The sequence below is a fragment of the Methylocaldum gracile genome (assembly GCF_053646815.1).
Genome location: NZ_CM132196.1, coordinates 955818 through 1013488 on the forward strand (window position 1 = coordinate 955818; position 57671 = coordinate 1013488).

At 59.3% G+C, this 57671-nt stretch carries 52 protein-coding genes (2 of these 52 cut by a window edge); 28 read left to right on the forward strand and 24 right to left on the reverse strand.

Translation table 11 applies throughout. The features are described from left to right. Positions 1 to 264, forward strand: the 3' portion of a protein-coding gene (locus ACWJJK_RS04240) for a M14 family metallopeptidase (RefSeq protein ID WP_454128679.1). It extends 774 nt beyond the left edge of the window; 264 of the gene's 1038 nt are visible here — the last part of the coding sequence; the start codon falls outside the window, past its left edge; its stop codon occupies positions 262 to 264. A gap of 151 nt (positions 265 to 415) precedes the next feature. Further along, positions 416 to 700 carry a hypothetical protein gene (locus ACWJJK_RS04245; protein ID WP_434130980.1) on the forward strand — a complete coding sequence of 95 codons (285 nt, stop codon included), beginning with the start codon at positions 416 to 418 and terminating at the stop codon, positions 698 to 700. 64 nt (positions 701 to 764) lie between these two features. Here ACWJJK_RS04245 and ACWJJK_RS04250 read toward each other — a convergent pair whose 3' ends face one another. The 9 genes from ACWJJK_RS04250 to ACWJJK_RS04290 form a co-directional block, all read right to left on the reverse strand. After that, positions 765 to 1370 (reverse strand): peroxiredoxin, encoded by a 606-nt coding sequence (locus tag ACWJJK_RS04250; RefSeq protein ID WP_077731627.1) that lies wholly within the window; start codon positions 1368 to 1370, stop codon positions 765 to 767. A gap of 34 nt (positions 1371 to 1404) precedes the next feature. After that, entirely contained in the window at positions 1405 to 1632 is a 228-nt protein-coding gene (locus ACWJJK_RS04255; RefSeq protein ID WP_077731628.1) for a hypothetical protein, read from the reverse strand. A 169-nt stretch (positions 1633 to 1801) separates the two neighbouring features. Beyond that, positions 1802 to 2782 carry a sulfur carrier protein ThiS gene (gene thiS, locus ACWJJK_RS04260; protein ID WP_077731629.1) on the reverse strand — a complete coding sequence of 327 codons (981 nt, stop codon included), beginning with the start codon at positions 2780 to 2782 and terminating at the stop codon, positions 1802 to 1804. A gap of 3 nt (positions 2783 to 2785) precedes the next feature. After that, positions 2786 to 3889, reverse strand: a complete 1104-nt coding sequence (gene aroG / locus ACWJJK_RS04265) for a 3-deoxy-7-phosphoheptulonate synthase AroG (RefSeq protein WP_077731687.1) — start codon at positions 3887 to 3889, stop codon at positions 2786 to 2788. 176 nt (positions 3890 to 4065) lie between these two features. Then, complete coding sequence (locus ACWJJK_RS04270; RefSeq protein WP_454128680.1) at positions 4066 to 4497, reverse strand: hydroxymyristoyl-ACP dehydratase; 432 nt, start codon at positions 4495 to 4497, stop codon at positions 4066 to 4068. Then, entirely contained in the window at positions 4488 to 5273 is a 786-nt protein-coding gene (locus ACWJJK_RS04275) for a beta-ketoacyl synthase chain length factor (RefSeq protein ID WP_086134484.1), read from the reverse strand. Before ACWJJK_RS04275 ends, ACWJJK_RS04270 begins: the two co-directional genes overlap by 10 nt. Then, the gene (locus ACWJJK_RS04280; RefSeq protein ID WP_454128681.1) at positions 5270 to 6457 is read right to left on the reverse strand and encodes a beta-ketoacyl-[acyl-carrier-protein] synthase family protein; all 1188 of its coding nucleotides are present in this window, start codon (positions 6455 to 6457) and stop codon (positions 5270 to 5272) included. Before ACWJJK_RS04280 ends, ACWJJK_RS04275 begins: the two co-directional genes overlap by 4 nt. Positions 6458 to 6510: 53 nt before the next feature. After that, positions 6511 to 8826, reverse strand: coding sequence for an MMPL family transporter (locus ACWJJK_RS04285; protein ID WP_077731633.1), 2316 nt, complete (start codon positions 8824 to 8826; stop codon positions 6511 to 6513). Then, positions 8823 to 9455, reverse strand: coding sequence for a LolA-related protein (locus ACWJJK_RS04290; protein WP_086134486.1), 633 nt, complete (start codon positions 9453 to 9455; stop codon positions 8823 to 8825). The genes ACWJJK_RS04285 and ACWJJK_RS04290 overlap by 4 nt, the downstream gene beginning before the upstream one ends. Before the next feature lie 831 nt (positions 9456 to 10286). On the opposite strand from ACWJJK_RS04290, the gene ACWJJK_RS04295 reads away from it, so the two are divergent. The 3 genes from ACWJJK_RS04295 (at position 10287) to ACWJJK_RS04305 (ending at position 12083) form a co-directional block, all read left to right on the forward strand. Next, a complete protein-coding gene (locus ACWJJK_RS04295; protein ID WP_086134487.1) occupies positions 10287 to 10937 on the forward strand; it encodes a DUF938 domain-containing protein in 651 nt (216 codons plus the stop codon). A gap of 45 nt (positions 10938 to 10982) precedes the next feature. Then, positions 10983 to 11561 carry a beta-class carbonic anhydrase gene (locus tag ACWJJK_RS04300; protein ID WP_077731637.1) on the forward strand — a complete coding sequence of 193 codons (579 nt, stop codon included), beginning with the start codon at positions 10983 to 10985 and terminating at the stop codon, positions 11559 to 11561. A 165-nt stretch (positions 11562 to 11726) separates the two neighbouring features. Then, positions 11727 to 12083 (forward strand): cupin domain-containing protein, encoded by a 357-nt coding sequence (locus tag ACWJJK_RS04305; RefSeq protein WP_156880774.1) that lies wholly within the window; start codon positions 11727 to 11729, stop codon positions 12081 to 12083. A gap of 585 nt (positions 12084 to 12668) precedes the next feature. Here ACWJJK_RS04305 and ACWJJK_RS04310 read toward each other — a convergent pair. Further along, positions 12669 to 13883, reverse strand: coding sequence for an ankyrin repeat domain-containing protein (locus ACWJJK_RS04310; protein ID WP_077731640.1), 1215 nt, complete (start codon positions 13881 to 13883; stop codon positions 12669 to 12671). 179 nt (positions 13884 to 14062) lie between these two features. Between ACWJJK_RS04310 and ACWJJK_RS04315 the strand changes: the two genes are divergently transcribed. The 5 genes from ACWJJK_RS04315 to ACWJJK_RS04335 all read left to right on the forward strand — a co-directional run bounded on the left by ACWJJK_RS04315 (position 14063) and on the right by ACWJJK_RS04335 (position 17407). Next, on the forward strand, positions 14063 to 15112 hold the full coding sequence (locus ACWJJK_RS04315; RefSeq protein ID WP_454128682.1) for a hypothetical protein: 1050 nt from the start codon (positions 14063 to 14065) through the stop codon (positions 15110 to 15112). A gap of 276 nt (positions 15113 to 15388) precedes the next feature. Further along, the gene (locus tag ACWJJK_RS04320; protein ID WP_086132821.1) at positions 15389 to 16015 is read left to right on the forward strand and encodes a class I SAM-dependent methyltransferase; all 627 of its coding nucleotides are present in this window, start codon (positions 15389 to 15391) and stop codon (positions 16013 to 16015) included. Positions 16016 to 16108: 93 nt separating this feature from the next. Continuing rightward, positions 16109 to 16492 carry a hypothetical protein gene (locus ACWJJK_RS04325; protein ID WP_086132820.1) on the forward strand — a complete coding sequence of 128 codons (384 nt, stop codon included), beginning with the start codon at positions 16109 to 16111 and terminating at the stop codon, positions 16490 to 16492. A gap of 261 nt (positions 16493 to 16753) precedes the next feature. After that, positions 16754 to 17146 (forward strand): Rieske (2Fe-2S) protein, encoded by a 393-nt coding sequence (locus ACWJJK_RS04330; RefSeq protein WP_077731688.1) that lies wholly within the window; start codon positions 16754 to 16756, stop codon positions 17144 to 17146. A 36-nt stretch (positions 17147 to 17182) separates the two neighbouring features. Further along, complete coding sequence (locus ACWJJK_RS04335; RefSeq protein WP_086132819.1) at positions 17183 to 17407, forward strand: hypothetical protein; 225 nt, start codon at positions 17183 to 17185, stop codon at positions 17405 to 17407. Positions 17408 to 17969: 562 nt separating this feature from the next. On the opposite strand, the gene ACWJJK_RS04340 is transcribed toward ACWJJK_RS04335, so the two are convergent. From ACWJJK_RS04340 to ACWJJK_RS04390, 11 genes are all read right to left on the reverse strand, one after another. Further along, entirely contained in the window at positions 17970 to 20435 is a 2466-nt protein-coding gene (locus tag ACWJJK_RS04340; protein WP_086132818.1) for an EAL domain-containing protein, read from the reverse strand. A 7-nt stretch (positions 20436 to 20442) separates the two neighbouring features. Beyond that, positions 20443 to 20880, reverse strand: coding sequence for a response regulator (locus ACWJJK_RS04345; protein WP_086132817.1), 438 nt, complete (start codon positions 20878 to 20880; stop codon positions 20443 to 20445). Beyond that, on the reverse strand, positions 20877 to 22589 hold the full coding sequence (locus ACWJJK_RS04350; protein ID WP_454128683.1) for a PAS domain S-box protein: 1713 nt from the start codon (positions 22587 to 22589) through the stop codon (positions 20877 to 20879). Before ACWJJK_RS04350 ends, ACWJJK_RS04345 begins: the two co-directional genes overlap by 4 nt. Positions 22590 to 23525: 936 nt before the next feature. Further along, complete coding sequence (locus ACWJJK_RS04355; protein ID WP_454128684.1) at positions 23526 to 24521, reverse strand: LpxL/LpxP family acyltransferase; 996 nt, start codon at positions 24519 to 24521, stop codon at positions 23526 to 23528. After that, the gene (locus tag ACWJJK_RS04360) at positions 24518 to 24817 is read right to left on the reverse strand and encodes a 3-hydroxyacyl-ACP dehydratase FabZ family protein (RefSeq protein ID WP_077731648.1); all 300 of its coding nucleotides are present in this window, start codon (positions 24815 to 24817) and stop codon (positions 24518 to 24520) included. The genes ACWJJK_RS04355 and ACWJJK_RS04360 overlap by 4 nt, the downstream gene beginning before the upstream one ends. A 40-nt stretch (positions 24818 to 24857) precedes the next feature. After that, complete coding sequence (locus tag ACWJJK_RS04365; protein ID WP_077731649.1) at positions 24858 to 25499, reverse strand: COG4648 family protein; 642 nt, start codon at positions 25497 to 25499, stop codon at positions 24858 to 24860. A 3-nt stretch (positions 25500 to 25502) separates the two neighbouring features. Further along, positions 25503 to 25772 (reverse strand): phosphopantetheine-binding protein, encoded by a 270-nt coding sequence (locus ACWJJK_RS04370; RefSeq protein WP_240502592.1) that lies wholly within the window; start codon positions 25770 to 25772, stop codon positions 25503 to 25505. A 53-nt stretch (positions 25773 to 25825) separates the two neighbouring features. Further along, the gene (locus ACWJJK_RS04375; protein ID WP_454128685.1) at positions 25826 to 26896 is read right to left on the reverse strand and encodes a chorismate transformation enzyme, FkbO/Hyg5 family; all 1071 of its coding nucleotides are present in this window, start codon (positions 26894 to 26896) and stop codon (positions 25826 to 25828) included. A 23-nt stretch (positions 26897 to 26919) separates the two neighbouring features. After that, a complete protein-coding gene (locus ACWJJK_RS04380) occupies positions 26920 to 28200 on the reverse strand; it encodes a tryptophan 7-halogenase (RefSeq protein ID WP_156880734.1) in 1281 nt (426 codons plus the stop codon). Positions 28201 to 28353: 153 nt separating this feature from the next. Continuing rightward, positions 28354 to 29562, reverse strand: a complete 1209-nt coding sequence (locus ACWJJK_RS04385; RefSeq protein WP_086132812.1) for an SAM-dependent methyltransferase — start codon at positions 29560 to 29562, stop codon at positions 28354 to 28356. Between the two features lie 490 nt (positions 29563 to 30052). Continuing rightward, positions 30053 to 30838: a peptidase gene (locus ACWJJK_RS04390; RefSeq protein ID WP_077731653.1), complete on the reverse strand. Its 786-nt coding sequence runs from the start codon at positions 30836 to 30838 to the stop codon at positions 30053 to 30055. Between the two features lie 454 nt (positions 30839 to 31292). On the opposite strand from ACWJJK_RS04390, the gene ACWJJK_RS04395 reads away from it, so the two are divergent. From ACWJJK_RS04395 to ACWJJK_RS04425, 7 genes are all read left to right on the forward strand, one after another. Next, on the forward strand, positions 31293 to 32753 hold the full coding sequence (locus tag ACWJJK_RS04395) for a circularly permuted type 2 ATP-grasp protein (RefSeq protein ID WP_156880733.1): 1461 nt from the start codon (positions 31293 to 31295) through the stop codon (positions 32751 to 32753). Further along, on the forward strand, positions 32738 to 33715 hold the full coding sequence (locus ACWJJK_RS04400; RefSeq protein ID WP_434114008.1) for an alpha-E domain-containing protein: 978 nt from the start codon (positions 32738 to 32740) through the stop codon (positions 33713 to 33715). Before ACWJJK_RS04395 ends, ACWJJK_RS04400 begins: the two co-directional genes overlap by 16 nt. Before the next feature lie 15 nt (positions 33716 to 33730). After that, entirely contained in the window at positions 33731 to 34960 is a 1230-nt protein-coding gene (locus tag ACWJJK_RS04405) for a hypothetical protein (RefSeq protein ID WP_434114006.1), read from the forward strand. Positions 34961 to 35313: 353 nt separating this feature from the next. Further along, a complete protein-coding gene (locus ACWJJK_RS04410) occupies positions 35314 to 35808 on the forward strand; it encodes a YchJ family protein (RefSeq protein ID WP_434114004.1) in 495 nt (164 codons plus the stop codon). Positions 35809 to 36242: 434 nt separating this feature from the next. Next, on the forward strand, positions 36243 to 37184 hold the full coding sequence (locus ACWJJK_RS04415; protein WP_077731659.1) for a Kazal-type serine protease inhibitor family protein: 942 nt from the start codon (positions 36243 to 36245) through the stop codon (positions 37182 to 37184). Between the two features lie 212 nt (positions 37185 to 37396). Next, positions 37397 to 38602 carry a zinc-dependent alcohol dehydrogenase gene (locus tag ACWJJK_RS04420; protein WP_077731660.1) on the forward strand — a complete coding sequence of 402 codons (1206 nt, stop codon included), beginning with the start codon at positions 37397 to 37399 and terminating at the stop codon, positions 38600 to 38602. Between the two features lie 502 nt (positions 38603 to 39104). Beyond that, positions 39105 to 40124 (forward strand): trypsin-like serine peptidase, encoded by a 1020-nt coding sequence (locus tag ACWJJK_RS04425; protein WP_166642696.1) that lies wholly within the window; start codon positions 39105 to 39107, stop codon positions 40122 to 40124. Positions 40125 to 40471: 347 nt separating this feature from the next. Here ACWJJK_RS04425 and ACWJJK_RS04430 read toward each other — a convergent pair whose 3' ends face one another. The 3 genes from ACWJJK_RS04430 to ACWJJK_RS04440 all read right to left on the reverse strand — a co-directional run bounded on the left by ACWJJK_RS04430 (position 40472) and on the right by ACWJJK_RS04440 (position 45874). Then, positions 40472 to 41425 carry a response regulator transcription factor gene (locus ACWJJK_RS04430; protein ID WP_077731663.1) on the reverse strand — a complete coding sequence of 318 codons (954 nt, stop codon included), beginning with the start codon at positions 41423 to 41425 and terminating at the stop codon, positions 40472 to 40474. A gap of 1 nt (position 41426) precedes the next feature. Continuing rightward, positions 41427 to 44801, reverse strand: coding sequence for a response regulator (locus ACWJJK_RS04435; RefSeq protein ID WP_086132809.1), 3375 nt, complete (start codon positions 44799 to 44801; stop codon positions 41427 to 41429). A gap of 224 nt (positions 44802 to 45025) precedes the next feature. Then, entirely contained in the window at positions 45026 to 45874 is an 849-nt protein-coding gene (locus ACWJJK_RS04440; protein ID WP_156880731.1) for a hypothetical protein, read from the reverse strand. Between the two features lie 694 nt (positions 45875 to 46568). Between ACWJJK_RS04440 and ACWJJK_RS04445 the strand changes: the two genes are divergently transcribed. The 11 genes from ACWJJK_RS04445 to ureC form a co-directional block, all read left to right on the forward strand. Continuing rightward, positions 46569 to 47801, forward strand: a complete 1233-nt coding sequence (locus ACWJJK_RS04445; RefSeq protein WP_434114000.1) for a hypothetical protein — start codon at positions 46569 to 46571, stop codon at positions 47799 to 47801. Positions 47802 to 47898: 97 nt separating this feature from the next. Beyond that, a complete protein-coding gene (urtA, locus tag ACWJJK_RS04450; RefSeq protein ID WP_434101849.1) occupies positions 47899 to 49140 on the forward strand; it encodes an urea ABC transporter substrate-binding protein in 1242 nt (413 codons plus the stop codon). Between the two features lie 329 nt (positions 49141 to 49469). After that, a complete protein-coding gene (urtB, locus tag ACWJJK_RS04455; protein WP_454128686.1) occupies positions 49470 to 51113 on the forward strand; it encodes an urea ABC transporter permease subunit UrtB in 1644 nt (547 codons plus the stop codon). A 3-nt stretch (positions 51114 to 51116) separates the two neighbouring features. After that, positions 51117 to 52202: an urea ABC transporter permease subunit UrtC gene (gene urtC / locus ACWJJK_RS04460; protein ID WP_156880730.1), complete on the forward strand. Its 1086-nt coding sequence runs from the start codon at positions 51117 to 51119 to the stop codon at positions 52200 to 52202. After that, entirely contained in the window at positions 52199 to 53023 is an 825-nt protein-coding gene (urtD, locus tag ACWJJK_RS04465) for an urea ABC transporter ATP-binding protein UrtD (protein ID WP_156880729.1), read from the forward strand. The genes urtC and urtD overlap by 4 nt, the downstream gene beginning before the upstream one ends. Further along, positions 53023 to 53802 carry an ABC transporter ATP-binding protein gene (locus ACWJJK_RS04470; RefSeq protein ID WP_077731672.1) on the forward strand — a complete coding sequence of 260 codons (780 nt, stop codon included), beginning with the start codon at positions 53023 to 53025 and terminating at the stop codon, positions 53800 to 53802. The genes urtD and ACWJJK_RS04470 overlap by 1 nt, the downstream gene beginning before the upstream one ends. 112 nt (positions 53803 to 53914) lie before the next feature. Next, a complete protein-coding gene (locus tag ACWJJK_RS04475) occupies positions 53915 to 54499 on the forward strand; it encodes a HupE/UreJ family protein (protein WP_156880728.1) in 585 nt (194 codons plus the stop codon). Between the two features lie 9 nt (positions 54500 to 54508). After that, positions 54509 to 55333 (forward strand): urease accessory protein UreD, encoded by an 825-nt coding sequence (locus ACWJJK_RS04480; protein ID WP_156880727.1) that lies wholly within the window; start codon positions 54509 to 54511, stop codon positions 55331 to 55333. A gap of 223 nt (positions 55334 to 55556) precedes the next feature. Further along, the gene (gene ureA, locus ACWJJK_RS04485) at positions 55557 to 55859 is read left to right on the forward strand and encodes an urease subunit gamma (RefSeq protein WP_086132804.1); all 303 of its coding nucleotides are present in this window, start codon (positions 55557 to 55559) and stop codon (positions 55857 to 55859) included. Between the two features lie 12 nt (positions 55860 to 55871). After that, positions 55872 to 56177: an urease subunit beta gene (locus ACWJJK_RS04490; protein WP_156880726.1), complete on the forward strand. Its 306-nt coding sequence runs from the start codon at positions 55872 to 55874 to the stop codon at positions 56175 to 56177. Beyond that, positions 56174 to 57671 carry the 5' portion of an urease subunit alpha gene (ureC, locus tag ACWJJK_RS04495; protein ID WP_077731676.1) on the forward strand. 206 nt of this gene lie beyond the right edge of the window, so the window shows 1498 of its 1704 coding nt (coding positions 1-1498); it begins with the start codon at positions 56174 to 56176; its stop codon lies beyond the right edge, outside the window. The genes ACWJJK_RS04490 and ureC overlap by 4 nt, the downstream gene beginning before the upstream one ends.

Below are 57671 nucleotides of genomic sequence, written 5' to 3' on the forward strand. Positions count from 1 at the left end.
CTGAACGAAGATTTGGATCATCTTAATTTCACGGAATTGAGCGCCGGGACGGCTTTGGGAATGGTCAAGAACGGCTCGCCCACTCTTCCGTTCATCGCCTGCGACGAATCGGGGCAGGATGTCGCCGCCGATTATTTCGAAATTCGCGAAGACCGGCTGGTGCTGAAAAGGGCGGTGATGCCGTCCATGCTGACCTTGGACAAGCGAATTATCCGACAGGACTGCTTCTGCTATTTGATGGAGAGGAAATCGCTCAATCTTTGATGGTGAAAGGAGTCCGGATCTTTTGTATCGTACGCTGTTACGAAGCGCTTACCATCTCCCGGAGCACGGTCTGGACAAGACAGCTTCGTGATGCCGGAACAACCGGCAAATCTACAACTATTAAAACAATATCACTCAGAGGAGAGGTACCATGATAGGCGGCGTTGTCGCAGTGTTGATCGCATACTGGTTTTATCGGAGCGCGGAAGATCGCGGTCTTCCGACTTTTCAATGGGCTTTCGCGGGACTATTGGCGTTTTACGTACCCAATTTCGCTTGGAGCTTGTTGGTCGCAAAGCCGTGGATTGCTTCACTCCACGTACAGCAAGCAAGCTTCTCGACCGGGCTGATCAATTTTTCATCGGTTGCCCTCGGTCTCGTGTGCGCCGTGCTGGTTCGGCATTTTTTCTTGCCCAAGGCAGCTAAGGCGCAGTAGCAGAAGACAAAAACGCCCCGCCGGCGTGCGCAGGCGGGGCGTTGATGCGGGAAAAACCCGGATTTTAGAGATTGGCCGCGTTCTTGCTCAGGTAATCGGCCACGCCTTCGGGGTTGGCGTTCATGCCGGTCTTGCCTTTGTTCCAGCCGGCCGGGCAAACTTCGCCGTGCTCTTCGCAGAACTGGAGTGCGTCGACCATGCGGACGAGTTCGTCCATGTTACGGCCCAGCGGCAAATCGTTGACGACCTGGTGACGGACGATGCCGCTCCGGTCGATCAGGAAACTACCGCGATAGGCCACGGCCGCGCCTTCCACTTCTACATCGTAAGCCTTGGCGATGGCGTGGCTGACGTCCGCCACCATGGTGTACCGCACCTGGCCGATGCCGCCTTTTTCAACCGGCGTGTTACGCCAGGCGTTGTGGGTGAACTGGGAATCGATGGAAACCGCGATGACTTCTACGCCGCGCTTTTTGAATTCGTCGATACGGTGATCGAGGGCGATCAATTCGGTCGGGCAGACGAAGGTGAAATCCAGCGGATAAAAAACAATGGCGGCGTACTTGCCTTTGGTTTCCTTCGAGAACCAGTAGTTGTCGACGATCTTGCCATCGCCAAGAACAGCGGCCGCTTGAAAATCGGGGGCGGGTTTACCGACTAATACGCTCATCAATCGTCTCCTTTAATTGTGAATTGTGTCAGGTTTAGATGTACTGGCCATAAGCCACGGAAACCGATCCGGTGGCTTCAAAAGCTTCGGTCATCCTTAAAATGACGGCCGAAAGATCAAAATCAAGAGCCATCGATTCTACACAAAAATAGTCAGAAATTCTTCCCGCAATCCACGCGGGATGACGAACGGAAAAGCCTGCCGCGCTTAGATTGTTGCCCGTCGTTTTGCCGGCGACACAGTATTTTTCCGCCGGCAACAATGGCAGGAATACCGCTTGCTCGTGAATTATTAACCCGGCCTATAAATATAGGCCGGGTTAATCCGGGGCAGGGATGCCCCGGCGCGGCGACAAGCCGCGTGAGCCCAGGCCGGGCGTGTACCGGCCTGGGCGGCGGCCCGAAATACCAGGAGGGTATTTAGGGGCCTGATTAATAAAAGAACAGCCCTGATTCGGGTGAGGAAGCCGAAGCGTAGCGGCGGCGCGGCATGCGGCCGGCGAGAAACGCCTCGCGGCCCGCTTCCACGGCCTTTTTCATGGCTTGTGCCATCAGTACGGGGTTTTTCGCCTCCGCAATGGCGGTATTCATCAATACGCCGTGGCAGCCGAGTTCCATGGCGACGGCGGCGTCGGACGCCGTGCCCACGCCGGCGTCCACCAGAATGGGAACCTTGGCGTTTTCGATGATGGTCAGAATGTTGTAGGGGTTGCGTATACCCAATCCGGAGCCGATCGGCGCAGCGAGCGGCATGACGGCGACACAACCGAGCTCTTCGAGTCGTTTGGCCACCACCGGATCATCGCTGGTATAAACCATGACTTCGAATCCTTCCTTGATCAGAATTTCGGCAGCCGCCAAAGTGCCGGTAACGTCCGGATACAGCGTTTTGGGATCGCCCAGCACTTCCAGCTTGACCAGCTTGTGGCCGCCCAAGAGCTCTCGGGCGAGCCGGCAGGTACGCACTGCGTCTTCCACGGTATAACACCCGGCCGTATTGGGCAGCAGGGTGTAACGATCCGGCGGAACCGCATCGAGCAGATTGGGCTGACCGGGGTCTTGCCCGATGTTGCTGCGGCGTATGGCGATCGTGACGATCTCGGCCCCGGAAGCCTCCACGCAACGGCGGGTTTCGTCCAGATCCTTGTATTTCCCGGTCCCGACCAGGAGCCTCGAATGATAAGTGCGGCCGGCGATGACCAAGGGATCGGCTTGTCCGCCGCCAATGGCATGTACGATTTCTATTTTATCGTCCATAGCGAGTCGATGATCTTCATAGTGCCCGTGAGGCACGATTTCTCGGTTGAGTTCTACGGCGATGCGTTTGCCGCCCAGATTCAATTCGGCGATAAGGTCCGCGAGCGTCGCTCCATCAGCTACGGTACGCAGTTCGCCATTGACGAAAATACGCATGATTCAGGTGCTCGATCGGATAAGCTCTGCGGCGGTTTCTTGGCGGCCATGTCGGCGCCGGCGAGCCACGCCTTTCGCCAAGCGTTGCAGCAGAGAGTTGCTGTCGTCCCAGCCGAGGCAGGGATCCGTAATGCTGAGGCCGTATTCCAGCGGCTTGCGCGGCTCGAGTTTCTGATTGCCGGCTTTCAAATGGCTTTCGATCATGACGCCGAAGATGCGGTAATCGCCGGCTTCGAGTTGCATCGCCACATCCGTTCCTACGCTCAATTGGCGGTGATAATCCTTCATGCAGTTGGCGTGACTGAAATCGATCATGATGTTGGGTGGCAGGCCCGCCTTTTCCAGAGCCTGAGCCGTGGCCTCCACGCTCTCGGCATCGTAGTTCGGCTGCTTTCCACCGCGGAGAATTATGTGACTGTCTTCGTTGCCCGTGGTCGAAAAAATGGCTGAATGGCCCGCCTTGGTCAAGGACAGAAAATGATGCGGACGTCTGGCCGCGCTGATGGCGTCTATGGCTACTTTGATACCGCCGTCGGTGGCATTCTTGAAGCCGACGGGGCAGGAAAGGCCGGAAGCCAGTTCACGGTGCACCTGGCTTTCCGTGGTGCGGGCGCCGATCGCCCCCCAGGCGATAAGGTCCGACACGTATTGCGGCGTGATCAGATCGAGATATTCGGTGGCAGACGGCATGCCAATCTGGTTCAGATTGAGCAGCAGTTGCCGGGCTAATCTCAGCCCTTTGTTGATATTGAAGCTCTCGTCCAGACATGGATCGTTGATCAACCCTTTCCAGCCTATCGTGGTCCTGGGCTTCTCGAAGTAAACCCGCATGACGATCACCAGATCGTCGACCAGCTCCCGCTTCGCTTCCAGCAAGCGTCTGGCGTACTCCAGAGCGGCTTCGGGATCGTGAATGGAGCACGGACCTATGACGACGAGCAGGCGGTCGTCCTGGCCGGCCAGAATACGGTGGATTTCCCGGCGCGCTTGTAAAGTCGTCAGCGCGGCCTCTTGGGTGATGGGAAATTCTTCGTGAACCTGTACGGGCGGAATGACCTCCTTAACTTCGCAAATGCGCAAATCGTCCGTGTTGTATTCGTTATGCATTACCGCCATGATCTCCGAGAGCTGTTTCATAGCCTTGTCTTACCGCAGGAATCGCCTCGTTTGCCCAAATAGAAGCGCGTTATAAAAGGTTAAGTATTGTACTCTCCCGAGGAGGGTGGTTCTACCCGATGCAGTGTTTTCCAAAGAAACGGTCCCGAGCGATATCCCGGTTCGGCTTAGGCCGACAAGAACACCGATACCCTACCCGTGAGAAGAACGTTGCCGTTCGATTCGACGGCAAAAGCGTACAGCAAACCGGTTTCATTTCCGTGAAGTTTTTCCGCTCGAATTACGAGCGTGGATTCGATTCTGTTCAAGTACCCGACGGCGAGTTCGAGCTCGCGAACGGCCGCCAGATAGCCCGGTTTCACCGGAGTATCTTGTTTTCCGGCCAACAGGCTCCCATGTATCGCGGCCGCTTGAGCGGCATATTCGATGCCGCATACGGCGCTTAAGCCCTCTTGACGGCGTAGCGGATTATCCGACCGCCGGTGGCTGGTGGCCGACGCGACAATGCGGGTTTCATCCCAGTCGAGTATGTCATCGAGCAGGCACATGGTCCCCGCATGAGGGAGCAGGCCAATGAGCTCCGATCGGTCTAGGCGCATGGCTTAAGCCCGACCCGCGCTTGGCCATAACTCAGTTCGGCAGGCTCGGAACGCGCCAGAGCCGCCAAAAGCGGCAGGCTTCGAGCCGCGGGATTGCCGGCGCGCAAGGCCTCGAGCCCCGCATCGTCCATGTGGCCTATGTCGCCCGCATTGGCGGTATCGAGGCCGATCGTCAACTCGCCGAGGCTGTGCTCGGATCTTTCCGAAGCAAGCAGTAGGGAGACCGCAAACGGTGCCAGCAACGGACGAGCCCGGAGAATCGGATCAAGCGGCGGGAAATCATAGGCGACGAGTAGAACCTTCGTGTCTTCGACGAATGCCTGGCCGGCGGTTTCCAGCAGTCCCATGGCGAAGGAGTCGTCGAAGCAGGACAGGCTGGTGGACGCCTGCCGCGAACCGGTCGCGATGCTCCAGTATCCGGATGCCGCGTTGTGGACCGAGTTGTGGAATTGGGTCGGCGAGATCTGCCGCTCGACGGTGGCCAATTCCTCGAAAATCCGATGAATGATTTCGACTTCGCCGCCCGAGGACGTGAATACCGTCGCGATATCTCCCGCGTTTACGTCCGGCGGTAGCGCTTGTTCCGCCACGTCGATCGCGAGCCGGGTAACGGCGGTGCTTCTTCGTCGCTCCGCCGCAGGAAGTCGGCTCGCGAGGAGCCGCGGCAGCTCGCCGCCAGCATAGGCTTGCCGTCCGGCCAAAATCTCGCGGCTCTCCTTCCAGGAGGAAAGCCCGGGACCGATCATGCCGACGCCTTCGACGAATACGCGGATCATGAGCGTTTTCCCAGAACCAGGCTGGCGTTGTTTCCGCCGAAACCGAAGGCGTTGCAGAGGACGGTCCGGACCGGCCGCCGCAGTTCCTCGGTGGCGATCCAGGACGCGATCTCCGGATCGACCCGCTCGGTGTTCAGGCTGCGCGGCACGAAATTTTCGCGAATGCTCAGGCAACCGACGATAACATTCACGATTCCCGCCGCTCCCAGGGTATGGCCGGTCCAGCCCTTGATCGAGCTGCACGGTACCGCTGCGCCGAAGATGCCGGACACGGCTTTGTCCTCGGCCGCATCGTTGGCTTTGGTGGCGGTGCCGTGCAGATTGATGTAATCGATAGCGCCCGGATCGATCCCGGCCCGCTGCATGGCCTTGTTCATGGCCTCCGCCGCACCCAGGCCATCGGGATGGGGCGAAGACATGTGGTAGGCGTCGGTGCTTTCGCCGTAGCCGAGCAGCGCGATATCGCCGGTGCCGCGTTCCGGTTTTTCCAGCAGGGCGAAACCGGCCGCTTCTCCGATGGAAATGTCGTTGCGGTCTGCATCGGCTGGACGGCACGGGGTGGACGATACCAGTTCGAGCGCGGTGAAGCCGTATAGGGTGGTAAAGCAGAGACTGTCGACGCCTCCGACGACTGCCGCATCGCACAGCCCCGTCTGAATCAGGCGCGCGGCGCTGGCGAAAACCTTGCTGCTGGACGAACAAGCCGTGGAGACGACGGATGCGGGGCCCTGCAGATCGAGATAGCGCCGGGTGAAATCGCCCACGGAAAACGTATTCTGGGTCTGCCGATAACGAAAGTCGGGCGGCAGCGCCCCGGTTTCGGGATTGCGCCTCCGATAAGCGGATTCCGTTTCCAGGATGCCGGATGTACTGGTGCCGAGGATCACCGCGATTCTTTCCGGCCCATAGCGCCGCCGGGCGCTTTCCACGGCTTGAACGAAGCCGTCCTGCTCGAGACCGATCCGGGCCAGGCGGTTGTTGCGGCAATCATAATCGCTTAAGCGTCCGCTTACGGGTTCGTTTTCGATTCCGTCGATCCGGCCGATGTAAGTGTCCAGTTCGGTACCCGGAAAGTCGCAGTGGCGAAGACCGCTGCGCTGTTCCCGAAGCGCCGCCGAAGTCGCATTCAGCCCCCTTCCCAGACAGTTGGTCAGGGTGAATGCGGAAATAATCAAAGGCTGCATCAAGTGGGTGTGGAGAAAGATAGCGTGAGATGGCGATGTGAAGAATTCAAGTATTATGCCGAAGACGGATTCCGTCTGGCCAGCATCGCTGCGAAAAGAACCGCGAGAGCCGCGCCCATGGCCACGGTGCTGCCGATGGCGTTGAGAATGTTGACGCTCGATGTTGCCAGAATGCCGAAAGCCATTACTGCGCTGAAGCTGCAAATCAGAAGCGACAGGAGGGTCCGGTTGCGCTCCTCCGGGGTTCGGCTGGGTTTGTTGAAGAACAATGCCTGGTCCATGCCGAGCCCCATTACCAGGAGCAGCGAAACCAGGTGATAAAGCGACAGGCCTCCGTACAGCCTCATCAATACCGCTGCGGTGACGAAAGCCGCAGCGGCCATGGGCGTCACAACCCGCAGCATGCCGCCCGGCGAGCGGAGTCCGAAAGTCAGCAGGATCACGATGGCTGCCACGCTCGCGCCGAGCAAGTGAACGGCTTCGCGCCGGTAATCCCGAAGCAGCCGGCTCGATGCCTCGCGAAGATCCAGATAGATGAGGTTCTTGTCCGCCGCGAGCGCCGCCTGCAACTGCGCGGCATCGGCCACGCCGACGAGCGGAACCAGGCCGACCCAGAGTTCGCCATGCCGGAAAAGGAGCGATTCGATCTTGAGCCGGAACGAGGTTCCGGCAAAGCTCGTTTCATCGAGCAGCGGCGTATGTTTCGCATGCGATACGTCGGCGATGAAGGGTTCGAAGGCATTGGGCTTGAAAGACGTTTTCCGGAGCGCTTCATCCAGGTTGCGCCGCAGGATTTCCGTCTCGGGCAAGGCCGACTGCCGATGGCTTTGCGTTTCATGGCTGGGCAGGTAAAGCGCCGCCATGTCGAATCCGGCCATCGTTCCGTTGTCGGCCAGGGGCTGTAGGATTCTTTTCAGATCCTCGCTCCGCCTCAGAACGGTTTCGGCACCGGCGCCGGTTACGACGATCAACTGGCGAAGATCCGGTGCGCCCAGATCGCGGCGCAGGGCTTCGTCCAGCGCTTTGCGGGACTCGGGTACCGGGCTCAGGGCATCGATATCGTCGTTCCAGAGCGACGCGCCGGAGCCGGTTATCCATGCAATCGCGGCGAAGATCAGCAAAGGCGGAACGAAGCGGAACCGGCTTAGCCTTCTGAGAAACTCATCGGCATGCAACCCTCTGACGATCCGGTCGGGTAGGGCGATATGCTGGGGCATGAGCGCCGGCATGATCCAGCGGCAGGTCAGCCCGGCGGCCAGGAGTCCCGTCGCCGCGAAAACGCCCAATTGTGAAAGGCCTTCGAAGCCCGAAAACAGCATCGCGGCAAAGCCCGCCACGTTGGTGAGTATGCCAAGGCGTAGCGTCGGCCAGATCAGGCTTACCGTCTGGCGGCTGGTCTCTCCACGGCGCACATGGGTGAACAGATGGTTGGGATAATCGGCGGCGACGCCGAGCAAGGTCGCGCCGAATCCCAGGGTGATGCCGTGTATCCCGCCGGACCAGAGGCTCACCGCGCAGGTCCCTGCCAAGGCGCCCGTCGCCAGCGGCACCAGGCCGAGCAGGATGACCCGCAGCGACCGGTACACCGCCGCCAACAGCAGCGTGATCGCCAACGTATTGAGCAGGGACAGCCTAACGGCATCCTGCGTGATGGTGGCGTTGGCTTCCACCGAAAACGCGCCAGGGCCGCTCAGGAGCAGCTCGACCGAGCGGTTTCCCTTGACCGCCGCGAAGCTCTCCCGAATCGCAGCCACGGCTTCGGCCTGGGCATCCAGATCGAAAGCAGGCTCTTTCGTCTCCGCCACGAGCAGCGCCCGACGGCCGTCCGGCGAGAACCAGACGCCCTGTCGGAGCGAAGGCCCCGCGGATTTCATCCAAGGCCGCAAGGTTTCGAGGAATTCGCCGGTCGGATCGCGGGGCAGGAATTCCTTTTCCAATAAACCGGCCGGCGAGGCCAGTTCCGCCAGGCGCGCTTCCAAGGCTTGCCGGAGCCCTTCCGCGCCGAACCGCTGTTCGCTGACCTTAGGGCTCAAGAGATAGCGATTTTCGAACAGAAATTCCCGGTCTGCCGCGGAAAGCCCTTGAGTCCCGTTGTCGATCCGCACGAACGCGCGGTTCTCCCGCAACCGTTCCGCCAGGCGTCGACTGACCTCGGCCAGATCGGATTCCTTGTCTCCCTCCAGCGCCATGAGCAGCAGGCGGGACGCGACTCCGTGACGCAACTGCTCGACCAGGATCTGCTCCGCGATTCCCGCCTTTTTCGGGAGAAAATGCGTGAGGTCGGTGGAAATTGGTGTGCGGAACAGCGCGATCCATGCGCCTGCCGCCATGAGGACCAGCCACACGAAGACCGGCAGGCGCTCCCTCACGGCCGATGCTCGATGGTCATGACGGAGGTGTCGCCCCCGGTTTCCTCGATTTCGACTCGATCGATGCGGTCGCCGCTGCCTCGAATCCGGATGAACCGAACCAGCTTGGCCATATCCGGTTCGGTGGGCACCAGGGCCAGCAGCCAATTACGTTTCGATCCGCCGAAGCTGACTTTGTAAAAGCGGTTCAGGGTCGCGAGATCGCCCGCCAGCGGCGCCCTGATGCTTTCCACGAAAGCCCAGATGGCGGGTTGGGAAGCCAGCGAAAGGGTCTGTTTGACGCCTTTTGCGGGATTCTCGATGGTCAGGGAGTCGCCATCCACCGTATAGCGCTCCTCGAAGGGGGAAAGCACCCGTTTTTCGAGGAACGACGGCGCGCGGTAGATCAACGTGCCGCTCAGGCGCATGGGTTCCTTGAGGAGCGCCATGGTCTTGATTTCGGTATAGCGTTTCTCGCCGCTCTCGATGCGGGACAGTGCGCTCATCAGCGCATCGATGTCCCAGCGCTCGGCCGCGCCAGCCAGGGTTACCGCCAAAATGAAGCTGAGCGGAATGACGAGCCAACGCGAGATATACGGTATGCGTCGCGCCAGGCAGCACGCCCGGCCCGTTCTTGTCCCAAAAGTCATAGGATGCCTATTGTTCTGATTCTTCGAGTAGGTTTCGGCGATATATCGAACGCCGGAAGGGTATCTGAATAATCAATGATCGCGATGGGTGATGCGAGGTTGCCTACATGATAGTAAGGCGTCCCCCGGCAGGGAATAGCGGCGCGCTTTATCCGCTCCCATCTGGACGTTTCTCAAGGTCTAGCCCGGATTTCTCACGTCTCTTCATCGCGATGGCGCCGAGGCGCCGGTGTGGCGCGCCGCACGGATTGAGCGACGGGGAAGGCGTAGCCGATACTACGTCGAGCCGCCGTGCCAGAGCTGTAGGATGTGCCGACGAAGGAAGGGTTGCGACTAAAGCAACCGTTTGCGATTGGAAGGGCAGCTCTGGTGCTCCCAGAGAAGCCGTTTGCGATTGGAGGCGCATCGCTCGCGAACGATGCGGTTCGTTCCTCACCGCATCCTACGGCCTCTGTTTGCAATTGGGACGGCGTCCGCAGTAGGAAGGGCATCTCTGGCGCTCCCAGAGAAGCCGTTTGCGATTGGAAGGGCGGCTTCGGTGCTCCCGGAGACGCCGTTTGCGATTGGAAGGGCGGTTTCGCTGCTGAATTACGCCATAAGAGCTTGGATGTAGATAACGGCGTGATCAGCGACGTGGATCGCCGCCACATGAATTGCAATTTCATCCTGTGAAGCGGTTTTTCAGGGCTGGGTGTGAAGGTTCTTATAAGTGCCTGTTTTTACGTTAAAACCGAATCGAATAAGCTTGGCACATAAGCTGCTACCTGCTATAGGCCTGTCCGTCAGGCTTGTCCTAGAACTGATAACCTTTTATTCCAGAGGAGATGTTTCATGTACGAGGACAGACCCCCACTCGATCCCCATCCGTTGAGCCCCTACGTGGCTTGGGCGGGGCATCGCAACCGTGATTCCATCTTGGAAATGCTGAAAACGCTGCTCCCGAAAAACGAGGCCCACGTGCTCGAATTTGCCTCGGGGAGCGGCATGCACCTGCATTACTTCGCGCCGCATTTCGAGCATCTGCAATTCCATCCCACGGACATGAACGAGGAGGTGTTTCCGAACATCGAGAAGCTGACGGCGGAGAGCGGCCTCGGCAATATCCGGAAACCGCGCCGGCTGGATCTCACCCAGCCGGACACATGGCCTGATCCGGACGAGGAGGAGTTCCACGCCATTTACTGCATCAACATTTTTCAGGTTGCACCGGTCTCCATCGCCGACGGCATGATGCAGTGCGCTTCCGAGGTATTGGCGGACGACGGCCTTCTGTTCATCTATGGCCCCTTCAAGATCGACGGGCGATTCACCACACCATCGAACGAAGAATTCGATCGGACCCTGCGTTCGGCCGGCGTGCCGGAATGGGGCTTGAAGGATACGGCCGACCTGAACCGGGCTGCCGCCAAACACGGTATGAAGCTGGACAAAGCCATGGACATGCCCGCCAACAACTTCGCCCTCATCTACCGCCGGGGCTAATAGGCGGCTTGTCTTTTACAACAACAATCCTTAGGAGGAAATCATATGAGCCAGATCCTGACCGAAGTTCTAAACGCCAACCAAGGCTATGCTGCCAGTTTCAACAAGGGCCATCTTCCCTTGCCGCCGGGGCGGCATTTCGCGATCCTGACCTGTATGGACGCGCGCCTCGATCCTGCCAAGTACGCCGGTCTTACCGAGGGCGACGCCCACGTGATCCGCAATGCCGGCGGACGGGCCAGCGACGATGCCATCCGCTCTCTGGTGATTTCGTACAAGCTGCTCGGCACCCGCGAATGGTTCGTGATTCACCATACCGATTGCGGTATGGAACTGTTCACCAATGAGATCATGGGCGATCTTCTGAGCAATAGCCTCGAAACCGCGACCATCGACGCCAGCGGTTGGCACGATGTGGGTAAGGGGCCGGGGTGTACCGACGGCAAATACATCAACTGGCTGACCATCAAGAATCAGGAACAGAGCGTTGCCGAGGACGTGAGACGCATCCGTAATCACACCCTGGTGCCGAAGAACATTCCGATCTACGGTTTCATCTACGACGTAAGATCGGGCAAGCTGATCGAAGTACCGGAGGCGATGAAAGCCGGTCGCGTCGGCTGAATTTCGGTTCCGACGAGTCGAAGCGGATAAGCCCCAAGTGGAGTCGGTCGGAGTATCCATCCATCGACCGACTTCCCGCCCAAGATTCGGTCGGTACGATTGGTATGAACAATTTCGAGAGGCAATACCATGCAACGAAATCCAAGCTGTTCGTATATCGCCCTCATGCTGGGCATATTGATTTTCGGTGCCGGGATCGGTTCGGCCTGCGCCGAGGAAGCGCCGACGATGGCGCCGCGGCAACTGTTGTTGAAAAAGGCGGTACCGCTATCCGCCGATACCGTCGAAACACGAGTCGTTCGGGTTCAGTTCCCGTCCGGCTACAAGACGCCCCTGCATACCCACGAAGGTCCCGGTCCGCGCTACGTACTCAAGGGGAGGTTAAAGGTGGAGGACTCCGGCGAGACGCACGTCTACGGTCCGGGCGATGTTTTCTGGGAAACGGGGGCCGCCATGACCGTCGAGAATATTGGGGGAGGCGACGCCGAGATCGTGATTTTCGAACTCGCGCCGGTGAAGTGAGATTAAGGCCATGAATCGCCGTGTCGATTCCGGAGGATGACCCGTTCGGTTCATCCGGCAGATGCCGACTTGCCTGTTGTCGGTGACTATTTTTCGTTCGGAACCAGCCGTTGTTTGGCACGTGGCGGACGGTCGGAATCTACCGGCCTGCCGCATCCATCGTGCTCCCTGCTGCTATACCGGTTTCAGGTCATCCGGCCGCGCATCCGGCTGTCCCATCGCCGCCATTAGAGCATTTTCATACCTACTGTACGGGCACTCGCGAGTAGGTCGGGAATCCTTCCCAATCGCAAACGGCGTCTTCGGGAAGGGCGTGGCCGGCGCTCCCGGCCAGGCCGTTTGCGATTGGAGCGCCGAAGCCGCCCTTCCCGACACCACGTCCCGGCCGAGCGTCTTCGTCGGAAGGGTCGCGACTAAAGCGACCGTTTGCGATTGGGAAAGGATTGCCGAGCTACGAATGCTTGAATCAATTCACCCGAGCCGAAGGCGCCAACGACTTTCGCCAAGCCGGTTTTGCCGTACGAGCGAGATGAAAACGCTCTATCATCCTTTGAAACCTCGCGGCGTGTGATCGGCTTGACCCCTTTAATTCGTCCGCCCTTGCGCTTCTTCCTCGCATAACGCCTTCCATCGTTTCAGGGTCATCTTCTTCCCGAACCTCAGATTCTCATCTTGCAGGCTTACGTTCGCCGGATCGCGTGCAACATCGATGAATTCTCGAGGGGCGCTGGTTGGCGCCCCTTTCGAGACGAGGTAATTCAGAATGTCGGGCCTTTCCGCATAGATAGCCATGTCGCTCGGAAAAACCCTGAGCTCGGGGTCTTTTCTATCAACCGGGTAACCCGCTTCGACGAGAATTTCGACGGCCTCTCTGCTTTTGACGGCGATGGCCAATAGAAGCAGGTCGTCCTTGGACTCGAGACTTGCGTTTCTCTCGATCAGTTCCTTCAAAACGAATGGGTTTTGGTAGCGAACGGCATAATAGATGACCGAGTGGCCTCTCCAATCCCTGGCATTGATGTCGAACTTTTTTTGCATCATGCGGCGAGCGATCTCATCGTGACCGCCTTCCAATGCGGCCATTATCAGGGTGTTTTTATAGCTGTCATATTCATGGTAATCGAGGTTCAGCTCTTCATTATTCAGGAGATTTTTCGCTTGCGCGTAATCTCTTTTCTTCATTGCCTGAATGAATTCTCGTTCGAGGTTGCCCGGTTTCCAGGTGTCCGGAATCAGTCCGGGAAGATACTCTTTCGATGCCATGACGGCAGCAAAACCAAAGATGCCGATAAAAGCCCATTTGACGTGTTTGAACCAAACGGGAGCGTGTTCAAAAATAGGGTCGACATCGTTTTCTGTCGCCGCGGACAGCATTGGCCAGCATAGAAGAGTCAATCCGAAGAAGATCGAACCGAGAACAAAATAAATGGCGGCGGCGGTATAGCGTACGTAAAAGGTATCGACATACACGCCGCCTTTTCCATCGGCCACGACGCTGATAGGGACCTGGTCTCCAGGCTCATACCATTCGATGGGAACGATATTGGGATCGGTGTAAGTTTTGCCCTTGTACTCGACCTTGGGCTGCGGAAACCAGACGCCCGTCGTGTAACCGGTGCCTGTTGTTTTTCGGACTCTGGATATCTCTTGGTGGTAGCCAAGCAGTTTGGCGGTGGTTTTCTCGAGAGAGGATGAGAGAACCGTTACCCGCAGTGATTCGTAGGTTTCATGGCAGGCGAGCCCGATCAGGCCGATGCCCGTTACGATGAACAAGCCGGCGACAAACCTAAATAGTCCCATAGCTTATCGTTTCTTTCGATGGTTTATTGTTGCGATCATATATTGCGTCGGCATAAAGAGCGATCTTCGACAATTCAGTCCGTAGGACGCACCGACATTCGGGAAGCGCCCTTCGACTCGGCTCAGGACAGGCGTCGTCGCCGGTTTGGCAATGCTGAAAGCGGCCAAGGTTCGGTTGATTGTCCGCCGCAAATTCTAGTCTAAGACATAGTGGCGGCGCACAATTCCACTGTTCGGATTGGTATCTCTCGCGCGGCGGGAAACACCTCGAGCCAGTTACCTCCCTGTTGCCATCCGGGGATTTCGTTGAGCAAGTTGCGAATAATGAGGAAAACGTCCCTTGTCATTTGCCAGGCTTATCCACCATGTTGTTTCGGGTCTCATTCCTTGAACGCGTATTGATCCGGTTTAGCGGAAAGATTTCGACCTTATCCGCCAGGGTAAAAATCTCCGCTTTCCTTGTTTTGGTCGCGTTCGCCTTGGTCGGTGTTTATGCCACCGTCACATTCATGGTCGAGCGATGGTATTACGGCGCGTTCCCTGAAGCGCAAGTTACTGCCAGCTATCGGAGAGACATCAAGATATCGAAACATCTCTTCGCTCTTGAGCTCGCAAGAACAATCAATACCAAACACCCAAACAGAAAATACTCGACCGTTGCGGCCGCCCGCCTCGATATCGAAAGCGCTGTTTACAAGGTAGAGCCAGACCATTACAGAAGCATCGATAATTTTATCGCGGATGTGAAAAAGGAGGTTTCTTCCGGGATTAATCTCAATAATCCCGACAAAAAGGACGTCCAGCGTTTAGCCGATGTCATCAAACATATCCTGTATCTTCGCCTGATAAATCACACGGCTCCGCAATACCTGTTGTCTCAAGGACTGGATGAAAAATCGCTGGATTGCGATACGCTGGTAACGCTCTATCTCGCGGTCGGTGAAGCGCTCAATCTTCCGTTTCGAGCGGTCGTCCTAAAGACGAACGATGCGGCGCGCGGGAACATCGAGCACGTCATGCTCGTTTGGAGAACGGGGAAAGGACGCTGGTACATCGAAGTGACCAATACCGAGCTTGCTGTGCCGTTGAATGAAGACGAATTTCGCGCTTACCGGGAGAAAGAAGGATTTACGACCTTTTCGGAACTCAACTCTTCCGATTTTTTAGAGGACGTGAAATGGACGGAAATCGCGAAGTATTACTACAACACGATTATTTATCGCCCCTGACTCCGCCCTGCTGGTCGGACAAGACCGGTTCGCCTCATCTTCCCTCATTTCGGGAAAACCGCCGAGAGCTTCCTCAACCGCCCGAGGTCGTCACCGGCGCCGTACAAATCGGCATTCGCATGACCCCGAGGGTCAGCATCGGCGACAACTTCCGGAGAAAGCGAAGCTTCTACTTTGCCGGTTCGTCTCCCTGCCGCGCTTGAAGGCCATTGCGTCTTAAGACGACCGCCGAAGTGCTATACACTGGGATCGGAAATTCCCACTCACTGATCGACCATGAAGCTACTGCCCGACGATCTGAACAAGATCGTAACCCTGACACTGGCGCACTATAACCGGCATGCGGAAGATTTTCGGGAGGGAACGCGGAATCACGACGTCAGCCAGAACATCGATGCGCTGCTGCGCCATATCGAAGGGGACCCGCCCTTCAGAATCCTCGATTTCGGCTGTGGGCCGGGGCGTGATCTCAAGGAATTCGCCAGGCGCGGACACATAGCTGTAGGCGTGGAGGGGGCGGAGCGCTTTGCGGCCATGGCGAGGGAGGATACCGGTTGCGAGGTGTGGCAACAGGATTTCCTGCAACTCGACCTTCCGAAAAGTTCCTTTGATGGCGTATTTGCCAATGCGAGCTTGTTTCATGTTCCATCCCAGGAACTGCCGAGGGTACTCGGTCAATTGCATGTCGCCCTGAAACCGGGCGGCGTCCTTTTCAGCTCCAATCCGCGCGGTACCAACGAGGAAGGCTGGAGCAGCGGACGCTACGGCGCTTACTATGACCTGGACGGGTGGCGTCAGCGGATGACCGCTGCGGGATTCGTGGAGCTCGAACACTATTTCCGGCCCGCCGGATTGCCTCGACCGGCGCAGCCCTGGCTGGCCAGCGTGTGGCGGCGGTCCTAGGTTCCATGAAACGAATCCTGCAGTTTCGCCGGCCGGTCTCTTCGCGCGAGCTGGCTTGCACGTCGGGAAACTCAATGGACAGGAGATTTCACGATGAATGTCGGCGATCAGAAATCCTTTTCCGTCCGCGCTAGATCGTTCTGGAACGACAGCGGCATCGATCTCGCCGCGGGTGGCATTTATCAGTTTTCCGCTCGGAGAACATGGACGGATTTCTTCATTTCCTGCGGCCCCGCCGGGTACTCCGGTTTGTCTTATCAGAACAAGTTGGGGTCGTCGCTGCGTCTTCCACGCGAGAAATGGTTCGCTCTCTGCGGAGCCTTGGACCGGAACGGCCAGACGGCATTTGTTATCGGGGAAAGCTGTCGGTACACCGCCGAAGCCGCAGGGCGGCTGTACTGTTTCGCGAACGATGTGCCGGGGTGGTACTGGAACAATTTCGGAAGCGCGGAAGTAATTGCGACGCGCCTTGCTTGAACCCGATTCTTGCCGCTATCGACCTGTGACCGTTTCTCCAAACGATTCGGTGCCGATCGGCACGTTCACGACAAACATTGTCGGGTTTCCATCACTCTTCTTTCTTCGGATATCGGCAAAGGCCCGCGAGATGGTGAAAAATCGAGCAGTTTGTATCGGTTTAATCCTGGTACCGGAATTGCTTGATGGCTCATGGGCGTAACGTCCGCCGAGATCCTGTGCGCGGCGCTTCGGTCCGATCCTCAATCTTGGGTGTGCGATATGAATGAGCTATTTGTAGTTTGCCGTACGACGGAAATAGACGAAGAACAGGCGCGGGGCTTTTGGCTGGCCGTGCGAACCGAGACCGGCGAGGTAAAACCCTGGCCGATTCTGATTACGCGCAAGGGCAACCGTTTTTTTGGATTTGAAAATGTCTGCCCTCATGCCGGCAGCCGGCTGGATACCGTACCGGGGCAGTTCATGGATGAAGATGGCAACTTTCTGACCTGCGGCCAACATCACGCCCAGTTCGACATCGATAGCGGGCACTGTTTCATTGGACCCTGCCAAGGCAAGCAGCTCACAGCCGTGCCTTTGATCGTCGATGACGGCGATGTTTGCGTCACCGGCGTGGAACTAGCCGAAGAAGACGGCCTGGATCTCGACGCGTGATGAATTTCCGGACGGCGGTTTTGTGAGGAATCCGAGATGACACCGGAGCAGCAAGTCCGGCTTCGCGCTTTTCTGGCGAGCCTGCCGGAGATGAGCGTGGATCAATTGTTCGAAGCTCTGCACAACGCGCGCAGCTGCAAAGCGGCAGCGACCGAAGGCGATGCTCCTTATTGGCGCGCGCTGATGCTCGGCGTGGGCGAACAACTGCACCGGCGTCTTGGCCCCGGCGCTCTGCAAGAATATGCCAGCCGTTATTGCTGAACCGATCGGCTGATCGCGATCGACACGATTCACCGAAAACGTTCCCGGCGAAGAGTCCGCGCGTTCGGGTGGTCTTGCGGGCGTGAACGCATCGGTAAGAAAGCTCTGATCAGGTCCTTCTTCAGGATCGGGACAAACGGTAAGGTGTTGATTCGGCTCGTGGTGAGCTCATCGACTCCCCTCATGCGTCCAGACGAAGGGCACGAACTGAACCAACTTCTTTAGCGTTTCCGTAATTTTTCCGGAATTCGGCCTCGCTGGAAACCACACTTCCTCGCCGGGAAACCGGCTTTAGAGCATTTTTCACCACAATATAGCGACATAGCATGGGAGACCGCTCCACCCCCTAAAATGGAAGCCGAAAGAATCGTAGGTCGGCAATCCGTTGCCGACAAACCCGCTGGCCGGACAGTTGCTGTCGGGAAGGGTCGCGACTAAAGCGACCGTTTGCGATTGGGAAGGATTCCCGACCTACAACAGCGGGCGCTACACCAAACCGAGAAACCGGCTCTAGCCAAGTTTTTGAGCAGTTCCAGCGCACCCATAAGCGAGTGAATGCCATTCATCGGTTCGCCATGGCCGCTTCCAAAATGGCTTGCATCGTATCGGCTGTCATCGGGCGGCCGAATAAATAGCCCTGGGCGACGTCGCAGCCGTGGCGCTTCAGGAAAGCTAGCTGGGCTTCCGCTTCCACTCCCTCGGCCAGCACCTCCAGATTCAGGTTCCGCGCCATGGCGATGATGGCGGCGGCGATTTCCATGTTGGACGTATCTTGAGGAATGTCCCGCATGAAGCTTTGGTCGATTTTGAGCTTGTCGATGGGGAAGCGCTTCAGATAGGCCAGCGACGAGTAGCCTGTACCGAAGTCGTCGATCGCAATCCGGACGCCGAGGTCCTTGAGGGCCGCCAGTTTGGCCTCGTTCTCCGGGCCATCCTCCATGAGGGCGGTTTCGGTGATTTCCAGTTCGAGGTGATGGGACGGCAGGCCGGTTTCGGCCAGGATGGCACGGATGCGTTCGTGAAGATCGCCCTGCTGGAACTGGCGCGGCGAGAGATTGACCGCCAGCATTTCCAGCGGCAGACCGGCATCCAGCCAGGCTTTCATGCACCTGCAGGCCGTGCGCAGTACCCATTCGCCCAGCGGCACGATGAGGCCGGTTTCTTCCGCCAAGGGAATGAAACGATTGGGGGAAAGCAGACCCTGGTCGGGAATCTGCCAGCGCAACAGGGCCTCCACGCCGAAGATCCGGCCATCCGTCAGCGTCACCAGCGGCTGATAGTGCAAGACGAATTCATCCCGGTCCAGCGCGTGGCGCAGCCGGGTTTCCAGAGCGAGCCGCTCGTTGGCGGACGTGGTCAACGACTCGGTATAGAAGTGATATGTCCCTCGACCGCTGTCTTTTGCCTGGTAGAGCGCCGCATCCGCGTATTGGATGAGCCGATCGGCATCATCGCCGTCGTCGGGGAAAATGCCGATACCGAGACTGGCGCCGATGTAAACCTCCTGTCCGCCGGACAGCACGAAGGGCGCGCTGAGCCGGTCGATCAGGTGATGAGCCACGCTCGCGGCGTTCTCGGGATCGGACAGTTCTTCCAGCACCACGACGAATTCGTCGCCGCCCAAGCGGGCCACGGTATCGGTCTCGCGCAGGCATTCGCGCATGCGCTGCGAGGCGAGTTGCAACAGTTCGTCGCCGGTGGCGTGCCCCAAGCTGTCGTTGACGTTCTTGAACCGGTCAAGGTCGAGAAACAGTACGGCGCCGCGACTCCTATCACGCCTGGCGCGCTCCAGGGCATGGTTCAGGCGGGAGAGGAGCAAAAGCCGATTGGGCAAGCCGGTCAGCGGGTCGTAATGAGCTAGGTATTCCAGTTGGGTTTCCGAACGCTTGAGGTGGGTGATGTCGGTAAACACTCCCACGTAATTGACCGCCTCGCCTTGCTCGTTGCGTACCGTGCTGATGTTGAGCCACTCCGGATAGATTTCGCCGCCCTTGCGCCGATTCCAGAGTTCCCCCTGCCAGGAGCCGGTGGTGCGGATGGCGTGCCACATGGCTTGGTAGAACGAGCGGCTATGGTGGCCCGATTGCAGAAGGCGCGGGTTCTTGCCCGAAACCTCCGCCTCGGTATATTCGGTGATCATGGTAAAAGCCGGGTTGACCGTGAGGATGTTGCCATCGAGGTCAGTAATGATCACTCCCTCTTGAGTGCTGGTGAATACGGTGGCCGCCTGACGCAGCCGCTCCTCCGCCTGGCGTTGCTCCGTGATGTCCGAGGCCACGCCCGAGGTCAGGATGACCTTGCCGGCATCGTCGCACAGCGCGTAGCTGCGGTCGTTGATCCAGCGCACCGTGCCGTCGGGACGGTTGATGCGGTACTGAATGTCGTAGCGCTGGCCATGGGCCAGCTCTTCCAAGGCACGCAAGACTTGCCGGGAATCCTCGGCATGCACGGCCTCCAGCCAAAGCTTGGGATTCGCATACAGTTCGGCGCAGGGTCGTCCCCAGACCTGTTCGAATGCGGGGCTCACGTAAAGAACGGACTGGAAATCCGGCGCGCTCAGCCAGAACACTTCGCCTATCGTTTCCGCCATCCGGCGAAAACGCAGTTCGCTCTCGCGCAGGGCCTTTTCGGCGGCATGCCGCACACGCCGCTCCTCCATCTCGCGCAAGCTGCGCTCTATGGCCGGCCCGAGACGGCCCGGACGGTCCTTGAGGACGAAGTCCCAAACGCCCTGTTTCAGGAGTTCGACCGCTCTCTCTTCGCCGATACTTCCCGAGATCAGGATCACCGGCAAATCGGGCAGCCGTTCCTGTATGAGCCTGAGACTCGCTTCGAAATCCAGGCCGGGTACGCTGTAGTCGGATAACACGGCATCCCAGCTCTCTTCCTCCAGGGCCTGGTTCAGTTCTCCGCAGCTCACAACTCGCCGACAGCTGGCGGTCAACCCGTGAAGCCGCAGCTGGCGCTGAATCAAGAGGAAGTCGGTCTCGCTATCTTCGATGACCAGAAGGTTTAGCGGCGCGGTCACGGTCTCGTCAACCCCATGGCGGTTCGTTCGTGGCTAGCCAGTAAACCCCGAGGCGCGCCACCGTTTCTGCGAATTCGGTGAAATCCAGGGGCTTGCGGACGAAACTATTGGCACCGTGTTCGTAGCTGCCCAAGCGGTCTCTCTCCTCGTCGGAGGACGTGAGGATGACCACCGGCACCAGACGGGTACGCGGATCGGCACGCAGCCGTTCCAGCACTTCCAGACCTCCGATTCTGGGCAGGTTGAGATCCAGCAAAACCACCGTGGGCAAGTCGGGACCTTCGCGTGTCGCGAATTCGCCCTCCCGGAACACATAATCCAGCGCCTGCTGGCCATCGCGTACCACGTCCACCTGATTGGCCAGATTGACCCTGCGCAGCGCGCGCAGGGTCAGCATTTCGTCCTGAGCGTTGTCCTCCACCAGCAGAATCGTCTTGGCTTTCATCGAATTTCCTCGTCTCCGCGGCCCACGGCCGGTAGCGAAAAACGGAAGGTAGCGCCCTGGCCCGGAGCAGAAACGGCGTCAATCGTGCCACCGTGACGATGAACGATGCGCTGGACCGTGGCCAGGCCTATGCCCAGACCCGGAAATTCCTCTTGCCGGTGCAGCCGCTGGAACGGCTGAAACAGTTTGCCGGCGTGGGCCATGTCAAAACCGGCGCCATTGTCTGCCACATAAAATCGCCGATACTCGCCTTCAGAGGCTTGCTCGGCATACACCCGGATCATCGGCGTATCGGTGCCGGCGGTGTATTTCCAGGCGTTGCCGATGAGATTTCTCAGAACCACTTCGATCATTCGAACATCGCCCCGAGCGAAAAGGCCCGGTTCTACGCACCATTCCACCCGGCGGGCCGGTTCCACACGAGTCAACTCGGCGAGGATGCGTTCCGCAAGCGCCGAAAGATCCACCGGGTCACGCCCCAACTCACCGCGGGTGCAGCGCGAAAGCTGGAGCAGGCCGTCGATCAGTTCGCCCATGCGACGACTGGCGAGCATGATTTGATCCAGATAGACGCGGGCTTCGCCTTCCAGGCGCTCGCCGTAATCCTCCATCAAGGCCTGGCTGAATCCGCTCATAGCCCTAAGAGGCGCGCGGAGGTCGTGAGAGACGGCGTAGGCGAAACTCTCCAACTCCTGGTTGGCGGCCTGGAGTTCGGCCGTACGCTCCTCGACCCGTCGCTCCAGATCGGCATTGAGGAGGCGGATTTCTTCCTCGGCCCGCTTGCGCAGGGTGATATCGACGACACTGACGATCACATGGAGCTCCCCGCCAATGGCCACCGGCCCCAAGCTCACCTCGCAGGGAAACTCTTCCCCGTCGGCCCGGACAGCGTGCAGATCGCGGCCCTTGCCCATGGCGCGCGGCTCCGGATGGCGGAAATACTCCGAAGCGAGCATCTGATGACGAACATGAAAACGTTCGGGTATAAGGACGTCCATCGGACGTCCGATCAGCTTTTCGGACGGGCAGCGGAAGAGCTCGGCGGCACGCCCGTTTACTTGGACGATTTGTCCGCCGCTATCGACGACGAGCATGGCCAAAGGCGAGGTATCGAAAATCAGCTGGGCTCGCGCCTCGCTTTCGCGCTGTGCCGCCTCGGCCGTGTCCTTGGCCCGGGCATAAATCTCCGCTTCCATCCGCAAAACTTGTTCACGCAGCGACTCGGTGAGCCGGTTCTGCTCGACTCCCTGCTGTTTGAGCCGGACGAGTTCGGTGACGTCCTCCACTCGGTGGATGATGTAGGCGACCGAGCCGTCCGCGCTCAGCACGGGGGAGTTGAATGGGCTCCAGTAGCGCACGGCAAACCCGCCGCCTTCCTCCTCTGGTATACGGATATCGTATTTCTGCACCGCCATGATATCCGCCGTACGGTTCCGCAGCACACGCTGCAGGGAGGCTCTCAAGTTGCGTACGCCAGTGGCGTCAGGGTCCTCGGGGTTGTCCGGGAAGACCTCGAAAATATCGCGGCCGATAATCTCCTTCCGTTGCGTCATCGTGGCACGCGCATAGGCGTCGCTGACGGCTGCGATACGGAGGTCCGGAGTCAGCACAAGATAAAGGCCCGGCGCAGATTCGAATAAGACCCGGAAGTCCGGATCGTCGATTGGAATGCGAGTTAACGGCTGCGAAGCGTCTGGCTCGGCGTTCATATCGCTGATCGGATCAAGCCTGGCCTATTTCGGTTGTCCGGCTGCGGAAAAGCATAGCCTTCGGCGGCACGCGGCAGAGCCAAATTATTATCGTTCATTGTTATTCTTTATAGTCGTTCATTGTGCCGTCGGCGCCAGCGTTCTCTCCGCTATCGCCGTCGAACAGTCGTTGTCCCAACCCATAACGCAGCACCAAGCGTTACCACGGGCTGCGCCAATCATATTCCCGACCTTACCGTTGAGAAACATGGCGTGCTATCACGTTTGACGTAGCGACCAGCCCGCGGCTTTCCAAGCTGTCCGCTCCCGGCTTCTCGCGTCTGCTCGACAAAAACCGAATCGGCGCTTTCCGTTAAAGAACTATAAAAATAGTAGGAAATTTCGCGCAACGTGAATTGTTATCTTGACAGAGAAAAATTCTACTGGAGGGTTTTGTGCCGGCACATCATCCGCGGAAGAAATTCCTCAGGCGCTCGAAGATTTGATATGGCATCGGCTTGGCGGTTCGAGTGACGCGGCGTCGCCGTGCTGTCCGTCATTTCACCGGCGAGCGCTGCGCAGCTAGTGCATTTTTAAACCTACTGTACGAGCACTGGCGAGTAGGTCGGGGATCCCTTCCCAATTGCAAACGGTCGCTTTAGTCGCGACCCTTCCAATCGCAAACGTCGCTTTAGTCGCGACCTTCCAATCGCAAACGGTCATCCCAGCGCTCCTGGGATGACCGTTTGCGATTGGAGCGCCGAAGCCGCCCCTTCCCGACGCCATGCTCCAACCGAGCGTCTTCGCCGGCAAGGGATTGCCGACGAATGCTTGAATCGGTTCACCCGAGCCGAAGGCGCCAACGACTTCCGCCAAGCCTGTTTTGCCGTACGAGCGAGATGAAGACGCTCTAGTGCAAGATCTTCGGTTCGACCGTCTGATCGGGGCTGGATCGAATTATGAAGCCGGAGAGCCACGATTGGCGGATGCTCGACGAGGTTCAAAATTCCGGGCCATTTCGGGACTTAAGGCATCGGACGTACGCTGCTCGTCCGTGCTGTCGCTCTTATCCCAAAAATCATAAAAATTGAACCAATTGTAAGGCGCCTGGCGGCAGTAATGTTCCAGCCGGTCGGCGTAGTGCTGCATGAACGCCCGGATTTTTTCGTCGCGGTTTTTCCGGGAACACTCGATGCGCTCGGCCAGCAGCTCAAAGTGTACGTCGTAATCGGCGCCGCCTTTGTGGAGACAAAAGAACAGAATCACCGGAGCCTTGAACAAGTTCGCCAGCAGCACTGGCGCCGCCGGGAACCAGGCGTCCTCGCCGAGAAACCGGCACAGGACGCGCTTCTCCCCGTGTACGCTGCGGTCTCCGAGCAAGGCGACCACGCCGCCGTTAGCGATGTGCTCATCCAGCCCCAGAAGGGCGCTCGCCGTGCCTACGGGGATGATGTCCTTGAACAGATCCGGGTTCAGCGTCCTGAAAATTGCATTGATCTTGGGGGAATTCTCGCCGTAAACCAGCGCCTTGACGGAAAGCCCCCTGTGCCTCAGCCCGAGGCCGCGGAGGATTTCGAAGCTGCCGACATGGGCGCCGACCAGGAGGAATCCCTGTCTGTCCGCTATCAGCCGCTCCAGCACATCGAATCCGTGCATCCGGATTTGAAAGAATTCGTCCCGCTCGGCGAACACGAACACCCTGTCGAGCAGAGCTTCGGCGAAAGTGTGATAGTGGCGGAACAACTCCCGGCCCGACGGTGGTCTACCGAAGATGTGTGTCAGATAGGCAGCGGAAGCTTGCCGCGCGCGGTCGGCGAAAATCAGAAAATACGCCGTGATGGGGTAGAGCAGGGCGCGGGCGATCGGCCGCCCGAGCCGCAGGGCGATCCAGACGATCGTTCGCAGCCAGAAGCCGGTGCTGCGCTCTTTTTGATTAATCCAGCTGCGGCTCATGGTGCGACTGAGGTGAACAGCAGACGCCCTTGCGCGATGCGCCGGTCGCCCGAGAAGCAGTCGAATTTCACCGATTTTTCTCCCGCATCATCGAATTGCACCCGGCACGGTTCGCCCGGACGGAGCACCGAGAGAAATTTCGCGGCAGGAATGCCGGCGAGGCGAAAGCCTGGATGGCCCGCCAGCCAGAGACAGGCGATCTCGTCCAGAATCACTACGCCGGGCACCACCGGATTGCCCGGAAAATGACCGGGCAGGGCAGGGTGGTCTGATGAAACGGTAAAGTGTGCCTCCATCGGTCTGGTTGTCGTTCGAGTTCGCCCGGCGGAATTCCGGTCAGTTCTTGGGCGCCGAGATTACGCCCGAGCGGGCGATGGTCGCGATCAAGTGGAGGATGGACGGATGGCTGTGATGCCGGTAGCGGATGCGCCGGTAGATGTACTCGGTGATGAAAAACGCGCCGACGAAGAAATAATTCACGGTGTTGGTGAATAGGAGAAAGGTTTCCACCGGAGCGAACAAGGCCAGCAACACCGATTCCAGAACCAACAGGCAGAAAAAGATCGCCCAGGCCCAGGTGAGATTGCGAGTGTAAATCCGCAAATCGTCGGGCAGCACACCCCGCCGCTCCAGCCGGGCAAAGCGTGTAATCAGCGGTTCCCGTCCCGGAGTCAGCGTCGTCAGGAATAGGCTTGCGAGTATCAGGCCGATGCCGACGGGCGAAAAATAGATCATCGCGTCCGGCCTCAGGTAAAAGAGCGGCGCGCAGAGGCCGATGCCCACCGCGAAAGGCCAAAGGCGGCCTATCATGCTCGACCGGCCTTCGCCCGATAAGCGCATTGCGATCAAGATGGCCGTGAAGAGAAGAAAGTCGACGAATCCAAGCCAGACCGGCGAGATGTCCGAACGGACGGCGGCAAAGGAAAAAACCGGAAACAGCGCCGCCAGGCACACGGTTAAAGCCGGTTTGATCCCCATACCTTATTTCGAACGCCGCTTTTCGATGGTGCTGGCCAGCGCCCGGAGCGAAGAGAAAATGTTAGTGACGTCCGGATCGTCCGATTTGATCTGAAGTCCGTATTTTTTGGAGATAACCAGGGAGAGTTCGAGCAGGTCTATGGAATCGAGTCCCAACCCGTCCCGGTACAGAGGTTTTTCCGGCTCGATGTGCTCGGGAATGGCTTCGAGATTCAACGATTCGACGATCATCCGTGCCAGTTCCAGTTCCATCGGGGTCAGTTGCGTGGTCATAAGCTATTGATATTCGACAGTTAGATCATTAAGGCCGATCGCCTTGGACCGGATTACGGACGGGGCAATCGAATAATGCCTTCGATTTCCAGCAAAAGGTCTCTGCGGCAAATATCGCCTTGTAGAAAGATAACCGGGCATGAAGGATTTAGGGTTTCCGCGAGCAGTCGCTTCGCGATGCCGAAATGTTCGTGATGGCGTATATAAACTTTCAACATGCTGTCTGGCCCCAATTCTTCGAGCTTGATTCGGGACTGGCCCAGCTCGTTTAGTACGGCCTGAATGTTGCTCAGCGTTTCCCGCAATTGCCCGGCCGCATCCTCGGGATGCAGGGTTTCGTGCCCTACGATGCTCGCGGTTCCCGACAGATAAAGCTGGCGTTCACCGCCGAACTCCGTCAGCGTCGCGCGCGAAAACGACGGGCTGCGCGGTCCGTATTGTAACGGATATCGATAGGCGCTCACCTGGCGCGGATTCTCGATCTGGCGTCCTGGCGCGCGGGAGGCGATGAAATAGATCCGCAGCCCTTCTGCCCCGGTCCCGATCGCGCTGGCGGCGGGCAAATCCCGGTCGAACACGTAATCGGCTTCGGCGAAGGCTTGGTGCCGCCCCAGGCAAAAGCGCTGATAGTTTTCGAGCCCAAGGTATTCGCCGTTGATCCGCGGAAGATAGTTCCACATGCGGATGAGATGGGTATAGCCGGAGACGCGGATCAGATCCAGTATCCGGCAGTACGTCCGGTAAGTCCGGGCTTCCACCGAATCCTGCTCCTGTTCGGGCAAATAAAAGCAGCCGAACAGAATATCGCCGTTGCAGGCGTAGCGTATCCCCTGATGTTCTCCGTAGCGTGCCGGCTGTGGGCTGAGCCAGACTTCGCAAAGCTTTTGTTCGTCCAAGCTGCTCATGGGCAGCGTCAGGACCGGGTACGGCGTGTCTGTACCGGATTCGGAAAAGCCATCGAAGCCGATGATTCCGAGCACGGAGGCTGGCTTCGTGTTCGTCAGACCGCTCAGGGCTTCGGCAGGAAACAGGGTGAGATAAACGGGCGGATCAAGCCTGGCGGAACGCTGTTGCGTAACGCCCAGGCTCGGATCGAAAGAGCCCATTCGTGCTGGCAAATTCATGTCGGGCGTATATGAGACGAGCTTCAGGATGCGATGTTTTGGCGTCTGCGCTTATGGGCCGCGTAGTTATTGATCGGGTCGAACAGGCTTTTCAAATAATAAATAACCTTGAACATCAAGAGTTTGGGCGCGATCGGGGTGTTCCGGAACAGGTCGCCGGCAAGCAGCGAAATGACGCCTTCCTTGATACGGAACCGGTTGTGAGGATGGATGATCAAGTCCCGCATGGCGGGTGTGGTGATGCGGTAGATGAACCAGGAAAACGTCTTCAGCCCGCGGCGCACCGATTTTTCGTACTGCTTGAGGCGTTTTTCCGCGGTTTTCGGCTCGCGCAGGATGCCGTCCACGGTCTCCGCGCCGGACATCGCGCCGTACAGCGCGAGATGGACGCCGCTGGAAAATACCGGATCGATAAAGGCGAAAGCATCGCCGATCAACAAGTAATTCTTGCCCCTCATCCGTTTGGAAGCGTACGAATAATTGCCGGTCGCGGTTACGGGCGATACCAGCCGGGCGTTTTTCAGGCGAGCTTGCACCGGCGGGCATAAGGCGATGGTGTCGAACAGGAATTGTTCGACCGGTGTCTGGCGGCCTTTCAGATAATAAGGCCAGCAGACGGCGCCAACGCTCATCAGGTCCCCCTTGAGCGGGATCATCCAAAACCAGCCGTGATCGAACCAGTAAATGCTGATATTGCCTTCGTCCCGGCCGCTTCTGCGCTCGGCTCCTTCGAAATGGCCGAAAACAGCCGCGCTGCTGTGTTTCTTGTTGCGCTCCTTGGTGCCGAGCCTGTCGGCCAAAAAGGTGTCGCGGCCCGATGCATCGACCAGGAAGCGCGGTTGCCAGACATGCTCCGGGCCGTTTTCACCGGTCGCCCTGACTTTATCCACGCGGCCTTCGTGGAATTCCACCGAAGTCACGCGGCAGCCCTCGCGAACGTCCGCGCCCTTGGCGGCGGCGTTTTTCAAGAGGATATGATCGAACTCCGCCCGCTTGACCTCGAAGGCATAGGGATGAGTTTTGTCCAGAGCCTCGCCGAACTGAAAGTCGGAGCACTTGCCGTGGTAGATGGAATCGAATTCGGCGGCGTACTTGCGAAGACCGATCTTCTCGACCTCATTCAGCACGCCCAGCCGTTCCAGGTAAGGAAGACTCAAAGGCAGCAGGGATTCGCCGATGTGAAACCTCGGATGTCGATCCTTTTCGGCCAGAACGACGCGCCAATTCTTTTCCGCCAGCAACGCCGCAATCGACGATCCGGCCGGTCCTCCCCCGATGACCAGCACATCGCATGATTCGCTCATATGAGAATTCTTGAGTTGATAAGTCAGCCCCCGAGGCCGATAAGGATAATCGGCAAGATTCGTGCTGCCAAGCCACGTTTGCAGAAGACAGGCGGCGCAGACCCGCCCGGCCGCCGGCGCGGCCGGGATCGGCCGATCAGGGACGCGCCTTTCTCAATGATCCGTCACGAGGTAGTTCCGGGTGATCGGTACGGCTCCATGCCGCTTCGCCAGCTGAAGTTGAAAAACCACCATATCGCGCCAGCGGAACGAGCCTTCGCATACCGCCAGATAAAATTCCCACATGCGGGCGAAGCGTTCTCCCATCCGCTCGACCACTTCGGCTCTATGGTTCTGGAAACGCCGAAACCATTCGCGAAGGGTATATGCATAATGCAGCCGCAACACCTCCAGGTCGGTCAGAATCAGGCCCGAGCGCTGCATTGCCGGCGACACGTCGGAAAGCAAAGGGATATAACTGCCCGGAAAAATGTGGCGCTTTATCCATGGGTTGGCAGGGCCATCCTTGTTGGTGGCGCCGATGGTATGGAGCAGTGCTATGCCGTCGGGTTTCAGCAGTTTCGCCATTTGCCGGAAGAAAGCCGGATAGTGTCGGGCTCCGACATGTTCGAACATTCCGACGCTGACGATCCGGTCATATTCTCCGGTGTGCTTCCGGTAATCTCGAAGATGGAAGCGAACCTGATCTTGAAGTCCGAGTCGTTCGGCATCGGCTTGCGCCACTCGGAGTTGCTCCCTGGAGAGCGTTACGCCGGTTACTTCGACGCCGGCTTCTTGCGCGAGGTAAACGGCTAAGCCTCCCCAGCCGCTGCCGATATCGAGGACCTGCATTCCGGGCTGTAGACGCAGCTTTCGGGCGATGAGCCGGCATTTGGCGAGTTGCGCCTCTTCGAGCGTCTGCTCGGGCGTTTCGAAATAAGCGCAGGAATAAAACAGGCGTTCATCCAGAAACCGTCGGAACAGCCATTCGTCGAGATTGTAATGATGGCTCACATTCCGGTAACTGCGGGCGATGGCGTTACCCGTTCTAACAAGCGGGTGCAACCATCGGCGGACATGCAGATAGGGTGCGGGTCCGGGTTCGGAGAAATTCCGCATCATGACCTCCATGAACGCCGGCAACGCCTCGGAGGATCCCACGTTCCAACCGCCTTCGAGATAGGTTTCGCCCAATTGAAGTTCCGGATCCCACAAGAGACGGAGCAGGGCCGAGGGGTCTAGAACATTCCAGTGCGCTTCCGGCTGCCCGGTTCCGAAGCGGCGGCTCGGACCGCCTGTAACGTGAAGATGGAGAGAGCCTTCCCGGATATGCCGGTCCAATAGTCCGGTTACGGTCTGATGCAGTATTTTTTCCAGTGCCATCGGTTTTCACTCCTTGTTCACCGCGGTACGAAAAGCCTACCCGGATAGGATATAGCCAAAAACAATGTTCCGATTCGTGTTTCCGGCGTAGGGCGGGTTGGGAGAGCATCGCAAGGGAACCGAAAAGTTCCTTTGGGACACCTCGAAAAATCTACTGCGCGACTCGATTGCTGCGTTGCGCGGTGCGCGGAATCCTCATGTACTCCATGTACACTCCGGTTCCTGTGCTCCGGGCGCCTAGCACTCGGGGCGCTCGCGACGGTTTTTCGAGGTGTCCTTTGGTGTTTCCACGCGCCGTCGTCCACCGGGCAAGGCCGCGGAATCAGTGAGTTAGGCGCGCGGAGAGTCCGGCAGCGACGGCATGGCTCGTAGCAGTGCGCGTCTAATCCACCCTATATCTGAGTGAGACAAAACGGGAAGCGACAGATGCCGAACCGCTGGAACCGGGTACGCGCCAATCGGCATCGTTCAGCGAAAAGCCTGTTCGTTTCTATAGATCGAGTTGCTGCTTGAGCAGGGCGAGCTTAAAGTCGGCAGTTTGCGATTCGGCGTTTTCCCAGGGGAAATTCGGCAGATTTTCCAGAGCGAGAATCAACCCCTCGTTCCATTTCTCGGAAAGCTGCCGGGCGAAAGGATCATCCTCGGTGAGGAACAGCCGGCGGCCTTCGGTCAGGCTGTCTCGCTCGTAGATCAACAATTCCACCGGCGGGCCGACGGTCACGTTGCTGCGTATGGTGGAGTTCATGGAGACCAGGGCGCATCGGGCGGCCCGCTCCAGGCCGATGTCCCGCTTGATGATGCGGTCCAGGATGGGCTTGCCGTATTTGGTTTCGCCGATTTGCAGGAAGGGATGTTCCCCCGATTCGTGAATGTAATTGCCCTGCGGGTAAATCATGAAGGTCTCGGGCGGGCTATGGCCCAGCTGGCCGCCGAAGATGAAGGTGGCCTCGAAGCTGGTGTTGGCGGTATCGCGGCTAGCCTGCTGGCGCTGTAGCTGGGTGCTGATCATGCCGACGTAATCCGCGGCTTCGCACATGTTGGTCGCCGTCATCAGATTGGGTACCCAGGCCTGCTCGACATCGCGATACATCTTTTTCACCACCGCCTGGGTGGTGGCGAGATTGCCGGCGGAGAGCAAGACAAAAACCCGCTCTCCCGGCCACACGAAAGTGTGCATTTTCGAATAGGTGCCGATGCTGTCCATTCCGGCATTGGTGCGGGAATCGGAGCAGAACACCAGGCCGCGTTCCACGTTGATCGAAAGGCAATACGTCATGGCAATGTCAGAATGGACTCAGTGTATGGGTATTCGATCGATTCTATCGTCAGACGTTTCAGGAAGAAATCGTTTAGTACTACAGCTTCAGTAGATCGGGAATCCCTTCCCAACCCTGAGTCGGCAAAGGATTGCCGACCTGCTTTCCCGTTGCTGACCTTTTTCCGCACGCGAAAACCATTCTTGCTCAGGGATCATCGATCAACCGTCATACTGAGGCTGACAAGGCGTTAGTACTACAACTCCGGTAGAGATGGAGCGCCCGAACACCACGCCAGATCACGGAACGCACCACAACAGCGCGGGGCGCTTGCAACCGTGCACCTTATTCGCTTTGTCAGGGAATCGACGCAGACGGCGAAACGCTTGCTTGCCCGGTGGCGCGCCGTAGCGCTCGTCTGTGCCATTGGCACGGAGGATGCTTCGTCGGAAACGTCAACATCATCGTTCGCTCATGAACATTTCCCACGACTACCGCAACAGCGAAGCCTACGACGAACTCCTGGAACCGGGCGGCCAGCCTCGGTCGGCCGCCCGGGCTCTGTTCCGTTATCTGAACTCTCTTCAGCCGGGAGAATTGGAAGCCCGCCGGCAGTCGGTGGATGCGGCCATCATGACGATGGGCATCACGTTTACCGTGTACAGCGAGGCCGGGAACATCGACCGGGCCTGGCCTTTCGACATCATCCCCCGGGTCATGGCGAAAAGCGAATGGATGCGGATCGAGGAGGGGCTGAAGCAACGGCTTACGGCTCTGAATTTGTTCATCAACGATCTTTATAACGAGCAGCGCATCGTCAAGGACGGCGTTTTTCCGCTGGAAGTGATCGCGGGTTCGCGCAACTTCCGCCCGCAGTGCCTAGGTATCACGCCCCGTTTTGGCGTATGGGCCCATGTGTGCGGTACCGATTTGGTGCGCGACAAGGACGGCACGGTCTACGTGCTGGAGGACAATCTCCGGGTGCCGTCGGGCGTGTCTTATATGTTGGAAAACCGACAATTGACGAAGCGCCTGTTTCCCGAATTTTTTCAGGGTTGCGATATCTTGCCGGTCGATGACTACCCGGTTCAGCTCTACGATGCGCTGGCGGCTCTTTCTCCGAGGGATGGCGAGAGGCCGGTGGTGGCCGTGCTGACTCCGGGAATTTTCAACTCGGCTTATTTCGAACACAGCTATCTGGCGCAGCAGATGGGCGCCTTCCTGGTGGAAGGCTCGGATCTGATGGTGGATGCGGATGACAGGGTCTACATGAAGACCGTTTCCGGCCCCAGGCGGGTCGATGTGATCTACCGCCGCATCGACGACGATTTTCTGGATCCGGAGGCCTTCCGTCCGGACTCGGCGCTCGGCGTTCCGGGCCTGATGCGCGCCTGGCGCAACGGCAAGGTCGGCATTGCCAATGCGCCCGGCTCCGGTGTGGCGGACGACAAGGTCGTATACACCTACGTGCCGAAAATCATCCGCTATTACCTCGATCAGGACCCGATCATTCCCAACGTGCCGAGCTACCTCTGCATGGACGAAAAAGAGCGGACTTATGTGCTGGCTAACCTGGACAAACTGGTGGTCAAGCCGGCCAACGAGTCGGGCGGCTACGGCATGATCATAGGCCCTAGGGCCAGCCCGGAGGAACGTGCGGCATTCGCCGAGCTGATCCGGGCCAATCCGCGCAATTACATGGCGCAGCCGACGCTGAGTATCTCCACCGCGCCGACCCTGGTCGGCGATTGCCTCGCTCCCCGTCACCTGGATCTTCGGCCTTTCATACTGCAATCCAGCCGGCTCTACGCCACCACCGGCGGACTGACGCGAGTGGCGCTGAAAGCGGGGTCCCTGGTCGTGAATTCATCGCAGGGCGGGGGCAGCAAAGATACCTGGATCGTCGACACGGAGGACGCATGCTATCCCGCGTAGCCGAGAACTTGTATTGGATGGCCCGTTATCTGGAGCGGGCCGAGAATACCGCACGCTTGATCAACACCACGACCGATGTGCTGCTGGATCTCCCCAAAGGCGCCTCGTTCGGCTGGGATATCCTGCTCAAGTTGGTCGGCCTGGACGAACTCTTCGAAGAGCATTACCGAGAGGCGAACGAATCCAATATCCTGCGCTTCCTGATCCAGGACGAGCGCAACCCGAGCGCCATCGTATCCAGCATCCGCCGCGCCCGCGAGAACAGCCGCACATTCCGGGAAATCCTTCCCAAGGAATTTTGGGAGCGGGTGAACGGGCTTTATCTCTATGTCCAAGGGTTCGCGTCCAGCGCGGCGCAAAATCGGGCGCAGCGTTACGAAGTCCTCAATCACATCATCGAGCGCAACCAATCGCTGGCCGGCTTGCTGATCAGTTGCATGAGCCACGACCTGGTTTATGAATTCATCAGGCTGGGGAGAAACATCGAACGCGCCGACATGACCACGCGCATCGCGGATATCAATGCAGCCGTGCTGCTCCCGCGGCAAGGCGGCGCGTTGGAGCCTTTGCAGGAGCGGTTGTGGATGAGCGTGCTCAAGGCCCTGAGCGCTTACCAGATGTACCGCCGTCACGTGGACGTGCATGTGCGCGGCCACGCCGTGCTGAATTATCTGCTGCTCGATCCCCATTTTCCGCGGACCGTCCGTCACTGCCTCTCGGAAATCGAGGAGTGTCTGGCCATGCTGCCGAACCACAAGGAGGTCATGAAAGTGACTCGCCGGACTTGGCGGCGGCTTACGGGTCTGCGCTGGGAAGGTTTGGCGCCTGCCGTGCTGCACGAATATTTGGATCAGGTCCAAACCGACTTGGGCGCCATTCATGTGGCGGTGTCGAATCAGTATTTCTATTTCTATATGCGACAGCAACAGACTACTTCGACGACACGGGTAGTCAATGAATAGGGAGTAGCGACCGTGATGTCTTCGCTCGATTTTCCCCGTCATGGCGACAAGGTGAACTCGCCGTTTTTCGAGGAGTTCTTGATCAAACTGCTGGAGCAGCGCGATCGGATCGGGCTTACCGAGCTGATCCATCAGGTCGATGCCATGATGATCGCGGTCGAGCCCGGGCACTCGGTTCCCTACGTGGGCGAGCTGTGCCTGATGACGCCTTATCATTATCTCGCGACGATCGAATCGGAACGCCATTACACCCATGTGCTCCGCATCGACCTGAACGCTCCCGACGTTCTGATTCGCGAAGTCAAGGACCCCGAGACGCGAGGCATTTTTCGAAGCCTCAACGAGCTATACCCGATCGGCGCGCATAAGCCGAACTCCCGCTACATGGGCGAAGTTTTTCGGGTGACCGATGTGAACGAAGTGGTGGCATTGCAGAAGTCGAGGGATGTCCGCTTCTTCAATCGGGCTCAGATCCAGAAGCTCGAAATGCCCGACGACATGGCCATCGTCAAGCCGTCGCCCTATACCCACAACATCGTTGGTTATTGGGAGAGGCCGGAAGCGGACACCCGTGTTTATGCCCCGAGTCGGAGTACCATTCGCGACGACGTTCAAAGGGCCTACCTGGAGGCGAAGGAAGCTCAGGTCAAACTGGGGCTGGAAGCGCTGCTCCTGCCCATCGACCACCTCGCCACCCGCATCTATAGCCAGAACCGGGAAGCGGCCATCCTCGAATGGCTGACCTTGACCAGTTATTACTACTGGGGCTCTTACGACATCGCTTCCCAGAATTCCTCGACCAACGTCACCAAGAGCGTGCATCACTCGAACGAGCTGGAATGTCCCGCCAAGGTGTTCACCGCCGCGAATCATCCCTATTTCGTCAACCACCTGCTCAGACTGCCGTCGCCGACCGAAGCCTTCGTCCGCAACTACGGCCCGAGGCTTCATCATCTCGCGGTCGCTGTCCGGGACGGCGAAACGGAAGGGAAGGCCAACATCGATTACGTGGTGGGCACGCTGCGGGATTGCGGCAAGGAATTCCTGCTCGACGTCATCGGCTCCAGGGAGGAAGGACTCAAGCAAATCTTCTCCAGCGCCTCGGAATATTCCTCCCTGATCGTGGAATACGTGCAACGCTTCGGCGACTTCCAGGGATTCTTCACCAAGGACAACGTCGCCGAGCTGACTCATGCCGCCGGGGTGGAAGAAAACTTGCGCGCGTTGGAGACCGAGGCCGTTTAATCGCGGCGTAAGAATGCGGCTGGTTTCGTGCTTGCCCTGGCGCGAAGATCGGCGGAGACGAAGGCAGCCCAATACTTGGCCGTTTTAGAATCGCTCTTCCGTCTTTCAAGTTGTAGGTCGACAATCCTTTGCCGACGCCGGCGGTTGGTCGACCCGTCACGGCGGTACCGATTCGTAGGTCGGCAATCCTTTGCCGACGAAGTTGTCTATCGCCTCCGCGGGGGAACGGGCCGTAATACGGTCCCCGTGTTAGAATCGGCCCTCGACAATTCGAGCCGAAACGAACTTCGGCGCACCGCTCGTCGACTTTCAGCCGATCAACCCGCACTCTGCAGAATCCTGTGAATACCCCTATGACTTGCCCCTGCGGCTCTGAAAAACCTTTCGATCAATGTTGCGGCCCTTATCTGGCGGGACAATCTCCTGCGCTCACTGCTGAAGCCTTGATGCGCTCGCGTTTTACCGCGTTCCAGCTGCGCGATGCCGATTATCTCAGGGAGAGCTGGGACCCCGGCAAGCGGCCGGCGTCTTTGGACTTCGAAGGCGACACCCGCACCTGGTCCCGTCTAGAGATCGTCGGAACCATAGGTGGCGGCGAAAACGACGATAGAGGCGTCGTGGAATTCAAAGCCCAGTTCGAGTTGGGAGACGACACCTATCTGATCCATGAAGTCAGCCGGTTTCACCGGGTGGCGGGACGATGGGTCTATCTGGACGGCACCATCAATTATCACGGCAAAATCGCCCACAAGGGCGAAATCCTTCGCAATGCGCCGTGTCCCTGCGGCAGCGGTAAAAAATACAAGAAATGCTGCGGCGGCTCGGCCGGACGCTCGGGCAGGGCATAGCGCCCGTCGTGCACTAGCGACGCAGCACGGTCATTCCGATAGCGTTTTCGACCCCAATCGCGGCGAAAATGTAGGCTATGGCAATTCCATCATCTCCCTGAGGCATCTCACGCCCTTTATCCACGCGCGTTTCGGTAAGTGCTGCAATAACTGGCGTTGCTCATGGCATATGAATTGCAATTTATGTTTCGGCGGCCGGTGAGTGATCGGCAGGATGCCACCAATCAACATCCACTCATCGGACCGCACCATTCAGCATCTCCGATTCTCTCCCCTCCCTCTCTGGACCGGGTGCCGCCGGGAATGGCGACACCTTTCTTTTGTCCCGGTTTATCGTGCCTTCTTGCGGCTTCCTTCCGGGGTCGTGATATTTCCTCGATGCCTTGATACGATCGGTATCGCGGACATCGAATCGAACGGAAGGAGGATCAGGAATGATCAAAGAGCTGGCTCTATGGCTGACGATCATAGGTCTCTGGGAAAGCAGTCCGATCTATGGAGACGAAGGCCGCTACTTCAAGGTTGCTCGCCAAGATCCAAGACAGTGCGTTGCACCAACGTGCGACAAGGTTTTCGTTAAGGAAGTCAACAAACCGCGAACGCGCTGCGCCGACGGGATTTGGCGCCGGGAATGCTATGTCGGCGCGATAGACTTTTCCGAGACGGGCGGCGTGCCGCAACAAAACGAGGACTTCAAGAAGGAGTTCGTTTTGGGGCGCGGGCTGGTGCGCGGAATTCTCGAGAGGCGTGCGACCGATTCCAACAGAGAAGACAGCGTTCTGGTCGTGCACGAAACATGGCGGGCCCAGGCACGGGCATCTCCCGCGGGCGCTCTGTACCGGGTGAGGGATGTCGATGGCCCTTGTCCGACCGAGCCCTGCGAGCACATCGAGGAAGAGCGGCTGAATACGCTGACCAAGGCTCTGATTGCCGAGGTCGACCTGCTCGCATCCGCCGCCGATCCGGAGAAGGTCAATGCCGGATATCAGGCTCTCAAGCAGGGGAGCATACTGGTGGCCGGCACTCATCAGGCCGTGACCGGCCCGGCCGGTACGAGCAAGTCCCTTATCGCGAGCGAATTCTACCTGATGGAATCCCCGGCGCCGGTGACCGGCCAAGCCTGCGGCGGAACGACAGGGGCACGGTGTCCGCCCGGCCAATACTGCGAGATCGGAACTCCCAATGCATGCGGTTCGACCAGCATATCGGGAACCTGCGAGGTTCCGCCCGAAATCTGCACGACCGAGCACAATCCCGTCTGCGGATGCGACGGCGAAACCTACAGCAACGATTGCGCACGCCGCCGCGCCCAGGTTCAGCTCGATCACGCCGGCCCCTGCGCGAAACCGGCCGGGGCGCCGACTTCCAAGCGTTAGGGAGGTTTCGATTCATTTGCCGCCCGATCTGTGCGAATGTCTCGGCGGCGCAAGTCGGCGGGAACTGCGGCGAAGCGCGAGCATCAAACCAAAAATCAACGGGCGGGTATTTCGCGGGGAAAACAGGCTTTTAGGCCAGGGGAAGAGTCCCGATCGGGCGCTGGGATTTGGCGCGGCGCCCCGAAACCACCAGGTGAAGACCGGAGGCAAAAATGAAGGGAGTCGTTTTTCACGGAATCGGCGATATTCGTCTGGAAGATATCCCCGAGCCGCATATCGAAGATCCTACAGACGCTATTTTGCGAATCACCGCCAGCGCGATTTGCGGAACCGATCTGCACATGGTGCGCGGCACCTTGGGCGGGCTCAAACCCGGCACCGTACTGGGACACGAGGCCGTCGGCGTCGTCGAATCTCTGGGATCGAACGTTCGGAATCTCAGGGAAGGCGATCGGGTGGTGGTGCCGTCGACCGTTGCCTGCGGCTATTGCTCCTATTGCCGAGCGGGCTACTACGCCCAGTGCGACAACGCCAATCCCAACGGTCTTCTGGGCGGCACGACCTTTTTCGGCGGTCCGGCGATCGCCGGCGGCCTGAACGGATTGCAGGCGGAAAAGGCGCGCATCCCGTTCGCCAATGTCGGGCTGGTCAAGCTGCCGGACGACATCACCGACGATGAGGCCATACTCATCTCGGACATTCTGCCGACGGCGTACTTCGGCGCGGAACTGGCGGAGATCAAACCCGGCGATACCGTAGCCGTCTTCGGGTGCGGACCGGTCGGGCAATTCTCAATCACTTGCGCCAAGCTTCAGGGCGCCGGCCGGGTCCTGGCCGTGGACAACGAACCCTCTCGTCTCGAGATGGCACGCAATCAGGGTGCGGAGGTCATCAATTTCGATCTCGAAGATCCGGTGCAGACTATCCGCGATCTGACCGGCGGGATTGGCGTGGACCGCGCCATCGATGCGGTGGGCGTGGATGCCGAGCGTCCCCATCATGGGCCGGCCGCGCAAAAGGCCGATGAGCAAAAGGCCCAGTTCGACCAGGAACTGAACGAAATCGCGCCGGAAGCCCAGCAGGCCGGGATTCGCTGGCATCACGGCGACAGCCCGTCCCTGGTTTTGACCTGGGCCGTTCAGGCTCTGGCCAAGGCCGGAACATTGTCGATCATCGGCGTTTATCCGCCATCCGACCGTTTCTTCCCGATCGGCATGGCGATGAACAAGAATCTCACCCTGAAGATGGGGAACTGCAATCATCGCCAGTACATTCCCATGCTGATCGACCTGGTTCGGAGCGGAGTCATCGATCCGACCGAGATCCTGACCCAAACCGAGCCTTTGACTTCAGTCATCGAAGCCTATCAGGCATTCGACGAGCATCGACCCGGCTGGCTGAAGGTCGAACTGGTTTGAGGTTCACGGGCGGGTTTTATATCCCATACGGCATTACACCTTCCGTAACTCAAGGCATCCGAATTGATTCCCTCTGCCGGTCCACTCTCATACTCGTGATAGAGAGATTGATGTTTTAAGGAAGCTCTGAACAAGTGGAATCCGTTCATGCCCCTTCGACAGGCTCAGGGCAGGCTCAGGAGAGCGTTCGACAAGCCTGTCCTGAGCCGAGTCGAAGGGCCTGTCCTGAGCGAAGCCGAAGGGCTCACCGCGAACGGAACCAATACGTTACCGTTCGTCCTGCGCCTGTCGAAGGACTTAATCAGAGCTTCCTTAACTCAACCGCATTTTCGAAAGCTTGTTTTCCCATTGAAACTTCCCCCGCTGTGCAGTATCGCTACCATTGAAATGTGACGGCCTGATCGGGCCCGGGAAGAGGATTGGATGCGAACGGATGATCCGGGCAGAATCAGTGCTGAATTGCGCTGTCAGAGAAATAGGGAGAGATCACAGGACTGTCTGCATGAACATCGTTGTGCTGGCGTTTGCGGTTATTGTGGCCGTTCTGTCGGCCGGGCGCGTCTTTGCGCTCATCCACGGCGAACCGTTGCCGATCGGCCGGGAATCGACCCTGCCGCTGACGATCGAACTACATCACTGGGATGAGTACCGGCGGGTCTGGAAAAGTGGGAACGGTGCTTGCAGTTCCGCGGTACTCGGCACGCGCCCGCTGACTTTGATCACGGCTGCACATTGTCTGCGCGACGTACGTCTGGAGGGACCGCTTAAATTGCCGGCGGTCCGCTTGCAGGCCGCTCCTTCCGCAACGGTATCGAATGCCAGGCTGCGCGCGGCGGTGTATCCGAATTTCGGCGTCGTGCAGGAGAACATCGCCGAGGATATCGCCATTCTGATTTTCGACGCGGATGTCGGGGACGCGCTGCGGCCATTGCCGATCACGACCGGGAATACTCCCGATAAGGCCCTGATCTGTGGCTTCGGTTATGGTTACCGGGAAACGGAAATCGATGGTCCCCGCTGTGCCGAGAAGCGCGTCTTCGATTTGACGAGCAGTTTCTATGAGTTCGTGCCGAAGCGATACGAGGATCTGGATCCCATACTTCACCTGCAGTTCCGGGCGCAGTTCGAATCCAAGGAATCATCGGTGTCTTCGCTTTCCACCCTGCTGGCGGTCAACCGATTGGATGCTCAAGGGGCTTATTCGGTCGACGAGCCCATGCCTACGCGCGGCGATTCCGGCGGTCCGTGGATCGCTTCCGATCCGCAGGGGAATGCTTCGCTCTTGGCCATCACCAGTTTTGTGGAAACCTTCTACCGCAAGAACAAGCAATGGCCTTTCTTTCAGGGGAGCCGCGCGCCGCTTTCCGACCTCGCCTACGTGGCGTACGGCGTGCGCCTGGACACCCGTGAGGCGAGGGCGCGGATCGAAGAGGCGCGCCGCCTGGATGCGGATATCCGCGAAATACCGGTGGCGGGGTCGGCGCATGGCTTCGCCGGGAGCGGAACCACGGAAACCCGATAGAGCGGTGTGGTTTGGCTGTTTTCGTTACCTCGGTTTGTTACGCAGGACGTACGCAGATACAAAATGGACCGGGCACATGGTTTACATCCATTAAGGTATTGGCGAGGAGGAAACGCCGATGCCGTGGAAAGAGACCTGTGCCATGGACCAACGAGTTCAATTTATCGGCGACAGCCTTCGTAGGTCGGCAATCCTTTGCCGATGCAGACGCACGGTCGGAGCACGGCGTCGCGAAAGGATTCGCGACCTACGGCGGTACGGTCGTAGGTCGGCAATCCTTTGCCGACGAAACCGCCCGGCCGGGAGATGGCGTCGGCAAGGGATTCCCGACCTACCGGGTGCCTCGGTCAAGCCGCTTCGGCTCCCGTCCTCATGCGCTGCATGACGACGGCGACCGCGGCGGCGCGGGTGCCGACGCCCAGCTTTTCGAAAATGTGCTCCAGATGTTTGTTGACCGTCCGGGGACTGCTGCCGAGGATAGTCCCGACCTCGCGGTTGGTTTTGCCGCGGGCGATCCACATGAGGATTTCCGCTTCGCGGAAGGTAAGTCCGAGTTCGTCCCGCAAGGACTCCAAGTTCCAGTCGCCGGAAAATTCCTGCAATAGCAGCAGGTATTCGCGTCCGCTTTCGCATGGGGCGAGCTTCGCGGTGAATTTCTTGCCGTCGCGATGAAGCGTGAACAACTCGTGTTCCGTGGTTCCGCCCGGAGCGATACGGGCCAAAGCCCAATCCAGAAGTGTCTTGGGCAAAAAGCAGGCTGAGGTCTCGAAATCGAACACCTTGATTCCCGAGAACGCCGCCAGCCAGCGGACGGCCGAGGATGTCAGCCAGATGATCCGCCCGGCGGCATCGATGCTGATCGTCGCGAATCCGCTGCGCTCCAGGGCTTCTTCCGCGCGGAACACCATCCGCGACTGGGCCAGATGTGCTTCGACCCGGGCCAGAACCTCCTCATGGCGGATCGGCTTGACCAGATAATCCACGGCGCCTTCGCGAAAACCCCGGAGCAAATCGTTCAGCTCGCCGAGTCCGGTCATGAAAATGATGGGAATGGAGCGGGTCGCGGGATTCGCCTTTAGGTGGCGGCAGGTTTCGAAACCGTCCATGCCCGGCATGACCGCGTCCATCAATATGACGTCGGGTTCGGCGTAGCGAAGCTGCTCCAGGGCGGAAGCGCCGTCGGTCGCAACCAGTACGCGATAGCCAGCTTCGTCCAGGGCGTCGGAAAGCAGGGCGAGATTGGCCGGTACGTCGTCCACGATCATTACCGTGCCTTGGCGGTATTGACGTTTTAAGCTCATCTTAGACCTCGCTGAGTGTTTTCTTGATGTCGCCGAGACGGAACTCCCGCGAAAGCGCCTGGAGATGCTCGGCGAACGGGATGTAGCCGGCATCGCTTCCGGCCAGCGTGTCCAGGCGGTCCGCAAGGCCCCGAAGATCGCCGATGCGGGCGAATGCGGCCAGTTCTTCGAGGCAGTCGGGCGGCGGCCTTAACATCGGCTGCGCGGTGTCGGGGGCGGTTTCGATTTGCTCCGTATCCTCTCCCCGATAGAGCCAGTCGAGACTCAAATGCAGTTTGAGTTTGCGCAGGAGTTCTTCGATCTGAATCGGCTTGGCCAGGAAATCGTCGCAGCCGGCGGCGCTGGCCGAACGGCGGTCGCTTTGGTAGGCATTGGCGCTGACGACGATGATGGGGGTCTTGCATCCGGTCTGGCGCAGGCTGGCCGCCGCTTCGATGCCGGTCGTTCCGGGCATGATGATGTCCAGCAGAATCAGGTCCGGATTCCATTCCCTGGCCTTCGCCAGGCATTCTTCGCCGGAACCCGCTTCCTCGAGAACGAACCCCAAGGGGGTTAGCGCCGAGGTCAGAATGCCGCGATGCTCGGGTTGGTCGTCGACCACCAGGATCTTGCGGCGCGGACCGCGGTAACCCACGATGTCGCCTTCATCCAGAACCTCTTCCGCGCTGCGCAGGCTGGGAAGGAAAAGCCGGACGGCAAACGTGGAACCCTTTTGAGGCTCGCTCTCCACCGTCAGTTCGCCGCCCATGATTTGCGTGAGCATCTTGCTGATGGTGAGTCCGAGACCGCTGCCCGGAATGGCGTTGCCGCGGGCTCTGGGCAGGCGCCGGAAGGGCAGGAAGATGGTTTCGATCTGGTCCTGCGATATGCCTTCTCCGGTGTCCGTCACCTGGAACCGTGCGATTTCTCCGCTGTAGCCTACACGGAAAACGATTCCGCCCTCCTGGGTGAACTTCACGGCGTTGCTCAGCAGATTGATGAGAATCTGGCCCACTCGCTTTTCGTCGCCGCGAATCCGGCGCGGCAGCACATCGACGATCTGGCAACGGAAGGTCAGTCCTTTCGCTTCCGCCTGCGGCCGGAACATGCGCACCAATTGCTCGATGAACGCGGGAAAATCGATAGCCCCGTGCCGCAGCTCGATCTTGCGCGCCTCGATGCGGGCGATGTCGAGAATGTCTTCGATCAGGGAAGAAAGGTGTTCCCCGCTGCGCTGAATGATCTCCACCGCCTCCCGGCGATGGGCCGGGATGCTCGGATCTTTGCGCAGGATCTGGGCGTACCCGAGTATGCTGTTCAATGGCGTTCGAATCTCGTGGCTCATGTCGCTTACGAAGCGGCTCTTGGCCTGATTGGCGCGGTCGGCGGCCTCCCTCGTTTTCTGGAGCATGCTGTCGGTTTTGCGATGTTCCTCGATTTCCTTGAGCAGCAGGGCGGTTTGTTTCCCGGATTCCTCCTGCGCCACCTGACGGCTTTCGTTGTTGAGCACGATCCACCACGCGGCGAGGCCCAGGAAAACCAGCAGCGCCGAATAGACCTTGAGGAAATTGGCGAACAGCGCTTGAGATAAAGCCTCGTCCCCGGAAGCGGCTGCCAGGATATCCTGGTAATAGATCACACCTACGAAGACGCCGGTGAGCGCGGCGAGCAGCAGGTAAACGAGAGCGAACTGAATCAGGCGCAGCCTGAATTGCGGCGACAGGCACGAGGGCAGCCAGCGGCGGCTGGCCCGTTCGAGCTGGTCCTTGAGCCGCGCGTTCGGTTTGCAGGTGTCCAGGCAACGGGCATCCAGGGTGCAGCAGAGCGAGCAGATCGTTCCCTGATAGGCCGGGCAGTACGCCTTGTCTTCCAGTTCGAAATCGTTTTCGCAAATGCAGCATTTGGCATGGGGCGTGGTCGAGCCCCAGTCGTTGCGGTCTCTCGCCAGATAGTGGCGGCCTCGGGTCAGCCAAGCGATGACCGGCGTCAGCAGAAAAGCGGTCGCCAAAGCGATGAAGGCCGAAAATGCTTGCGGCAGCGCCCCGAACAACCCCGTGTAGGCTGCGGTCGAAATCGCCGAAGCACCGAGCGTGGACAGTACGCCGACCGGGTTGATGTCCGGCAGGTACGCTCGCTTGAATTCGACGAAAGGCGGACTCAGGCCCAGCGGCTTGTTGATCACCAGATCGGCCACCAGGGCGCCGATCCAGGCGATGGCGACGTTCGAAAACAGGCCGAGGACCCGCTCGAGCGCGCCGAAAACGCCGAGCTCCATGAGGAGCAGGGCGATCATCACATTGAAGACCAGCCAGACCACTCGACCGGGATGGCTGTGGGTCAGCCGCGAGAAGAAATTCGACCAGGCCAGCGAGCCCGCGTAAGCATTGGTGACATTGATCTTGAGTTGCGATACGACCACGAACAGTACCGTTGCCGCGAGCGCCAGCCTGCCGTCGTCGAACAGGTAGCCGTAGGCCACCCGATACATCTGGGTGGGTTCGTGCGCCCGCTCGCCGGCGATGCCGTGCTTGAGCGCCAGATACGCCAGGAAAGCGCCGCCCAGTTGCCGGGCCATGCCCAAAAAGATCCATCCGGGGCCGGCGATAATGGTGGCCGCCCACCACCGATATCGGTTGCGATGATTCTTTTCCGGCAGAAACCGTAGAAAGTCCACTTGCTCGCCGATTTGGGCCACCATGGAAAAGGCCATGGTCGCGGCCGTTCCGAACAGTATCCAGTCGAACTGCGCGCCGCGATTCTCGCTTCCGGGGAACAGGGCGAGTTCGGTCAGAGCCTCTGGTTCGCGCCAGATGACGGCCGCGTAGGGTGCGACAAGCAGCACGATCCACAACGGTTGGGTCCAGAGCTGAAGCCGGCTGATGGTGGTGACGCCGAAGGTGACGAGCGGAATGACCGAGAGGGCGCTGACGACATGCGCTGCGGCGATGGGAATGTCGAAGTACAGTTCCAGCGCCAGCGACATGATGGACGCTTCCAGCGCGAATAGGGTGAAGGTGAAGGAGGCGTAGATCAGCGAGGTCAGGGTCGAGCCGATATAGCCGAACCCGGCGCCGCGGGTCAGCAAGTCCATGTCGATGTTGTGTTTGGCGGCGTAGTAGCTGATCGGGAGCCCGGTGAGGAAAACGACGAGGCCCACCGCGATGATGGCCCAGCAGGCGTTGACGAATCCGTAGTTGATCGCGAGAAAACCGCCGATGGCTTCCAGAACCAGAAACGAAATCGAGCCGAAGGCGGTGTTCGCCACCCGGAACTCGGACCACTTCCGAAACGACCGCGGCGCGAACCGAAGCGCATAGTCTTCCAGGGTCTCGTTCGCGACCCAGGCGTTATAGTCGCGCCGTATCTTTACGATGGCCTGACGGCTCAATCCTTCCAAAGCGATGGTTTGCCTCTTGTCTGATCTTGTTGTTTTTATGCCGAGTGCAATTCCAATTTGTCGCTCGAATTCAACAAGGTGAGCAAATCACGTGCCGTTGAGTTGACTACAGGGAGAAGGCAGAAGAAGAGGGTGTTGCTGAACGGTCGCCGCCCCGATTTGGGGCGAAGACCGCAAGATTGCACGCTAAAAGGGCGGGTGGCGGCAGGAAGCCGGCGTCAGGCCTATTTCCGCTCGAAGCCGAAGTCGAGGATCACCGGGTTGCCGCGATTGTGAATGATGATCCGCTTGCGACCTTCCTCCGTATCGGTGTTGGTTTCAGTTGTTACCGGCGGCTCTTCGGGCGGGTTCGATTGGCCGTCTTCGGAGTTCCGCGCGTCCGGATTCGTGGGCCTATCCGTTTCCACGGGGAGAACGGGAAGCGCGCCGGTCGAGGCGCCGCTTTCGGACTTCGCCGGTTTTTCCGTGACTTCGATGCGTATCTCGGGCATCCAGGTGCTGGTGCTGGTCGACGAGGCTGCTTTTTTTCTCGGCACCTTCAGCTTGTCGAGAAGATTGAAGCAGACCGTTCCGATGTGATTCTCGTAAGTTTCCAGCAATGCCGGATCGCTCTTGATGCGGTTCGGATTCTTGATTTTCTCGTCGGCGATGAAATCCATGAAGAGGCTTACGGTTTCGGACGAACGCGCGGTGGATTTGAGCGTACAGGTTACCGGCAACACGTCCGCCTTTTGAAAATCGAGCGCGCGCGGGTCGGAATTGCCGATGCTGAACGAGAACCCGGTGGGCGTGCTCTTGTTCTCGATCCTGCCAACCCGTGCTTCCATCTCGTGAGTGGCGCCGGTTTCGCCGCTCTCGTCCAGGCCCGGCTCCACCGGATATCCCCAGGAACTCAGATTCATGCTGATCCGTTCGGCCATGGCTGCGGTTTGCTCCTCGTCCAGATTGTCCGGCGCCACGCGGAACAGAATCTCGCCCACCGATTCGGGCCGGAGCGGAGTGCCCTGGGGTTTCAAGCCGATGGAGCAGCCGGCGAGCAGGCTCATAGAAACGATCAGAAACGGAATACGCATATTGTTTTCATAAGATTAAGAGTGCTTACGGCGTCGGCGGCCAAGCCGGTTCGAGTTCTCTGAGCGGCCCGGCACCTAACGTCGGCAAAGGGTTGCCGACCTACGACCGTAGCCCTTGTAGGTCGGGAATCCCTCCCAATCGCAAACGGCGTCTTCGGGAGCGCCGAAGCCCCCCTTCCCGACGCTACACCCCAGCCGAGCGTCTTCGTCGGCAAAGGATTGCCGACCTACAATCGTGCACCTTGTAGGTCGGGAATCCCTTCCCAATCGCAAACGGCCATCCCAGCGCTCCTGGGATGACCGTTTGCGATTGGAGCGCCGAAGCCGCCCTTTCCGATCTTGGCGTTCCGGGTTGTTCGCCACTGCTTACACACCCTCCAAGTCGCCTGTAACCGGCCGCGAGTGCGCTGCCGAGACTCTAAGCCGATACCCCCCGCTCCGGGATACGTCATTTGACTGATTGTGACATATACCCCCCGGAAATCTAATTACCCCCGTGCCGACAACGAGTTAGCCGCAACGGCCGACTCCGTGAACAGCTCTTCGGATTCAACCGATAAGGATATTTGCCGCGCCCGATGAAAGGCCTTCGCCGACGGGGCGCGGACATCCGGGCGGCTCGCGACTACACCGGAAACGACCGGTGGCGCGGACCGCCCGCGGACCGACTTCAACGATCAGGGGGTTTCAAGTCATGAAGAATCGAACAACATGCGCGACGCAAGCGGATCGCCGCGGCTTGCGGATTGCGCTTTTGCCCGCCGCCTTGGCGGCGCTGACGACGGCGTACGCACCCGTGTCGCTTGGGGGAGCGACGTTCAAAATCGACGATACCAAGTGGGTGAGCATAGGCGCCGGCCTCAGAACGAGCTTTACCGCTACCGAGGAAGCCGCCAATGCGGGCAAATGGTCGAACGATTTCAATCTGGACAATATCCGTTTGTACCTGAACGGCCAGATTCACAAGTATTTCAAGATTGAGTTCAACACCGATTGCCAGACCTGCGGCGACGGCGGCGAGATGCGCATTCTCGACGCCATCGGCAAATTCGAATTCGATCCCATGTTCAATATCTGGATGGGCCGCATGCTGGTGCCCGCCGAGCGCCGCGAAATGAACGGACCGTTCTTCAGCGCCGTGTACAACATCTTCGGCGCCGGCACGCCCTTCGAGCCGGCGGACTTCAACACGACGATCCGATCCGACGGTACGTCCGCCGGCTCCTTCGGCCGCGACGACGGCGCCACCATCTGGGGTTCCTTCTTCGACGGCCGCCTGCAATACGCGGCGGGCTTTTTTCGTGGGCTCCGCAACGGCGCCAACGTCGACGACAACATCCTCTACGCCCAGCGCGTCGCCTACAACTTCCTCGACGTGGAAAAGAACCCCGGTTACTACACCAGCGGAACCTACTACGGCCAGGGCGGCGACATCCTGACCTTGGGCGTTTCCAACCAGTATCAGGAAGACGGCGCCGGGACGCGGAGCGATCCGGGCAATTTCCGCGGCACCGCGGTCGACGTTCTGTTCGAGAAGCCGTTGGGCGATATGGGCGTGGTGACCGTCAATGGCGAATACAAGAACTACGGCATCAAGGGCTACGGCATGGCGTCCAGGCTCGCGGGCGGCGGCTTCGCCATGTTCGAGGGCAACGCCTACGACGTAAGCGCCATGTACCTGCTTCCGCAAAAGGTGTGGGTCGGTCAATTCCAGCCTTACGTCCGCTATGTCAACGTCGATCCGATCAAAAGCGCCAGCCGCGACGTTTACGAAGCCGGCATCAATTACATCATCGACGGCCACAACGCCAAGATCATGCTGATGTACGAGTACGGCGATCTGCTCACCAAGGGGCTGGATTACACCTCGACCGCCGCGGGCGACGACGTCAGCTCGATCAAGCTGGGCTTCCAGTTGCAGATCTGATCACTCCTAGACACTCCATCAATTACTCGCGAGGTAACTATTCATGCCTGATTATGCAAGATCCTTACGACAGTTCTGTTTGGCTCTGTCGGCGGCCATGCTCCTTTTTGGTGCGGAGGCGCGCGCCGAAGACACGATCAAGGTGGGCATTCTCCATTCGCTCTCCGGCACCATGGCGATCAGCGAAACCACGCTGAAGGACACCATGCTGATGCTGATCGACGAGCAGAACAAGAAAGGCGGTTTGCTCGGCAAAAAACTGGAACCGGTGGTCGTCGATCCCGCTTCGAACTGGCCGCTGTTCGCCGAAAAAACGCGAGAGCTTCTGACCAAGGACAAGGTCGCCGCCATCTTCGGCTGCTGGACCTCGGTGTCCCGCAAATCGGTGCTGCCGGTGGTGGAGGAATTGAACGGCCTTCTCTTCTATCCGGTTCAGTACGAGGGTGAGGAATCGTCGAAGAACGTGTTCTATACCGGCGCCGCGCCCAACCAGCAGGCGATTCCCGCCGTCGATTACCTGATGAAGGAGCTGAAGGTCAAACGCTGGGTACTGGCCGGCACGGATTATGTATATCCGAGAACGACCAACAAGATTCTGGAGGCATATCTGAAATCGAAAGGCGTGAAGGACAAGGACATCATGATCAATTACACGCCGTTCGGCCATTCGGATTGGCAGAGCATCGTCGCGGACATCAAGAAGTTCGGTTCGGCGGGCAAGAAAACGGCGGTAGTGTCCACCATCAACGGCGACGCCAACGTGCCTTTCTATAAGGAGCTGGGCAATCAGGGCATTTCGGCCGAGTCGATTCCGGTCGTGGCGTTCTCGGTCGGCGAAGAGGAGCTGTCCGGCATCGACACCAAGCCTCTGGTCGGCCATCTCGCTGCCTGGAACTATTTCATGAGCGTCGATACGCCCGAGAATGCCGTGTTCATCACCAAATGGCACCAGTTCATCAAGAACCGGAGCCGGGTGACCAACGACCCGATGGAAGCGCATTACATTGGCTTCAACATGTGGGTCAAGGCGGTGGAAAAGGCGGGCACGACGGATACCGACGCGGTGGGCAAGGCGATCATCGGCATCGAGGCGCCGAACCTGACCGGCGGGACGTCGAAGATGCTTCCGAACCACCACATCACCAAGCCGGTGCTGATCGGCGAGATTCAGGACGACGGCCAGTTCCAGACCGTATGGCAGACCAAGAGTTTGGTCGAGGGCGACGCTTGGTCCGATTTTCTGCCGGAAAGCAAGCCGATCGTTGCCCAGTGGACGCCGCCGATCAATTGCGGCAACTACAACACCAAGACCAAGAAGTGCTCGGGTCAGAAGTATTGATCGATGGGGTTCCTTCTGGGGAAGGCCGACGCAAAATCTCTCCCTCTCCTGCCGGCTACGACAGCGGCGAAAGGAATGCGGGATAAGCGGGGGACGAGGTTTTGACTCGGGGTCCGTCGTAGGGTGGGTTAGGCACGCATTGCACTGAGCCTGCAATGTTCGCTGGTCGCGCAGCGCGCCGTAACCCACCGGATAAGGCCGCGGAATCGGTGGGTTACGGCGCGTTCATAGCCCGGTGACCGCCAGAAAACGTTTTCTGGTACGCGCCTAACCCACCCTACCGCGGCAGCATTCGCGACCAGACTTTGTTCAAGAATTCGGGAGACGAGATGAGACCTTTAATTTTCGGCATGAGCAGATGGTATATCGCCATGCTGATTATGATGATGCCGGGCCTGTGCAATGCGGCGGCGGAGCCGGGGGGACCGTTCGTCGACGCATTGGCCCGGCTCAAGGAGGCTCCTCTGACTGAATTGGGCGAAGCCGTCGATCGGCTCGCCGAAACCAAGGACCCGAGGGTCGCGCCCGTGTTGCGGGCTCTGCTCGACGGTCGGCTTTATTACCGCAAGGACGACGGCAGCGTCGTTTTCGGCGATCCGGCCGAGGACGGCCTGGCTATCGTGAACGTCCTCGACGGAGAAACTTTGGGCATAGTCGGCAAGTTCGATCTCAAGAAGGTCGGCGTCAACAATGCGCTGCGCACGAGTTTGCGCGAAACCCTCGGGCGGCTCGAATTGACGGCGGACGACCCTGTTCAGCGGCTCAAGGCGGTCGAGGCCATGAGCAAATCGCTGGACGAAGAAAACCTCGAACTGCTGCGGGCCCGACTGAATACCGAAACCGATGCCAAGGTGTCGGAAGCGATCGAAACGGCTCTGGCTCTGGCGGACCTCTCCAGCGAAGACAAGGGCGTGCGCATCGCCGCCATCAATGCCTTGCACGGCAGCCTCAATCCGGAGGCGCTCAACCGTCTGAATCAATTGCTGGAGAAGGACGACGAGGGACAATATCTTGAGCCCGACCCGGACGTTCGAAATTCGGCGCAGGTCGCCGTCAAATCCATCGAATCCAAGCTGGCGGTATATCGTGCGGCCGAGACAGTGTTTTTCGGTTTGAGCCTGGGAGCGGTGCTGGTGCTCGCCTCCATCGGTCTCGCGATCACCTTCGGCGTCATGGGCGTCATCAACATGGCCCACGGCGAATTGATGATGCTGGGCGCTTACACCACTTACGTGGTCCAGCAACTGATGCCGGGGCATCTGGACATTTCCTTGTTCGTGGCCATCCCGGCGGCATTTCTGCTGTCCGCGCTGGTCGGCATCGCCATCGAGCGCGGCATCATCCGGTTTCTCTACGGACGTCCTCTCGAAACCCTGCTGGCGACGTTCGGGGTGAGCCTGTTTCTTCAGCAGCTCGTCCGCACGATCTTTTCGCCTCTGAATCGCAGCGTCGCGACGCCGGCCTGGATGAGCGGTTCGCTGGAGATCAACGGCGCGCTGTCGCTGACCTTGAACCGGTTCTACATCCTGATGTTTTGCCTTCTGGTGTTCGCAGCCTTGCTGCAAGTCCTGAAACGTAGCCGGATCGGACTGGAAGTGCGGGCGGTCGCGCAAAACCGCGCCATGGCCAAAGCCATGGGCATTCCGACCGAGCGGGTCGATGCGCTGACCTTCGGGCTGGGCTCGGGCATCGCCGGAGTCGCCGGCGTGGCTCTCAGCCAGCTCACCAACGTGGGACCGAATCTCGGGCAGTCGTACATCGTGGATTCGTTCATGGTGGTGGTGTTCGGCGGCGTGGGCAACTTGTGGGGCACCCTGATTGGCGGATTTTCGCTGGGGATCGCCAACAAGCTGCTGGAACCCTACTCCGGCGCGGTGCTGGCGAAAATCCTGATGCTCGTGTTCATCATTCTATTTATCCAGAAGCGCCCGCGCGGTTTGTTTCCGCAGAAGGGCCGAGCAGCGGAGGCTTGATCCATGGCGTTCGGTTTATTGCGGAAATCTGCGGTCGACGTTCCGTTTCTGGCGGTGCTGGCGGCCATCACCGTGCTCGTTCCGCTAGCGAATCTGGCCTTGCCGGAATCGTCGCCCTTGCACCTTTCGACTTACACCGTGACCTTGGTGGGCAAATACTTGACCTACGCACTGCTGGCGCTGGCCGTGGACCTGGTTTGGGGCTATTGCGGCATCCTGAGCCTGGGCCACGGCGCTTTTTTTGCCTTGGGCGGCTATGCCATGGGCATGTATCTGATGCGGCAGATCGGCGAACGCGGCGTGTACGGCAATCCGGTTCTGCCGGATTTCATGGTCTTTCTCAACTGGCAGGAATTGCCCTGGTATTGGTACGGCTTCGATCATTTCTGGTTCTCTCTCCTCGTGGTGGCTTTGGCGCCGGGCCTGCTGGCCTATGTGTTCGGATGGCTTGCGTTTCGCTCGCGGGTGACCGGCGTCTATCTTTCCATCATCACTCAAGCGCTGACCTACGCCCTGATGCTGGCATTCTTCCGCAACGAGATGGGCTTCGGCGGCAATAACGGCCTGACCGATTTCAAGGACATCCTGGGTTTCAATTTGCAGTCCGACGGCACGCGCGCGGCGCTGTTCGCGGCTTCGGCGATTGCGTTGATGGGGGCGTACGCGGCCAGCCGCCTGGTGGTCGAATCGAAGCTTGGTCGGGTGGTCGCGGCGATCCGCGACGCCGAAAACCGCGTGCGCTTCCTGGGTTATCGGGTCGAACAGTTCAAGCTCTGGGTCTTCGTCTTTTCCGCGGTCCTCGCTGGCATCGCCGGGGCCTTGTACGTGCCCCAGGTCGGCATCATCAATCCCAGCGAATTTTCGCCGCTGAACTCGCTCGAGATCGTCGTCTGGGTCGCGGTCGGCGGTCGCGGAACGCTTTACGGCGCGGTGGTCGGCGCGATTCTGGTGAATTACGCCAAGACCGTGTTCACCGGCGTGCTGCCGGAAATGTGGCTGTTCGCCCTGGGGGCGATATTCGTACTGGTCACCTTATTGTTGCCGGAAGGCCTGACCGGGTTTTGGCGTCGAAAGGAGCAAGCCGCATGATCGCCGCAAACGCCGCAAAGGCTGCAATTCCAGGCACTCCGGTGCATGAGGAACCCGTCGCCGAACGCCGGATCGAGCCGGCGCACAAGCCGATACTCTATCTGGAAGAAGTCACGGTCAGCTTCGACGGATTCCGGGCGCTGAACGCGCTGACCCTGTACATCGACGAAGGCGAACTGCGCTGCATCATCGGGCCGAACGGCGCCGGCAAGACGACGATGATGGACGTCATCACCGGAAAGACCCGGCCGGACAAGGGTATGATCTATTTCGGCCAAACCCTGGATCTTTTGGAACTGGACGAGCCGGCCATCGCCGAAGCCGGCATCTGCCGGAAATTCCAGAAGCCCAGTGTGTTCGAGAAGCAAACCGTGTTCGAAAACCTGGAGCTGGCCATGCGCACCGACAAGCGGGTGTGGCCGACCCTGTTCGCGCGATTGACCGGGGAGCAGCGGGATGCGATCCACGAAGTGCTGGAGACCGTCGGCTTGACTGCCCACCGCGACCGGCGGGCCGGCGAGCTGTCCCACGGCCAGAAGCAATGGCTGGAAATCGGCATGCTGCTGATGCAGGAGCCCAAGCTGCTCTTGGTCGACGAACCGGTGGCGGGGATGACCCACCAGGAGACCGAACGGACCGCCGAGCTGCTGTTGTCGCTGGAAGGGAAGCACTCGGTCGTGGTGGTGGAGCACGACATGGAGTTCGTGCGTTCGATTGCCCGCAAGGTCACCGTGCTGCACGAAGGCTCCGTATTGACCGAGGGCCGCATGGACGAGGTGCAGAACGATCCGCGCGTCATCGAAGTCTATTTGGGGGCCTGATGCTGAGCGTTGCCGCACTGAATCAATACTACGGCGAAAGCCACACGCTCTGGGATCTGAGTCTCGATATTCCGGCCGGGTCCAGCGTGGCCTTGATGGGGCGGAACGGCGTCGGCAAGACCACGCTGCTGAAATGCATCATGGGGCTGCTGCCCTCGCGCTCGGGCGAGATTCGCTATGAGGATCGTTCGCTGACTGCGCTCCGAGCGGAACGCCGCGCGGAGCTCGGAATCGGATATGTCCCGCAGGGGCGGGAAATCTTTCCCATGCTGACCGTGGAGGAAAATCTCAGGACCGGACTCCGGGCGCGCGGCGACAAGTCCAAACGCATCCCTGAGGAAATCTTCGAGATCTTCCCGGTGCTCAAGACCATGCTGCGCCGCCGGGGCGGCGATCTTTCCGGCGGTCAGCAGCAGCAACTCGCCATCGGCCGGGCGCTGGTGCTGAGACCCAAGCTGCTGATCCTCGACGAACCCACCGAGGGCATACAGCCCAACATCGTCAGCGAAATCGGCGACGTGATCATCCGCCTGAACCGGGCGCGGGGGAAGGAGGTCCATTTCGAGAAACGCGAGCCGTCGATGGCGGACGAGATCCGCGATGCCATCGTCCGCGTCAACCGGGAAATGGGGGTAACGGTTCTCCTCGTGGAACAGAAACAGCATTTCGTAAAGCGCGTGGCCGACCGGTTCCTGGTCATGGACAAGGGACGCATCGTCGCCGGCGGAGCCATGGCGGAATTGACGGAAGATTTGGTGCGGCGATATCTGACCGTGTAGCTTAGAGTCCATCTCAGTAGCCCGTTCGCCCTGAGCTTGTCGAAGGGTTTTTGGGACCTACTGGGAAGGGCCTTGGTAGATCCATTACCGATTTCGATTTTTGGGAGAATTTATGAGTAAGCGGTTTTTCCACAGCCTGGCGGTTATCGTGAGCTTGGGCACACTGCCCGTAGGCGTGTTCGCCCACACCGGAGCGGGTTCGATACACGGGTTTACCGCCGGATTCGCGCATCCCTTCATGGGACCGGACCATCTGCTGACCATGCTCGCAGTCGGTTTTTGGGCTGCCGCATTGGGCGGTCGCGCCTTGTTGCTCGTACCGCTATCCTTCGTTACCGTGATGGCGGTCGGGGCGGGTCTACAGCATTTCGGTTTGGTTTTGCCGTCCGCCGAGATGGCGGTGGCGCTTTCGGTCGCCGTGATGGGTCTGATTTTCGTCGTCAACTGGCGCGCGGGCTGCGGTCTCGCGGGGGCTTTGGCGGCGGGGTTCGCGCTTTTCCACGGGTATGTCCATGCCGAGGAGATCGGGCGGGACATGGGCGCGTTTCACTACGCCGGGGGATTTTTGATCGCGACCGCAGTCTTGCACGGATTGGGTATGCTGCTCGGTGCGGCCGTCGGCAGGCTCGATTTGCTGCGTAAGGCGCTTGGAGCGTTTTGCGCGGGGGTGGGGGTCTACCTTCTGGCGGGAAGCTAGGCGGCTCGCTTGTCGGTACAAGATGTCGCAGAAACGGGTTGGGAGGCCGAACTCAAGCTCGGTTTCGAATCCCGAGGCGACAGGACCGTCCTGGCGGAGCGGCGGCACCGCGGCCCGCTTGCGGTGCAAAGGCCGTTTTATCCGGAAGGCGGGGTTTGCCACGTGTATCTTCTGCATCCGCCGGGCGGCGTCGTCGGGGGCGATCGTCTGGACATTCGGGCAACGGCCGGAAAGGAGAGCAGGGCTCTGATCACCACGCCCGCTGCGGGAAAGTTCTATCGGAGCGAGGATATGCCGGCACGGCAGACGGTGCGTTTGGCGGTGAACGACGTTGCTGCGCTCGAATGGCTTCCGCAGGAGTCGATTTTCTATCGTGGGGCTCGCGTCGTTTCGGAGGTGGACGTGGACTTGGCGGAAACAGCGCGGTTCATAGGCTGGGAAAGCTTTTGCTTCGGCCGGCCGGCGAGTGGCGAAACGTTCGATCGGGGAAGGGCTGCGTTTCGCTGGTCGGTGCGGGTGAGCGGACGGCCGCTGCTGATCGAACGGTTCGAGGTGGATGAGGAGGTTTTGAACGCGAACTGGGGCTTGCAGGGGCAGCCGATAGCCGCAAGCTTGTTCGCCTATCCCGCGCTTCCGAAAAATCTGGAGTCGGTGCGGGCAATCGCGGGCGATCGAGCCGGCTTCGGAGCCACGCTGATCGACGGTTTGCTGGTGTGCCGGGCACTGGACAGTCAGATCGAACCGCTGCGCCGGCTGTTGGTCGAGTTGTGGCGGGCCGTTCGTCCGGACGTCATCGGCCGGAAGGCATGCTTGCCGAGGATTTGGGCGACTTGACGACCTTTAAATGTAGGGTGGGTTAGGCACGCTTTCCGATTACCTTTCCGGTTGAGACGCGAGTTTGATGCGTGCCGTAACCCACCGGCGACGTTCGGGGCAAGCTCAAAGGCTAATCTGATGGGTTACGACGCGCACGAAGGTAGTGTAAAGGGAAGGGTCAAAGGAGGCGCGTCTAACCCACCCTACCCATGAATTTTCGTTTTTGAATGTAGTACCGGCCATGCAATTAACCCCACGAGAAAAAGACAAACTGCTCCTCTTCACCGCCGCGCTGCTCGCCGAGCGGCGCAAGGCCAAGGGATTGAAGCTCAATTACCCGGAAGCGGTGGCCTATCTCAGCGCCGCCATCATGGAAGGCGCGAGGGAAGGGCGCAGCGTCGCGGAACTGATGGAATACGGACGCACTCTGCTGAGCCGGGACGATGTGATGGACGGCGTGGCGGAGATGATTCCGGAGGTGCAGGTGGAGGCGACGTTTCCGGACGGCACCAAGCTGGTGACGGTTCACAATCCGATTTTGTAGGGGGGAGACTCGATGATACCCGGAGAAATCATCGTCGAAGACGGCGAGATCGAGCTGAACGCGGGACGCGAGGCTATTACCGTGGTCGTGGCGAATACCGGCGATCGGCCGATCCAGGTGGGCTCCCATTATCACTTCCTCGAGGCCAATTCGGCCTTGCGTTTCGATCGGGATCTGGCGCGGGGCTATCGGCTGGACATCCCGGCGGGCACTGCGGTGCGCTTCGAGCCGGGCCAGACGCGCGAGGTGCGATTGGTTCCGTTCGCGGGCAAGCGCCGCGTTTACGGGTTTCAACAGAAGATCATGGGGGTCATATGAGCCGGATCGGGAGGCAAGCCTATGCCGAAATGTTCGGTCCGACCACCGGGGACCGGGTGCGGCTGGCCGATACGGAGCTTTTCATCCAGGTTGAGGAAGACCGGACGGTTTACGGCGACGAAGTGAAGTTCGGCGGCGGCAAGGTGATCCGCGACGGTATGGGGCAAAGCCAATGCACGTCGGAAACCGCGGTGGACACGGTCATCACCAATGCGCTGATCGTGGACCATTGGGGTATCGTCAAAGCCGATGTCGGCATCAAGAACGGGCGGATCGCCGGGATCGGCAAGGCGGGCAATCCGGACACCCAGGCCGGCGTCGACATCGTTGTCGGGCCCGGCACCGAAGTCATCGCGGGCGAGGGCCAGATTCTCACGGCGGGCGGCATCGACGCGCATATCCATTTCATCTGTCCGCAGCAAATCGAAGAAGCCCTGATGTCCGGCATCACCACCATGATCGGCGGCGGCACGGGCCCCGCAACCGGCACCAACGCCACCACCTGTACGCCGGGACCTTGGAACATCCATCGCATGCTGCAGTCGGTGGACGGCTTGCCGGTGAACATCGGCTTTCTCGGGAAAGGCAATGCCAGTCTGCCGGAGGCGCTGGAGGAGCAGCTTCGCGCCGGGGCGATGGGATTGAAGCTGCACGAAGACTGGGGCACGACGCCGGCCGCTATCGATTGCTGCCTCTCGGTTGCCGATCGTTTCGACGTGCAGGTGGCGATTCATACCGACACCTTGAACGAATCCGGCTTCGTAGAAGACACGATCGCCGCGTTCAAGGGGCGCACCATTCATACCTATCACACCGAAGGCGCCGGCGGTGGCCATGCCCCGGACATCATTAAAGCCTGCGGCGAAGCCAACGTGCTGCCCTCCTCCACCAATCCCACCCGACCCTATACAGTCAATACGGTGGACGAACATCTCGACATGCTGATGGTCTGCCATCACCTGGACCCGAGCATTCCCGAGGACGTCGCTTTCGCGGAATCCCGCATCCGCCGGGAGACGATCGCTGCCGAGGACATTCTGCATGATCTCGGAGCATTCTCCATGATCTCGTCCGATTCGCAGGCCATGGGACGGGTGGGAGAAGTGATCACGCGCACCTGGCAAACCGCCCACAAAATGAAGATTCAGCGGGGCAGTCTTCCGAAAGATCCGGCACGGCACGACAATTTCCGCGTGAAGCGCTACATCGCGAAGTACACCATCAACCCGGCCATCAGCCACGGCATCGCCCACGAGGTGGGTTCGGTGGAAGTCGGCAAGCTGGCCGATCTGGTGCTGTGGCCGCCCGCTTTCTTCGGCGTGAAGCCCAGTCTCATCATCAAGGGCGGGATGATCGCCGCCGCGCCCATGGGCGATCCCAACGCTTCGATTCCGACGCCGCAGCCGGTACATTATCGCCCCATGTTCGGCGCCTACGGCGGCGCTTGCCAGGCCACCTCGATGACCTTTCTATCGAAGGCGGCGGCCGAAGCAG

Excerpts from the sequence above, each read along its gene's own strand:
- ACWJJK_RS04245 (WP_434130980.1), top strand. The coding sequence starts at position 416 with ATGATAGGCGGCGTTGTCGCAGTGTTGATCGCATACTGGTTTTATCGG.
- ACWJJK_RS04250 (WP_077731627.1), bottom strand. The coding sequence starts at position 1,370 with ATGAGCGTATTAGTCGGTAAACCCGCCCCCGATTTTCAAGCGGCCGCT.
- thiS (WP_077731629.1), bottom strand. The coding sequence starts at position 2,782 with ATGCGTATTTTCGTCAATGGCGAACTGCGTACCGTAGCTGATGGAGCG.
- aroG (WP_077731687.1), bottom strand. The coding sequence starts at position 3,889 with ATGCATAACGAATACAACACGGACGATTTGCGCATTTGCGAAGTTAAG.
- ACWJJK_RS04270 (WP_454128680.1), bottom strand. The coding sequence starts at position 4,497 with ATGCGCCTAGACCGATCGGAGCTCATTGGCCTGCTCCCTCATGCGGGG.
- ACWJJK_RS04275 (WP_086134484.1), bottom strand. The coding sequence starts at position 5,273 with ATGATCCGCGTATTCGTCGAAGGCGTCGGCATGATCGGTCCCGGGCTT.
- ACWJJK_RS04280 (WP_454128681.1), bottom strand. The coding sequence starts at position 6,457 with ATGCAGCCTTTGATTATTTCCGCATTCACCCTGACCAACTGTCTGGGA.
- ACWJJK_RS04290 (WP_086134486.1), bottom strand. The coding sequence starts at position 9,455 with ATGACTTTTGGGACAAGAACGGGCCGGGCGTGCTGCCTGGCGCGACGC.
- ACWJJK_RS04295 (WP_086134487.1), top strand. The coding sequence starts at position 10,287 with ATGTACGAGGACAGACCCCCACTCGATCCCCATCCGTTGAGCCCCTAC.
- ACWJJK_RS04300 (WP_077731637.1), top strand. The coding sequence starts at position 10,983 with ATGAGCCAGATCCTGACCGAAGTTCTAAACGCCAACCAAGGCTATGCT.
- ACWJJK_RS04305 (WP_156880774.1), top strand. The coding sequence starts at position 11,727 with ATGCTGGGCATATTGATTTTCGGTGCCGGGATCGGTTCGGCCTGCGCC.
- ACWJJK_RS04310 (WP_077731640.1), bottom strand. The coding sequence starts at position 13,883 with ATGGGACTATTTAGGTTTGTCGCCGGCTTGTTCATCGTAACGGGCATC.
- ACWJJK_RS04320 (WP_086132821.1), top strand. The coding sequence starts at position 15,389 with ATGAAGCTACTGCCCGACGATCTGAACAAGATCGTAACCCTGACACTG.
- ACWJJK_RS04325 (WP_086132820.1), top strand. The coding sequence starts at position 16,109 with ATGAATGTCGGCGATCAGAAATCCTTTTCCGTCCGCGCTAGATCGTTC.
- ACWJJK_RS04330 (WP_077731688.1), top strand. The coding sequence starts at position 16,754 with ATGAATGAGCTATTTGTAGTTTGCCGTACGACGGAAATAGACGAAGAA.
- ACWJJK_RS04335 (WP_086132819.1), top strand. The coding sequence starts at position 17,183 with ATGACACCGGAGCAGCAAGTCCGGCTTCGCGCTTTTCTGGCGAGCCTG.
- ACWJJK_RS04345 (WP_086132817.1), bottom strand. The coding sequence starts at position 20,880 with ATGAAAGCCAAGACGATTCTGCTGGTGGAGGACAACGCTCAGGACGAA.
- ACWJJK_RS04350 (WP_454128683.1), bottom strand. The coding sequence starts at position 22,589 with ATGAACGCCGAGCCAGACGCTTCGCAGCCGTTAACTCGCATTCCAATC.
- ACWJJK_RS04355 (WP_454128684.1), bottom strand. The coding sequence starts at position 24,521 with ATGAGCCGCAGCTGGATTAATCAAAAAGAGCGCAGCACCGGCTTCTGG.
- ACWJJK_RS04360 (WP_077731648.1), bottom strand. The coding sequence starts at position 24,817 with ATGGAGGCACACTTTACCGTTTCATCAGACCACCCTGCCCTGCCCGGT.
- ACWJJK_RS04365 (WP_077731649.1), bottom strand. The coding sequence starts at position 25,499 with ATGGGGATCAAACCGGCTTTAACCGTGTGCCTGGCGGCGCTGTTTCCG.
- ACWJJK_RS04370 (WP_240502592.1), bottom strand. The coding sequence starts at position 25,772 with ATGACCACGCAACTGACCCCGATGGAACTGGAACTGGCACGGATGATC.
- ACWJJK_RS04375 (WP_454128685.1), bottom strand. The coding sequence starts at position 26,896 with ATGAATTTGCCAGCACGAATGGGCTCTTTCGATCCGAGCCTGGGCGTT.
- ACWJJK_RS04380 (WP_156880734.1), bottom strand. The coding sequence starts at position 28,200 with ATGAGCGAATCATGCGATGTGCTGGTCATCGGGGGAGGACCGGCCGGA.
- ACWJJK_RS04385 (WP_086132812.1), bottom strand. The coding sequence starts at position 29,562 with ATGGCACTGGAAAAAATACTGCATCAGACCGTAACCGGACTATTGGAC.
- ACWJJK_RS04390 (WP_077731653.1), bottom strand. The coding sequence starts at position 30,838 with ATGACGTATTGCCTTTCGATCAACGTGGAACGCGGCCTGGTGTTCTGC.
- ACWJJK_RS04395 (WP_156880733.1), top strand. The coding sequence starts at position 31,293 with ATGAACATTTCCCACGACTACCGCAACAGCGAAGCCTACGACGAACTC.
- ACWJJK_RS04400 (WP_434114008.1), top strand. The coding sequence starts at position 32,738 with ATGCTATCCCGCGTAGCCGAGAACTTGTATTGGATGGCCCGTTATCTG.
- ACWJJK_RS04405 (WP_434114006.1), top strand. The coding sequence starts at position 33,731 with ATGTCTTCGCTCGATTTTCCCCGTCATGGCGACAAGGTGAACTCGCCG.
- ACWJJK_RS04410 (WP_434114004.1), top strand. The coding sequence starts at position 35,314 with ATGACTTGCCCCTGCGGCTCTGAAAAACCTTTCGATCAATGTTGCGGC.
- ACWJJK_RS04415 (WP_077731659.1), top strand. The coding sequence starts at position 36,243 with ATGATCAAAGAGCTGGCTCTATGGCTGACGATCATAGGTCTCTGGGAA.
- ACWJJK_RS04420 (WP_077731660.1), top strand. The coding sequence starts at position 37,397 with ATGAAGGGAGTCGTTTTTCACGGAATCGGCGATATTCGTCTGGAAGAT.
- ACWJJK_RS04425 (WP_166642696.1), top strand. The coding sequence starts at position 39,105 with ATGAACATCGTTGTGCTGGCGTTTGCGGTTATTGTGGCCGTTCTGTCG.
- ACWJJK_RS04430 (WP_077731663.1), bottom strand. The coding sequence starts at position 41,425 with ATGAGCTTAAAACGTCAATACCGCCAAGGCACGGTAATGATCGTGGAC.
- ACWJJK_RS04440 (WP_156880731.1), bottom strand. The coding sequence starts at position 45,874 with ATGCGTATTCCGTTTCTGATCGTTTCTATGAGCCTGCTCGCCGGCTGC.
- ACWJJK_RS04445 (WP_434114000.1), top strand. The coding sequence starts at position 46,569 with ATGAAGAATCGAACAACATGCGCGACGCAAGCGGATCGCCGCGGCTTG.
- urtA (WP_434101849.1), top strand. The coding sequence starts at position 47,899 with ATGCTCCTTTTTGGTGCGGAGGCGCGCGCCGAAGACACGATCAAGGTG.
- urtB (WP_454128686.1), top strand. The coding sequence starts at position 49,470 with ATGAGACCTTTAATTTTCGGCATGAGCAGATGGTATATCGCCATGCTG.
- urtC (WP_156880730.1), top strand. The coding sequence starts at position 51,117 with ATGGCGTTCGGTTTATTGCGGAAATCTGCGGTCGACGTTCCGTTTCTG.
- urtD (WP_156880729.1), top strand. The coding sequence starts at position 52,199 with ATGATCGCCGCAAACGCCGCAAAGGCTGCAATTCCAGGCACTCCGGTG.
- ACWJJK_RS04470 (WP_077731672.1), top strand. The coding sequence starts at position 53,023 with ATGCTGAGCGTTGCCGCACTGAATCAATACTACGGCGAAAGCCACACG.
- ACWJJK_RS04475 (WP_156880728.1), top strand. The coding sequence starts at position 53,915 with ATGAGTAAGCGGTTTTTCCACAGCCTGGCGGTTATCGTGAGCTTGGGC.
- ureA (WP_086132804.1), top strand. The coding sequence starts at position 55,557 with ATGCAATTAACCCCACGAGAAAAAGACAAACTGCTCCTCTTCACCGCC.
- ACWJJK_RS04490 (WP_156880726.1), top strand. The coding sequence starts at position 55,872 with ATGATACCCGGAGAAATCATCGTCGAAGACGGCGAGATCGAGCTGAAC.